This window comes from Nonomuraea zeae, assembly GCF_005889725.1.
GTDB classification, from domain to species: Bacteria; Actinomycetota; Actinomycetes; order Streptosporangiales; family Streptosporangiaceae; genus Nonomuraea; species Nonomuraea zeae.
This window is the reverse complement of the sequence record NZ_VCKX01000005.1, coordinates 55,896-111,128: the sequence shown is the minus strand read 5'-3', so window position 1 is coordinate 111,128 and position 55,233 is coordinate 55,896. Positions and strand designations below refer to the sequence as shown.

56 protein-coding genes and 1 pseudogene (2 of these 57 running past the window's edge) are annotated in these 55,233 nt (G+C 70.0%); 33 read left to right on the top strand and 24 right to left on the bottom strand.

Translation table 11 applies throughout. The features are described 5' to 3' along the window. The 4 genes from ETD85_RS03160 to ETD85_RS62840 form a co-directional block, all read right to left on the bottom strand. A protein-coding gene (locus ETD85_RS03160) for an HD domain-containing protein (RefSeq protein ID WP_138688051.1) crosses the window boundary here: on the bottom strand, nucleotides 1-296 show its 5' end (the start). Its footprint begins 316 nt before the window's first position; 296 of the gene's 612 nt are visible here — the first part of the coding sequence; its start codon is at nucleotides 294-296; the stop codon falls past the left edge of the window. 1 nt (nucleotide 297) lies between these two features. Then, nucleotides 298-2,478, bottom strand: a complete 2,181-nt coding sequence (locus ETD85_RS03155) for a molybdopterin-dependent oxidoreductase (protein ID WP_138688050.1) — start codon at nucleotides 2,476-2,478, stop codon at nucleotides 298-300. Nucleotides 2,479-2,611: 133 nt separating this feature from the next. Next, nucleotides 2,612-3,259: a hypothetical protein gene (locus ETD85_RS03150; RefSeq protein ID WP_138688049.1), complete on the bottom strand. Its 648-nt coding sequence runs from the start codon at nucleotides 3,257-3,259 to the stop codon at nucleotides 2,612-2,614. A gap of 377 nt (nucleotides 3,260-3,636) precedes the next feature. Continuing rightward, nucleotides 3,637-3,792, bottom strand: coding sequence for a hypothetical protein (locus tag ETD85_RS62840; protein ID WP_170246474.1), 156 nt, complete (start codon nucleotides 3,790-3,792; stop codon nucleotides 3,637-3,639). A 366-nt stretch (nucleotides 3,793-4,158) separates the two neighbouring features. On the opposite strand from ETD85_RS62840, the gene ETD85_RS03145 reads away from it, so the two are divergent. Together ETD85_RS03145 and ETD85_RS03140 are read left to right on the top strand one after the other, a co-directional pair. Beyond that, nucleotides 4,159-5,022: a helix-turn-helix domain-containing protein gene (locus ETD85_RS03145; RefSeq protein ID WP_138688048.1), complete on the top strand. Its 864-nt coding sequence runs from the start codon at nucleotides 4,159-4,161 to the stop codon at nucleotides 5,020-5,022. A 24-nt stretch (nucleotides 5,023-5,046) separates the two neighbouring features. Beyond that, nucleotides 5,047-5,301: a DUF397 domain-containing protein gene (locus tag ETD85_RS03140; protein ID WP_338087122.1), complete on the top strand. Its 255-nt coding sequence runs from the start codon at nucleotides 5,047-5,049 to the stop codon at nucleotides 5,299-5,301. Nucleotides 5,302-5,544: 243 nt separating this feature from the next. Here the strand turns inward: ETD85_RS03140 and ETD85_RS03135 are convergent, their stop codons facing one another. Both ETD85_RS03135 and ETD85_RS03130 read right to left on the bottom strand, forming a co-directional pair. Then, on the bottom strand, nucleotides 5,545-6,990 hold the full coding sequence (locus tag ETD85_RS03135; RefSeq protein WP_138688046.1) for a catalase: 1,446 nt from the start codon (nucleotides 6,988-6,990) through the stop codon (nucleotides 5,545-5,547). A 109-nt stretch (nucleotides 6,991-7,099) separates the two neighbouring features. Then, nucleotides 7,100-8,524 carry an MFS transporter gene (locus tag ETD85_RS03130; RefSeq protein WP_138688045.1) on the bottom strand — a complete coding sequence of 475 codons (1,425 nt, stop codon included), beginning with the start codon at nucleotides 8,522-8,524 and terminating at the stop codon, nucleotides 7,100-7,102. A 102-nt stretch (nucleotides 8,525-8,626) separates the two neighbouring features. Between ETD85_RS03130 and ETD85_RS03125 the strand changes: the two genes are divergently transcribed. The 4 genes from ETD85_RS03125 to ETD85_RS03110 all read left to right on the top strand — a co-directional run bounded on the left by ETD85_RS03125 (nucleotide 8,627) and on the right by ETD85_RS03110 (nucleotide 13,056). Continuing rightward, nucleotides 8,627-9,463 (top strand): helix-turn-helix transcriptional regulator, encoded by an 837-nt coding sequence (locus tag ETD85_RS03125; RefSeq protein ID WP_138688044.1) that lies wholly within the window; start codon nucleotides 8,627-8,629, stop codon nucleotides 9,461-9,463. Between the two features lie 60 nt (nucleotides 9,464-9,523). After that, complete coding sequence (locus tag ETD85_RS03120) at nucleotides 9,524-10,597, top strand: CapA family protein (protein WP_138688043.1); 1,074 nt, start codon at nucleotides 9,524-9,526, stop codon at nucleotides 10,595-10,597. Nucleotides 10,598-10,642: 45 nt separating this feature from the next. After that, nucleotides 10,643-12,367, top strand: coding sequence for an SDR family oxidoreductase (locus tag ETD85_RS03115; protein WP_138688042.1), 1,725 nt, complete (start codon nucleotides 10,643-10,645; stop codon nucleotides 12,365-12,367). Between the two features lie 122 nt (nucleotides 12,368-12,489). Then, nucleotides 12,490-13,056 carry a TetR/AcrR family transcriptional regulator gene (locus ETD85_RS03110; protein WP_138688041.1) on the top strand — a complete coding sequence of 189 codons (567 nt, stop codon included), beginning with the start codon at nucleotides 12,490-12,492 and terminating at the stop codon, nucleotides 13,054-13,056. Here ETD85_RS03110 and ETD85_RS03105 read toward each other — a convergent pair. Continuing rightward, a complete protein-coding gene (locus ETD85_RS03105; protein WP_138688040.1) occupies nucleotides 13,042-13,395 on the bottom strand; it encodes a hypothetical protein in 354 nt (117 codons plus the stop codon). The genes ETD85_RS03110 and ETD85_RS03105 overlap by 15 nt on opposite strands. A 172-nt stretch (nucleotides 13,396-13,567) precedes the next feature. On the opposite strand from ETD85_RS03105, the gene ETD85_RS03100 reads away from it, so the two are divergent. After that, entirely contained in the window at nucleotides 13,568-14,098 is a 531-nt protein-coding gene (locus ETD85_RS03100; RefSeq protein WP_240778848.1) for a tetratricopeptide repeat protein, read from the top strand. A 132-nt stretch (nucleotides 14,099-14,230) separates the two neighbouring features. Here ETD85_RS03100 and ETD85_RS03095 read toward each other — a convergent pair whose 3' ends face one another. The 7 genes and pseudogenes from ETD85_RS03095 to ETD85_RS03065 form a co-directional block, all read right to left on the bottom strand. Next, nucleotides 14,231-14,893: a hypothetical protein gene (locus tag ETD85_RS03095; protein ID WP_138688039.1), complete on the bottom strand. Its 663-nt coding sequence runs from the start codon at nucleotides 14,891-14,893 to the stop codon at nucleotides 14,231-14,233. 215 nt (nucleotides 14,894-15,108) lie between these two features. Next, entirely contained in the window at nucleotides 15,109-17,679 is a 2,571-nt protein-coding gene (gene clpB / locus ETD85_RS03090; RefSeq protein WP_138688038.1) for an ATP-dependent chaperone ClpB, read from the bottom strand. A 33-nt stretch (nucleotides 17,680-17,712) separates the two neighbouring features. Then, nucleotides 17,713-18,036: pseudogene (locus ETD85_RS03085) on the bottom strand (heat shock protein transcriptional repressor HspR); the annotation flags it as partial. A gap of 3 nt (nucleotides 18,037-18,039) precedes the next feature. Further along, nucleotides 18,040-19,221, bottom strand: coding sequence for a molecular chaperone DnaJ (gene dnaJ, locus ETD85_RS03080; RefSeq protein ID WP_138688037.1), 1,182 nt, complete (start codon nucleotides 19,219-19,221; stop codon nucleotides 18,040-18,042). Between the two features lie 21 nt (nucleotides 19,222-19,242). Beyond that, nucleotides 19,243-19,836, bottom strand: a complete 594-nt coding sequence (grpE, locus tag ETD85_RS03075; RefSeq protein ID WP_138688036.1) for a nucleotide exchange factor GrpE — start codon at nucleotides 19,834-19,836, stop codon at nucleotides 19,243-19,245. Next, a complete protein-coding gene (dnaK, locus tag ETD85_RS03070; RefSeq protein ID WP_138688035.1) occupies nucleotides 19,836-21,707 on the bottom strand; it encodes a molecular chaperone DnaK in 1,872 nt (623 codons plus the stop codon). The genes grpE and dnaK overlap by 1 nt, the downstream gene beginning before the upstream one ends. Nucleotides 21,708-22,089: 382 nt before the next feature. Beyond that, the gene (locus ETD85_RS03065; protein WP_240778845.1) at nucleotides 22,090-22,536 is read right to left on the bottom strand and encodes a hypothetical protein; all 447 of its coding nucleotides are present in this window, start codon (nucleotides 22,534-22,536) and stop codon (nucleotides 22,090-22,092) included. 81 nt (nucleotides 22,537-22,617) lie between these two features. Here ETD85_RS03065 and ETD85_RS03060 point away from each other — a divergent pair, with 81 nt between their 5' ends. The 5 genes from ETD85_RS03060 (at nucleotide 22,618) to ETD85_RS03040 (ending at nucleotide 27,896) form a co-directional block, all read left to right on the top strand. Next, nucleotides 22,618-23,499: a proline dehydrogenase family protein gene (locus ETD85_RS03060; protein ID WP_138688034.1), complete on the top strand. Its 882-nt coding sequence runs from the start codon at nucleotides 22,618-22,620 to the stop codon at nucleotides 23,497-23,499. Nucleotides 23,500-23,533: 34 nt separating this feature from the next. Beyond that, nucleotides 23,534-24,328 carry a pyrroline-5-carboxylate reductase gene (gene proC, locus ETD85_RS03055; protein WP_138688033.1) on the top strand — a complete coding sequence of 265 codons (795 nt, stop codon included), beginning with the start codon at nucleotides 23,534-23,536 and terminating at the stop codon, nucleotides 24,326-24,328. A gap of 56 nt (nucleotides 24,329-24,384) precedes the next feature. Continuing rightward, nucleotides 24,385-25,731: an efflux RND transporter periplasmic adaptor subunit gene (locus ETD85_RS03050; RefSeq protein ID WP_170246472.1), complete on the top strand. Its 1,347-nt coding sequence runs from the start codon at nucleotides 24,385-24,387 to the stop codon at nucleotides 25,729-25,731. After that, a complete protein-coding gene (locus ETD85_RS03045; protein ID WP_138688031.1) occupies nucleotides 25,728-26,471 on the top strand; it encodes an ABC transporter ATP-binding protein in 744 nt (247 codons plus the stop codon). The genes ETD85_RS03050 and ETD85_RS03045 overlap by 4 nt, the downstream gene beginning before the upstream one ends. Nucleotides 26,472-26,711: 240 nt before the next feature. Then, entirely contained in the window at nucleotides 26,712-27,896 is a 1,185-nt protein-coding gene (locus ETD85_RS03040) for an ABC transporter permease (protein ID WP_138688030.1), read from the top strand. Nucleotides 27,897-27,951: 55 nt separating this feature from the next. Here the strand turns inward: ETD85_RS03040 and ETD85_RS03035 are convergent, their stop codons facing one another. The 4 genes from ETD85_RS03035 to ETD85_RS03020 all read right to left on the bottom strand — a co-directional run bounded on the left by ETD85_RS03035 (nucleotide 27,952) and on the right by ETD85_RS03020 (nucleotide 31,453). Beyond that, on the bottom strand, nucleotides 27,952-28,692 hold the full coding sequence (locus ETD85_RS03035) for an ABC transporter permease (protein WP_138688029.1): 741 nt from the start codon (nucleotides 28,690-28,692) through the stop codon (nucleotides 27,952-27,954). After that, nucleotides 28,689-29,579 (bottom strand): ABC transporter ATP-binding protein, encoded by an 891-nt coding sequence (locus ETD85_RS03030; RefSeq protein WP_138688028.1) that lies wholly within the window; start codon nucleotides 29,577-29,579, stop codon nucleotides 28,689-28,691. The genes ETD85_RS03035 and ETD85_RS03030 overlap by 4 nt, the downstream gene beginning before the upstream one ends. Nucleotides 29,580-29,660: 81 nt before the next feature. Next, the gene (locus ETD85_RS03025; protein WP_138688027.1) at nucleotides 29,661-30,329 is read right to left on the bottom strand and encodes a response regulator; all 669 of its coding nucleotides are present in this window, start codon (nucleotides 30,327-30,329) and stop codon (nucleotides 29,661-29,663) included. Then, nucleotides 30,326-31,453 (bottom strand): sensor histidine kinase, encoded by a 1,128-nt coding sequence (locus ETD85_RS03020; protein ID WP_138688026.1) that lies wholly within the window; start codon nucleotides 31,451-31,453, stop codon nucleotides 30,326-30,328. The genes ETD85_RS03025 and ETD85_RS03020 overlap by 4 nt, the downstream gene beginning before the upstream one ends. A 128-nt stretch (nucleotides 31,454-31,581) precedes the next feature. Here ETD85_RS03020 and ETD85_RS03015 point away from each other — a divergent pair, with 128 nt between their 5' ends. The 9 genes from ETD85_RS03015 (at nucleotide 31,582) to ETD85_RS02975 (ending at nucleotide 38,779) form a co-directional block, all read left to right on the top strand. Beyond that, nucleotides 31,582-32,745, top strand: coding sequence for an acetoin utilization protein AcuC (locus tag ETD85_RS03015; protein WP_138688025.1), 1,164 nt, complete (start codon nucleotides 31,582-31,584; stop codon nucleotides 32,743-32,745). Between the two features lie 14 nt (nucleotides 32,746-32,759). Further along, on the top strand, nucleotides 32,760-33,542 hold the full coding sequence (locus ETD85_RS03010; protein WP_138688024.1) for a phosphatase: 783 nt from the start codon (nucleotides 32,760-32,762) through the stop codon (nucleotides 33,540-33,542). A gap of 312 nt (nucleotides 33,543-33,854) precedes the next feature. Continuing rightward, a complete protein-coding gene (locus ETD85_RS03005; RefSeq protein WP_026214222.1) occupies nucleotides 33,855-34,058 on the top strand; it encodes a helix-turn-helix domain-containing protein in 204 nt (67 codons plus the stop codon). Nucleotides 34,059-34,231: 173 nt separating this feature from the next. After that, a complete protein-coding gene (locus ETD85_RS03000; protein WP_018654693.1) occupies nucleotides 34,232-34,330 on the top strand; it encodes a 30S ribosomal protein bS22 in 99 nt (32 codons plus the stop codon). Nucleotides 34,331-34,352: 22 nt separating this feature from the next. Then, entirely contained in the window at nucleotides 34,353-35,348 is a 996-nt protein-coding gene (locus tag ETD85_RS02995; RefSeq protein ID WP_138688023.1) for an NAD-dependent epimerase/dehydratase family protein, read from the top strand. Further along, nucleotides 35,345-36,244, top strand: coding sequence for a lysophospholipid acyltransferase family protein (locus ETD85_RS02990; RefSeq protein WP_379507139.1), 900 nt, complete (start codon nucleotides 35,345-35,347; stop codon nucleotides 36,242-36,244). Before ETD85_RS02995 ends, ETD85_RS02990 begins: the two co-directional genes overlap by 4 nt. 69 nt (nucleotides 36,245-36,313) lie before the next feature. Beyond that, the gene (locus tag ETD85_RS02985) at nucleotides 36,314-37,108 is read left to right on the top strand and encodes an SDR family NAD(P)-dependent oxidoreductase (RefSeq protein ID WP_138688022.1); all 795 of its coding nucleotides are present in this window, start codon (nucleotides 36,314-36,316) and stop codon (nucleotides 37,106-37,108) included. A gap of 70 nt (nucleotides 37,109-37,178) precedes the next feature. Further along, on the top strand, nucleotides 37,179-37,757 hold the full coding sequence (locus ETD85_RS02980) for an RNA polymerase sigma factor (protein WP_138688021.1): 579 nt from the start codon (nucleotides 37,179-37,181) through the stop codon (nucleotides 37,755-37,757). A gap of 2 nt (nucleotides 37,758-37,759) precedes the next feature. Beyond that, entirely contained in the window at nucleotides 37,760-38,779 is a 1,020-nt protein-coding gene (locus ETD85_RS02975) for an LCP family protein (protein ID WP_138688020.1), read from the top strand. 115 nt (nucleotides 38,780-38,894) lie between these two features. Here the strand turns inward: ETD85_RS02975 and ETD85_RS02970 are convergent, their stop codons facing one another. Genes ETD85_RS02970 through ETD85_RS02960 form a run of 3 tightly spaced genes read right to left on the bottom strand, consistent with a single transcriptional unit; the run spans nucleotide 38,895 to nucleotide 41,155 of the window. Next, complete coding sequence (locus tag ETD85_RS02970; RefSeq protein WP_206058051.1) at nucleotides 38,895-39,767, bottom strand: HAD family hydrolase; 873 nt, start codon at nucleotides 39,765-39,767, stop codon at nucleotides 38,895-38,897. Between the two features lie 30 nt (nucleotides 39,768-39,797). Continuing rightward, nucleotides 39,798-40,445, bottom strand: coding sequence for a DUF5667 domain-containing protein (locus tag ETD85_RS02965; protein WP_138688018.1), 648 nt, complete (start codon nucleotides 40,443-40,445; stop codon nucleotides 39,798-39,800). A gap of 59 nt (nucleotides 40,446-40,504) precedes the next feature. Then, a complete protein-coding gene (locus ETD85_RS02960) occupies nucleotides 40,505-41,155 on the bottom strand; it encodes a sigma-70 family RNA polymerase sigma factor (RefSeq protein ID WP_138688017.1) in 651 nt (216 codons plus the stop codon). Between the two features lie 226 nt (nucleotides 41,156-41,381). Between ETD85_RS02960 and ETD85_RS02955 the strand changes: the two genes are divergently transcribed. Beyond that, nucleotides 41,382-42,866, top strand: coding sequence for an antibiotic biosynthesis monooxygenase (locus ETD85_RS02955; protein WP_138688016.1), 1,485 nt, complete (start codon nucleotides 41,382-41,384; stop codon nucleotides 42,864-42,866). A 13-nt stretch (nucleotides 42,867-42,879) separates the two neighbouring features. Here the strand turns inward: ETD85_RS02955 and ETD85_RS02950 are convergent, their stop codons facing one another. After that, complete coding sequence (locus ETD85_RS02950; protein WP_138688015.1) at nucleotides 42,880-43,116, bottom strand: glutaredoxin family protein; 237 nt, start codon at nucleotides 43,114-43,116, stop codon at nucleotides 42,880-42,882. Between the two features lie 115 nt (nucleotides 43,117-43,231). Here ETD85_RS02950 and ETD85_RS02945 point away from each other — a divergent pair, with 115 nt between their 5' ends. From ETD85_RS02945 to hemL, 7 genes are all read left to right on the top strand, one after another. After that, nucleotides 43,232-43,909, top strand: a complete 678-nt coding sequence (locus tag ETD85_RS02945) for a redox-sensing transcriptional repressor Rex (protein ID WP_138688014.1) — start codon at nucleotides 43,232-43,234, stop codon at nucleotides 43,907-43,909. Further along, nucleotides 43,906-45,162 carry a glutamyl-tRNA reductase gene (locus ETD85_RS02940; protein ID WP_138688013.1) on the top strand — a complete coding sequence of 419 codons (1,257 nt, stop codon included), beginning with the start codon at nucleotides 43,906-43,908 and terminating at the stop codon, nucleotides 45,160-45,162. The genes ETD85_RS02945 and ETD85_RS02940 overlap by 4 nt, the downstream gene beginning before the upstream one ends. Continuing rightward, a complete protein-coding gene (gene hemC / locus ETD85_RS02935; RefSeq protein WP_138688012.1) occupies nucleotides 45,159-46,073 on the top strand; it encodes a hydroxymethylbilane synthase in 915 nt (304 codons plus the stop codon). Before ETD85_RS02940 ends, hemC begins: the two co-directional genes overlap by 4 nt. Further along, a complete protein-coding gene (locus tag ETD85_RS02930; protein WP_138688011.1) occupies nucleotides 46,070-47,623 on the top strand; it encodes a bifunctional uroporphyrinogen-III C-methyltransferase/uroporphyrinogen-III synthase in 1,554 nt (517 codons plus the stop codon). Before hemC ends, ETD85_RS02930 begins: the two co-directional genes overlap by 4 nt. Beyond that, entirely contained in the window at nucleotides 47,620-48,603 is a 984-nt protein-coding gene (gene hemB / locus ETD85_RS02925) for a porphobilinogen synthase (protein ID WP_138688010.1), read from the top strand. The genes ETD85_RS02930 and hemB overlap by 4 nt, the downstream gene beginning before the upstream one ends. 170 nt (nucleotides 48,604-48,773) lie before the next feature. After that, on the top strand, nucleotides 48,774-49,403 hold the full coding sequence (locus tag ETD85_RS02920; protein ID WP_138688009.1) for a bifunctional DNA primase/polymerase: 630 nt from the start codon (nucleotides 48,774-48,776) through the stop codon (nucleotides 49,401-49,403). A gap of 58 nt (nucleotides 49,404-49,461) precedes the next feature. Beyond that, nucleotides 49,462-50,754, top strand: a complete 1,293-nt coding sequence (gene hemL / locus ETD85_RS02915; RefSeq protein ID WP_138688008.1) for a glutamate-1-semialdehyde 2,1-aminomutase — start codon at nucleotides 49,462-49,464, stop codon at nucleotides 50,752-50,754. Here hemL and ETD85_RS02910 read toward each other — a convergent pair. Continuing rightward, nucleotides 50,693-51,601 carry an EamA family transporter gene (locus tag ETD85_RS02910; RefSeq protein WP_138688007.1) on the bottom strand — a complete coding sequence of 303 codons (909 nt, stop codon included), beginning with the start codon at nucleotides 51,599-51,601 and terminating at the stop codon, nucleotides 50,693-50,695. The two genes, hemL and ETD85_RS02910, sit on opposite strands and share 62 nt — an antisense overlap. Before the next feature lie 184 nt (nucleotides 51,602-51,785). Between ETD85_RS02910 and ETD85_RS02905 the strand changes: the two genes are divergently transcribed. Further along, a complete protein-coding gene (locus ETD85_RS02905; RefSeq protein ID WP_138688006.1) occupies nucleotides 51,786-52,706 on the top strand; it encodes a LysR family transcriptional regulator in 921 nt (306 codons plus the stop codon). Between the two features lie 9 nt (nucleotides 52,707-52,715). On the opposite strand, the gene ETD85_RS02900 is transcribed toward ETD85_RS02905, so the two are convergent. Beyond that, nucleotides 52,716-53,573 (bottom strand): DMT family transporter, encoded by an 858-nt coding sequence (locus tag ETD85_RS02900; RefSeq protein ID WP_170246471.1) that lies wholly within the window; start codon nucleotides 53,571-53,573, stop codon nucleotides 52,716-52,718. 100 nt (nucleotides 53,574-53,673) lie between these two features. Between ETD85_RS02900 and ETD85_RS02895 the strand changes: the two genes are divergently transcribed. The 3 genes from ETD85_RS02895 to ETD85_RS02885 form a co-directional block, all read left to right on the top strand. After that, a complete protein-coding gene (locus ETD85_RS02895) occupies nucleotides 53,674-54,312 on the top strand; it encodes a histidine phosphatase family protein (protein ID WP_138688004.1) in 639 nt (212 codons plus the stop codon). Nucleotides 54,313-54,394: 82 nt separating this feature from the next. Next, nucleotides 54,395-54,961, top strand: a complete 567-nt coding sequence (locus ETD85_RS02890) for a TlpA family protein disulfide reductase (protein WP_138688003.1) — start codon at nucleotides 54,395-54,397, stop codon at nucleotides 54,959-54,961. Beyond that, nucleotides 54,954-55,233, top strand: partial view of a cytochrome c biogenesis CcdA family protein gene (locus ETD85_RS02885; RefSeq protein ID WP_138688002.1) — the 5' end (the start) only. The gene runs 443 nt beyond the window's last position; 280 of the gene's 723 nt are visible here — the first part of the coding sequence; its start codon is at nucleotides 54,954-54,956; its stop codon lies off the right edge, out of view. Before ETD85_RS02890 ends, ETD85_RS02885 begins: the two co-directional genes overlap by 8 nt.

The window sequence follows — 55,233 nt, the reverse complement described above, 5'->3', positions numbered from 1 at the left end:
TGGGCGGAGACGGCCACCGCGTCGTAGATGAAAGTGTCGCCGGCGTCGATCTCGACCAGATCGTGCACCAGCAGCATGGCCACCACTCGCTGGAGGTCGGTCCCCGGCGGGGCGTGCTCGCCGAGGACCATCGCCAGCGTGCCCACGTACCAAGAGTGCTCTGCGGTGTTCTCCCGCCGCGAACCGTCGATGAGATGGTTGCGGCGGATGATCCGCTTCAACTTGTCGATTTCGATGGCGAAGGCGATCTGGGCGTTCAGGCGGTCCTCTTCTGGCGCGATAGTCACGCGCGACACCCTAATGTGCGGTGATCACCCCGGTTGGTGAAATCGTGACCGGAACTCCGTTGAACACTGCGTTACCACTTGGTACGTCGATGGTGGATTCGTCGGTAAGAGTGTTGACGCTGACCCCCGCGTGCTCGGCCGCCACGCTCTGCGCACTGCCCGTGTGCCCCCAGCCGTGCGGCAGGCTGACCACGCCCGGCATGATCGTGTCGGTGGGTTCGAGAGGCACCGTGACCTGGCCCTTCGCTGATCTGACCACGGCCTCGCCGCCGAGCCCGAGCCTGGCCACGTCCGCCGGGTTGATCTGCAGCGTGCAGGTGTTGCTGCCGCCGACCAGCGGGCCCACGTTGTGCAGCCAGCTGTTGTTGGAGCGCAGGTGCCGCCGCCCGATCAGGACGATCTCCGGTGGCATCTCCTCCATCTTGCCCCGCAGCCGCTCCACGTCCTCGATGAGCTGCGGCGGCGCGAGCTCGATGAGCCCCGAAGTGGTCTTGAGCACCTCGGGCAGCCTGGGCTCCAGCGCGCCGAGATCCAGCCCGTGCGGATGGTCGAGCAGCTTGCGCAGCGACAGGTCGCCCTTGCCGGCCCACTCGCCGTACGGGCCGAGCCTGAGCATGAGGTCGAGCCGGCGCTCGCTGCCCGTCTCGCCCTCCAGCAGGTCCCGCAGCTCGGCCACGTCCCGCCCCTCGACGCCGGAGCCGGGCGTCTCCGTGGCCTTGCGCAGCGTCTCGTCGATCACGAACGCGTCCAGGTCGCCCTCCAGGCCCGATGCGATCATGGCGAGCCTGGCGAGGATCTGGGCCTCCGACGGCTGCCCGTCGAGCGGCAGCAGCGGCGGCGAGTAGCGCGTGTAGTTGCGCACGGCGAACCCGAGCAGCGCGAAGTCGTAGTGTCCCGACTGCAGCACGCGCGGCGGGGGCAGGATGACGTTCGCGTGCTTGGTGGTCTCGTTCAGGTACGGGTCCACGCTCACCATGAAGTCGAGCTGCGCGAAGGCCGCGTCCAGCCGGTCACCGTGCGGCGCCGACAGCACGGGGTTGCCCGCGACGGTGACCAGGAATTTGACCTGCCCCTCGCCCGGCGTCTCGATCTCGTCGGCGAGCGTGGCCACCGGCAGCTCGCCGTTCGCCTCCGGCAGCCCTCTGACCCGGCTCCGCCACCGTCCGACCGTGTACGCTCTCCGGCGCGCCGCGAACTCGGTGGCCGGTTTGGGGAACATGGCGCCGCCCGGCCTGTCCAGGTTGCCCGTCAGCACGTTCAGCACGTCGACGAGCCACTGGGCCAGCGTGCCGAACTCGGCGGTGCAGGTGCCGATCCTGGCGTACACGGCCGCCGTACGCGCCGCCGCCAGCTCCCTGGCCAGCCGGACGATCACCGCGGCCGGCACGCCGGTACGCAGGGAGACCGCCTCCGGCGGGAAGTGCTTGGCCGCCTCGCGGACCTCGGCCAGCCCGTTGACCGGGTGCGACGGCCTGACCAGATCCTCGGCGAACAACGTGTGGACGATGCCGAACAGCAGGTACGCGTCCGTCCCGGGGCGCACGAAGACGTGCTCGTCGGCCAGCGCGGCCGTCCGCGTACGCCGGGGGTCGACCACGACGAGCCGGCCACCGCGCGCGCGGAGGGCCTTCAGCCGGCCGGGGAAGTCGGGCGCGGTGCACAGCGAGCCGTTGGACTCCAGCGGGTTCGCGCCGAGCATCAGCAGATAGTCGGTCCTGTCCAGGTCGGGGACCGGGATGGCCAGGGGGTGGCCGAACATCAGGCCGCTGGCGACGTGCTTGGGCATCTGGTCCGCGGTGCTGGCGGAGAAGACGTTGCGGGTGCCGAGCGACTTGATCAGCGGTGCGCCGTACAGGGCGCCGGCCATGGTGTGCGCGCTCGGGTTGCCGAGATAGATCGCGACGGACCGGCGATCGGCGACCTGGGCGAGCCCGTCCTTGACGGCGGCGAAAGCCTCGTCCCAGCCGACCTCGCGCCACAGGTCGCCCTCCCTGATCAGGGGCTTGCGCAGGCGGTCGGGGTCCTCGTCGAGCCGGCCGAGGCTGGCTCCCTTCGGGCAGATGAACCCCTTGCTGAACGGATCGTCCTTGTCTCCGCGGACGCTGGTGACGTGCCCGCCCCCGTCGAGGGTGAGCGTCAGGCCGCAGACGGCCTCGCAGAGGGGACAGGTCCGGTGGACGGTCGACGTCATCACGACTCCTGAGTTCGCCAGATGAACTCATCTTGGCTCGTGCCGCGCGCATGGGGAAGCCCCGGAGCCCCCGCGGTCTCCGGGGCTTGCGCCCCTGGGAAATTTCCCGGATTTCCCAGGCTTGGAAAGTTCGTCAGCTCACCTGGGGCAGCGTCACTTCTGTGCGCAGATCAGGCGGCTCCTCAAGGTCGGGTCTCATCGAGATCCACGCCCGCCGGCCGTAGAGGCGGTCCAGGCCCGGAGAGGACACTCCCGGGACCTCGTCGCGCCGGACGATCTCGACGATCACGAACTGGGCCCTCCTGCGGTGCCGGAAGACGTTCGCGCTCCTGGCCCAGCAGGCCGCCGCGATCTCCTCGCTGTACGCCTCGAACTCCTCGGCGCAGATTCCGGCCCTGGTCAGGATCAGCGCCTTCTCGCCCGTCGCCGTCGGCGTGATCCACAGCACCAGCGGGATCCGGCCGGACCTGGTGTGCATCGTGGTCTCCAGGCAGACCCGCTGCAGCCGGTGCCTGGCGACCACGCACCAGAAGTGGGCGGCCATCCAGTTGCGCCCGATCCTGGTGGCCGCCGGCACCGAGACGGCGCTGGTCAGGAGGATGAAGGGCGCCCAGCGCCCCTCCTGGGTGGCGCCCAGCAACGTCAGGATGAACAGCGCCAGACCGGCGAGCAGCAGCAACTCCGTACGGATCCGCCAGAGCCGGACCAGCAGCCCGCCGCGACCGGCGGCGGGGAGGTCCTCGTAGGCCGGATAAATCTGGTTCCGAGGGTTCCTCGGCATGTCAGGACACCTCCTCTGTCACCCGGTGTGGCAGGCGGAGCTGGTCGAAACGCGGGTCGCGGTAGCAACGGGCCCCGAACCCCGTCCGCGCCACCGTCCATCCGATGTGATGTGCGAATTCGTCGGGCTCCATGCAGATTTCGCGATCGGCCAGTGCGATGAGTTCCCGGATCCGGGACTTGATTCGGCTGAGTCCCTTGGTACCTTGTGAGTACATAGAAGACCCCTTTCGCGGCATTTTCAGAGGTGGCTTCTTGACCGGTCCGACGGCTGGTGACCGGTCTCGCCGCAGGGTGGCAGCCCATTTGCGGCGAACTGGTGATCAGCCTCGGCCCGGCTTTTTTCGTGCTCGAATGAGCGGATGATCGCTGGGTTCTTCAGACGATTGAGTAATCCTTCCGGCAAGCGGCCTCCCTGGGGTGGATGTGCGTTTCCGGGACGGCGACGTTGCCGGCGATGCGGCCCTCGTGCGGATCGGCATGATGGCGCGCGAACGTGAGCGGAAGGCCCGGTGTGTACGGCCGTGTCGTCATGCGCGGCCTCCTCATCACTCGAGATCCCTCCTGGGACGATCGTCTCTCCAGGCCTGCGTCGCTGCAATACTTTGAGCAAGGGAAGATTTAACTTTCTTCGCAGCTTGCTTGTTTCCTTGCCGTGCAACTTGCACGAGATGTGTCATGGCCTGCGGGTCTGCGCCATAGCCCGGAAAACCCGGCTTGGCCTCGGCAACCTCGTGGAGCTTGTCTTGCTCCTACGCTCTCTCCGTGAAAGCCTTCTGGCAAGGCCGAGCGGCACTACACATGCAACTTGCAGTGTAAGATTAGGAGAACGGCCCACGAAGCCGGGCCTCAAACGATTCCTTCCGGCTACACCTTCATTCCCGACAAGGAGAGTGGACGGTGCCAACGCAGCAGGGCAGTCCGACAGTTCGCAGGCTCCGGCTCGGCCAGGAGCTGCGCCTTCTCCGGGAGCGCGGCAAGCTCACCGGGGCAAAGGCGGCCAGGGAGCTCGGCTGGTCCGCGAGCAAGGTCAGCCGCATCGAGGCGGCCAAGACCATGCCCAGCGCCGACGACATCAAAGCCATGGGGAAGCTCTACCGCGTCGACGGAGAGAAACTTGACGAACTCTTCGGCCTGCTCCGGGATGCGGAACAGCGGGGGTGGTGGGAGGATTACGAGGACGCACTGCCGGAGGAGTACACAAGATTCCTCGGGCTCGAGGCGGAGGCGACCTCACAGCGATCGTGGGAACCACAGATCGTGCCCGGTCTCCTGCAAACCGAGGACTACGCGCGGGAAGTGATCCTGGCTTCTCGCGGCATCGCGCGCATTACGCACAGCGGTGTCCGGAGCCGCGTCGAGGCCCGCCTCGACAGGCAGCGACGCGTCCTGCACCGGCCCCATCCCTGCGCGCTCACGGTCGTGCTGGATGAGTCGGCGCTGACCCGCCGTTTCGGGGAGCCTTCGGTGATGCGCGAGCAGATGGAGCATCTCCTTGAGATATCCCTGATGCCGCACGTCAATATTCACGTCCTCACGCTGGACGCACTCCATCCGGTGAACACGAGTGCCTTCATTCATCTGAAGTTCAGGGACTTCGACGACGTCGTTTACCTGGAGCAGCTCTACACCGCTAATTTTGTCGAGGATCTCGAGCGAGTGGCGGGATACGAGGCAGCATTCGGCCACATCAGGTCGGAGGCGTTGGACGAGGACGAGTCGCGCGTGCTCATCCAGCGCAAAGCCATGCTGTGGCGCCGCTAGGCCAGCACACCTCAACAAGGGGCAATGGAGCCCCTTTCTCTATTTGGGGAGATAATGCACAACCATCTCACGAACACGGCTTGGCGGAAGAGCACCTTCTGCAATGGAGCAGACGCCTGCATCGAGGTCGCTCCTTTGGCCGATGGGAATGTCGCGGTTCGGGACAGCAAGGAGCAGGACGGGCCCGTCCTGGTCTTCACCCCGTCCGAGTGGGCAGCTTTCACCGCCGGTGTCCGTGACGGCGAGTTCGATGTGGCCACGCTAGGGGCCGGCGCATAAAGAACGGCCCTGGCAAGTTGGTGACACAACCTTCAGGGCCGTTCGGGACGAGGCGTTGGCACGCCTCCGCGCACTCCGGCTCACCTGCGAACTTGAGCACAGAAGACCTGCACATCATGGCACATTGACCGCCCAGGTGATCAAGCCTCACACGGCCCACACCGGCCCCGAGATTCCCGCGACACCGGACGGGGCCTGGCGCCCAGTCCCCGGGCGACTATGACAGGCCCAGCCCCCGGGCGACTATGACAGGCCCAGTCCCCGGGCGACGCCCTGGCCGAGGTCCTTGTGGATGTTGGTCCAGTACTCCACGACCCGCTTCTTCATGTCAGCCGTGACCTCGGGGGCCGAGGCGTGGCCCACGACGTTGCTCACCAGGTGGGCGCGGTCCGTCTCGGACAGCACGTTCTCCCACAGGGCGCGCGGCTGCACGTAGTCGTCGTCCTCGGCGTGCTTGGCGTAGGCCGAGCGGAGCAGCTCGCCGGTGACGTGGTAGCCCTCGCCCTCGTACAGCGACGGGTCGGCGGCCGGGCCGTTGACCGAGTTGGGGGCGTAGACCGGGTCCTGCGAGCTCCTGAACGCCATCGGGCCGTCGAAGTTGTAGCTGTTGACGGCGTTGCGCGGCTGGTTGATCGGGAGCTGCAGGTAGTTGGGCCCGATCCGGTACCTGTGCGTGTCCGGGTAGGAGAACAGGCGGCCCTGGAGCATCTTGTCGGGCGAGGCGCCGATGCCGGGCACCATGTTCGACGGCTCGAAGCTCGCCTGCTCCACCTCCGTGAAGTAGTTCTCGGGGTTCCTGTTGAGCACGAACCTGCCGATCGTGATCTCGGGGTAGTCGCTGTGCGGCCACACCTTGGTCAGGTCGAACGGGTTGAACCGGTAGTCGGCCGCCGCCTCGAACGGCATGATCTGCACGTTGACCTTCCATGACGGATGGTCGCCGGCCGCGATGGCCGTGTGCAGGTCGCGGATGTGGTGGTCGGGATCGACCAGCAGGGCGGCGGCTTCGTCGCCCGTGTAGTTCCTGATCCCCTGCTCGGTCCTGAAGTGGTACTTCACCCAGAACTTCGCGCCCGCCGCGTTGTACCAGAGGAACGTGTGCGAGCCGAAGCCGTGCATGTTCCGCCAGGACGCCGGGATGCCACGGTCCGTCATCAGGAACGTGACCTGGTGCGCCGACTCGGGCGACAGCGTCCAGAAGTCCCACTGCATGTTGTTGTCCCGCAGGTGGGTGTCCGCCCGGCGCTTCTGGCTGTGGATGAAGTCGGAGAACTTCGACGGGTCGCGGATGAAGAAGATCGGCGTGTTGTTGCCGACGAGGTCGTAATTGCCTTCTTCGGTGTAGAACTTGATCGCGAATCCGCGCGGGTCGCGGGCGGTGTCGGCGCTGCCGAGCTCGCCCGCGACCGTCGAGAAGCGCAGGAAGAGCGGCGTCTCCTTGCCCTTCTGGAACAGGCCGGCCTTGGTGAACTGGCTGACGTCCTCCGTGATCTGCAGGATGCCGTGGGCGCCGCCGCCCTTGGCATGCACGACGCGCTCGGGGACGCGCTCCCTGTTGAAGTGCGCCATCTTCTGGATCAGGTAGTGATCCTGCAGGAGCAGCGGGCCATTCGGACCGACGGAGAGCGAGTGCTCGTCGCTCGGCGCGGCGAGGCCGGCGTCGTCGGTGGAGATGGGCCTGGTCGTCATATCGAGATCCTCCGGAAATCGTCTTCGGCAGCTCGGGCCTAAGCCCGTTCCCCATGAGTCCCGACGTATGCACCAAACCTGAATGATTCAGGTAAACGAGCCGTGAAACTTAAGCTCGGGCCGGTACGCGGCTCCGTACGAGGAAGATGGAGCTCAGCCCGGCGAGCACCGCCAGACCGGCCATCGCGATGGAGGCCCACAGGGAGGCGGACGGATCGGACGCGGTCGCGCCGTGACCCTGGCTCAGCGTGATGAACAGCGTTCCGACCGTCGAGACGCCGATGACCTGGCCGAGCTGCATCACGGTGAGCAGCGCGCCGCTCGCGTCCGCCGCGAAGGCGCCGTCCACCTGCTCGGTCGCCATGTTCGTCACCGCGACCTGCACCCCGAGCCCGGCGCCGACGAGAGCGCTCATGGCGGCGTAGGGGAGCCCGCCGCCGGCGGCGAGCCCGAGCCCGAGATAGGCGGGCGCGGCCACCACGTAGCCGACGGGCACCAGCGGGCGCTGCAGCCCGATCGGCAGGCGCGGCCAGAACAGCCCGACGAGACCGAAGGCCAGCGCGCACGGCACCAGCATCAGGCCGGAGCCGAGCGGCGTCAGGTGCAGATCGCCCTGGAGGTGCAGGGCCGAGGTGAACAGGAACGCGCCCCAGGTCGCCGGGCCGAACAGCAGGATCGCCAGTCCGGGCCGCATGCCCGGCGCGCGCAGCACGCGTGCGTCGACGAGGGGACGCCCGCCGCGTGCCGTCACCCACCGCTCGATGCGGACGAACGCCACGAACGTCACCACGCTCAGCCCCATCGACACCCAGCCCCACAGCGGCCAGCCGAGATCGCGTCCGAGCACCATCGGCACGACCAGCAAGAGCACGGCCACGGACAGGCTCACCAGGCCCCACGGGTCGAGCCCCGCCTTCCCGCCGCCACCGTCGGCGGGCAGCACGCGGAGCCCGGCCGCCAGCAGCAGCGCGCCGACCGGGACCAGCACCAGGAAGACCAGTCTCCACCCCGCGCCGAACCCCAGCAGGATCCCGCCGAACGCCTGGCCGACCACGATGCCGCCGCTGATCACCAACGACCACAGGCCCATCGCCCTGCCTCGGGCCGCGCCCTGGTAGTTGTGCTGGATCAAGGTGAGCACCTGCGGCATCATCAGCGCCGCCCCGGCGCCCTGGAGCAGGCGGAAGGCCACCAGCCAGCCCGTCGTGGGGGCCAGCCCGGCGCCGAGCGTGGTGACGGTGAACACCGCCAGCCCGCCGAGAAACGCGTTGCGATAGCCGAAGAGATCGCCGATCCTGGCTCCCGTGATCAACAGGACGGCGTAGACGATGGTGTAGCCGGCGACGATCATCTGCAGCCCGGCCCCCGAGGAGTGCAGGTCGGACTCGATGGTCGGGGTGGCCACGTTGACGATGTTGACGTTCAGGATCGCCAGGAACTGCCCCACGAGGATGATCGCCAGGAGCAGCCCGCTGGCCTTGGTCTTCTGCGGCTTCGTGTGCGCAGGAGAGGTGAAGGCGGCAGTTTGCGACATGCTGATCAGTCTGCTGCCGATCCAGTACCAGTAACGAGAGCCCATTTATCCTAGTACTGGCGGTAACTGGATAAATGCCGCGATGTCCACCAAAGTGGAGAAATGACCGTGGCAGAAGCAAGGCGAGCCGACCTGTCGGCCTTCCTGCGCACCCGCCGCGAGCGGATCACCCCGGAGATGGTCGAGCTCGCGCCAGGACTGCGCAGGCGCACCCCCGGCCTGCGGCGCGAGGAGGTCGCCCAGCTCGCGGGCGTGGGCGTGACCTGGTACACGTGGCTGGAGCAGGGCCGCCCGATCAACGCCAGCACGCAGGTGCTCGACGCGATCGCCCGCACGCTCCGGCTGGACAGCGCCGAGCGGCAGCACCTCTACCGGCTGGCCGGGCACGTGCAGGTCCCGCTCGACGCGGACACCGGCCAGGTGACGCCGGAGATGCGGGCGATACTCGACCGGCTCGGCGACATGCCGGCCTGCGTCTCCAACAGCCGCTACGACATCCTGGCCTGGAACCCCGTCTACGCCCTGCTCTTCCCCGAGTTGGTCGGCGCGCCGGAGGGGGAGCGGAACTCCCTCTGGCACGTGTGCACCGACCCGCACCCCACGGCGCGGCTGCTGGATCGCGAGCAGGATCTGGCCAGGGCGGTGGCCATCTTCAGGGGCGCCTACGCCCGGCACGCCGACGACCCCTGCTGGCAGGACTTCGTGCGCAGGCTGAGCAGGGAGAGCGCCGAGTTCGCCCAGCTCTGGGCCAGGCAGGACGTGGCCGATCCGGGGCCGAGGACGAAGTCGTACCAGCACGTGGAGATGGGGGTGCTGCGCTTCAGCAGCACCAGTCTCATGGCCGCGCCGGAGATCCGGCTGATCGTCTACACGCCGGCGGACGATCAGACTTGGGGCGCTATGACCAAATTGCTGCGGAACGGGGAGACTGCGCGGTAATCCGCCCTGCATGGCATGCTCGATCCCTGAAAGTAAGGATTCGAGCGGAAGTGGCGGCAGATGAGACTCCCCCTTGCCCTCCCGTTGCTGGCTGTGGTCGCCGCGCTCGCGGCGTGCTCGCCGGCACCGGAGCGGCAGCCGCAGAGCAAGCAGGTGGACCAGCAGGCGGCCGGCACCCCGACGGGGAAGCCGACGCCCGAGCGGCGGCCGTACACGATCTCCTTCGGCGGGGACGTGCACTTCGAGGGCATGCTGCGGGGCCGGCTCGCGAACCCGCGCACGGCGCTCGGACCCATCGCGAGCGTGCTGCGCGCGTCGGACTTATCGATGATCAACCTGGAGACGGCCATCACGACGGCGGGGACGCCGGCGCCGGGCAAGCAGTTCACGTTCAGGGCGCCGCCGACCGCGTTCACCGCGCTCAAGAGCGCCGGGGTGGACGTGGTGTCGATGGCGAACAACCACGGCATGGACTACATGGACAGCGGGCTGGCCGACTCGCTGGCGGCGATCAAGCGCAGCAAGTTCCCCGTGGTCGGGATCGGGAAGAACGCGGCGGAGGCGTACAAGCCGTTCAGGAAGACGGTGAACGGGAACCGGGTGGCGATCATCGGGGCCACGCAGGTGCTCGACGCGGAGTTCATCCAGTCGTGGACGGCCACGGCGGACAAGGGCGGCCTGGCCTCGGCCAAGGACGAGCCCGCGCTGATCAGGGCCGTACGGCAGGCCCGTAAGACCTCCGACACCGTCATCGTGCACCTGCACTGGGGCACCGAGATGCAGAAGTGCCCGAACGAGGCGCAGCTCTCGCTGGCTCCCAAGCTGGTCAAGGCGGGGGCCGACGTGGTGGTCGGCGGGCACGCGCACATCCTGCTCGGGTCCGGATATCTCGGCAACGCCTACGTCAACTACGGCATGGGCAACTTCGTCTTCTACAACTCCACCCCGGGGACGACGGGCAGGACCGGTGTGCTGACGCTGACGATCAACGGGCGGAAGGTGCTGAAGGACCGCTGGACCCCGGCCACCATCCAGGGCGGCGTGCCGATCGCGATGACGGGCACGGCCAGGACCCAGGCGGTGGCCGACTGGAAGGCGCTGCGCTCCTGCGCGGGGCTGGCCGCGCGACCCTGAGCGATCTATCCTTGTTGGATTACGTGTCCAACAGGGGGTTCCGCGATGCGCTGGGTGGAGTCCGGTGACGTACGGCTGGCGGTCTTCGAGGAGGGCGACCCCGCCCGCCCGACGATCCTGCTGCTGCACGGCTACCCGGACACCCACCGGGTGTGGGACGAGGTGGCCGCGCTGCTGCGCGACCGCTTCCACGTGGTGCGGTACGACGTGCGGGGGGCCGGCCGGTCGAGCGCTCCGCGCGACCGGCGCGCCTACGACTTCGACCGGCTGATCGGCGACCTGTCCGCCGTGCTCGACTCCGTCGGCGAGCCCCGCGTCCACCTCGTCGGGCACGACTGGGGGTCGCTGCAGGGCTGGGAGGCCGTGGCGCGGCCGGAGACGCGTGCCCGCCTGGCCTCGTTCACCAGCCTCGGCGGGCCGGGGCTGCGGCAGCTCGCGCACTTCGCCCGGCACGGCCGGCGCCGCGACGTCGCCGCGCAGCTCGCCAGGGCCTGGTACATCGGCGCCTTCCTGATCCCGGTGGCGCCCGAGCTGGCCTGGGGCACGGTCATGCCCAGGGCCGTCGGCCGCACCCTGCGGCGCGGCGACGGTCTCGGCCCGAGGCCGGGGCATCCGGCCGACACGCTGGTCCAGGACGGGCGCAACGGGCTCTGGCTCTACCGGCGGAACATGCGGGGCGCGCTGCGGGGCGACGGGAGCGATCCGCGCGTGGACGTGCCCGTGCAGGTCATCGAGTCCAGCCGCGACGCGTTCGTGTCGGGCGCGACGCTGGCCTCGGCCGGGCAGTGGGTGCGCAGGCTGTGGCATCGGAAGGTCGCGGCCGGGCACTGGATCCATCGGAGCCGTCCCGAGGTCGTCGCCGGGATGGTGGGCGAGTTCGCCGCGCACGTGGACGGAGCCGCGCCCGCCAGGGCGCTGCGGCGGGCGCGGGCGGGAGGAGGAGGCGGGATGTTCGCTGACCGGCTGGTGGTGGTCACGGGAGCGGGATCGGGGATCGGGCTGGCGACGGCCCGGGCGTTCGCGGCGCATGGGGCCGAGGTGGTGTGCGCGGACATCGACGCCGACGCCGCCGCGCGGGCCGCCCGCGCCATCGCGAAGGATCTCGGAGGTACGGCGCATGCCGTGCAGGTCGATGTCGCGAATATTGATCAGATGGAGGCTTTTTCGCGAAATATCATCTCCGAATATGGCGTGCCGGACATTGTGGTTAATAATGCCGGGATCGCCGTCGCGGGGTCCTTCTTCGATCATACGGTTGACGACTGGCGAAGGATCATCGACGTCAATCTGTGGGGCGTCATCCACGGCTGCCGCCTGTTCGGCGCCGCCATGGTGGAGCGCGGCGAGGGCGGCCACATCGTCAACATCGCCTCGCTGGCGGCGTTCGCGCCGTCGCGGCTGCTGCCCGCTTACTCGACCTCGAAGGCGGCGGTGAAGATGCTCAGCGACTGCCTCAGGGCCGAGCTGGCCGGGCACGGCATCGGGGTCAGCGCCGTCTGCCCGGGCTTCATCTCCACGCCGATCGCGGGCAACACCACGTACGTGGGGGCCGACCTGCGGGACCAGGCCGTGCGGGGGCTGGCGCGGCGCGGCTATCCCCCCGAGCGGGTGGCCGCGCACATTCTCCGCGCGGTGCACCGGAATCAGGCGGTCGTGCCGATCAACCTGGAGGCCAGAATCGGTTATGCCCTGTCCCGGATTTCGCCGCGCGCGATGCGTGGACTGGCCCGCTTGAGCGGATCCCGGAGAAATTCACAAATTGCCAGGTAACGATCGCCCGTACAGGAGAAGATGAATACGTGTCTTCGCCGCAAATGGATGATGATTGCTCACAGCCCAAAGCCCTCAGGCGGCAGCCCGCACAGCGCCGCAGCGCGCGTCGCGTCGAGCGGATGCTCGACGCCTGCGCCGTACTGCTCGACGAGCTCGGATACGAGTCGCTGTCCACCACCCGCATCGCCGAGCGGGCGGGGGTCGCGATCGGATCGGTCTATCAGTTCTTCCCTGACAAACGTGCCATCACCCAGGAGCTCACCCGGCGCAACGTCGAGGAGTTCGTGCGCCGGGTCGATCGCAGGTTCCTGGAGCAGGACTACCGCGGCTGGTGGGAGGCGGTCGACGCGATCATCGACGAGTACGTCGACATGCACAGGACCGTCGCCGGCTTCAAGAGCCTGCACTTCGGCGACGCGGTGGACCTCAACCTGCTCGACTCCGACTCCGACAACAACACGGTGATCGCGGGGCGGCTGCGCGGGCTGCTGCTCAAGGAGTTCGGGCTGGCCGACAGCCCCGAACTGGACGTGGCCGTGCTGGTGGCGGTGGAGGCGGGTGACTCGGTGCTCAAGCTGGCCTTCCGCCGCGACCCGAACGGCTCGCCCGAGATCATCGAGGCGGCCAAGCACCTGATCCGCGGCTTCCTGTCGCGGCAGCTCAAGTCCTGGTCACCGCACGTCTAGCGGGCCGCTCCCGCCGACGTCCGCGACCTCGGCCAGCAGGCCGGACAGCCACGCCGGCACGTCGCGGACCCAGACCTTGTCCTCCTCCTGCTCGCCCAGCGCGGTGGCGGGCACCTGCTGGAACCGCGGCGTGGTGGGAGTGCGCAGGCAGGGCGCGGGGAAGGAGACCGGGCGGGCGTCCCTGGCCTGGCGAACATGCAGCCTGGTCTCCAGTGCTCGGAGGTTGCGTTCCGCGGATTCGATGGCTTCCAATCGGGCGGAGAAAAAGCCGGCCAATCCGGGAACGAGGGCCGAGAGCACGACGGCACAGGCCAGGGTGAAGGTCATCTGCTTGGACATGCCCATGACAGCCCCTTCGCTCGCGTGGACGCAAAGCGAGCTGTATATGCCCGATGAGCTGCGTGGACACGCTCTGCGTAACCATGCTTTGACGACGCGTTGCCGAATTTGTAAGTGACCGGCGATGTGCATTGACCGGGCAAAAGCCCGGGTTGCTCGGTAGTCTCGCGGTGTGGCGTATGTGACCCGTGAGCACCTTGATCGTCTGCTTGAGCAGGCCCTACTGGCCGACGACCACAGTTCCCTGGCCGGTCGGCTATACGACGTCGCGCTCGGCTATTCGTCGGGCGACGTCTCCAGGGCGTCCATCCTGGTTCTCGCCGCTGAGGAGTGGCGAGCGGCGGGTCAACCCGCGCGCGCTATGGAGTGTTTCCAGCGCGCGGTAGAGGACGGTGGCGAGGCGGGTTTCGACCCGCGTGCCGGCATCGCCGACACGCTCTTCGAGCTCGACAGACCCGATGAGGCTAGGGAGGTCATCGAGACGATACGCGCGGAGGGCGGCGTCTCCACGGCGACCGCTCACACGATCGCCGAGACGCTGGTCGCCTATGGCGATCTTCAAGGGGGGCTCGAATGGGCCACCCAGGCGGCGCTGGGCTCCGACGAGAGCGACCCCGAGCACGGCGCGGCGCTACGCACGCGCTACCGCATCAGGGTCGACCTCGGCCTGCCGGAAGACGAGCTCGACGAGCTCGTCTCCTGACGGCACGGTCGTAACGCGAAGGGGCCGCGGTCGGCGGCCGCGGCCCCTTCGGTCATGGGAGCCGGGCGCGGCAGGCACATTCCGCGCCCGGGCGAGGTGGCCTGGGCCGGCCCCTGCCAAGGACCGCGCGGCTCAGCGCAGGCCGAGGCCCTGGGCCAGGCCGGTGAAGCCGTCCACCACGGGCTGCCCGCCGGGCAGCATCGAGGTGCCCTCGACGCTCTCCACGGCCTTCGGCAGCAGCACGCCGATGACGTCTGCCCCGACCTCGTAGACCGGCTCCTGGAGGTCCAGCGGCGACTGGATGCCGGTGCCGGCGATGCGGTTGTCGTGGGGGCCCGGGGGCAGCGACTTCTTGCCGGGCGCCTTGGACTGCAGCGGACGCTGTGGCAGGGCGGGCAGCGCCGGGATGCCGGCCATGGTCGCCAGGTCCTCCATCCCGATCAGGCCGGGCACCGCGGGGAACAGCGCGGGCGCGCCGGAGGACAGTGAGGGCATGCCCCAGGTGGCCGCGATCCCGCCGAGGTCGGCGGTGCCCAACGCGGACTTCCCGGTCGCCAGGCCGGTCAGGCCGAGCTGCCTGGCGAGGCTCCCGGCGGCCATGGCCATCTTGTTGCTCTCCTCGGTGACCATCCTGCTGCTGGCGTTGCCGCCGTCGTTGATGCGGACCCTGGTCTGCTCGTCGCAGTACGCCGCGAACGAGGAGGTCGACAGCAGGGCGGGCTCGGAGTTCGCGCAGGCGTCCGCCATCGAGGGTCCTGCGGTCAGCCAGCTGACGCCGGCGGTCAGAGTGGCCACCGCAAGGATGCTTCGGATCTTCCGAGATGCCACTTCACGTCCCCCTGAACGATTTCGGTGATCTGACGAACGCTGAACGTAGTCATGCCGAAGGCCGGGGGAGCGCGGCTTGTCCGAAGAGAGGACCGAACCTTACCAAGCAGGCGGCCGGATGACCCTGCCATGACACGCCGAAGCCCGGAGATCGGCCGGATCTCCGGGCTTCGGCCGGGGGTCTAACCCCGCTGGACGAGCAGCTCGTCGTCGCCGAGCTCCACGCGGACCTCGTCGCCGTCCACGACGTCTCCCGACAGCACGGCCTTGGCCAGCTTGTCGCCGATGGCGGACTGGACCAGGCGGCGCAGCGGGCGGGCGCCGTACAGCGGGTCGTAGCCCGTCAGGGCCAGCCACTCGCGGGCCGCCGGCGTGACCTCCAGCCGCAGCCTGCGGTCGGCCAGGCGCTGTCCCAGGCGATCGACCTGGAGATCCACGATGCGTGCCAGCTCCTCCGAGCCGAGCGCGTCGAAGAGGATCACGTCGTCGAGGCGGTTGAGGAACTCCGGCTTGAACGAGCTGCGCACCGCCCCCATGACCGCCTCGCGCTTGGCGCCGTTCTCCAGCTTGGGATCGACGAGGAACTGCGAGCCGATGTTGGAGGTCAGGATCAGGATCGTGTTGCGGAAGTCGACCGTGCGGCCCTGGCCGTCGGTCAGCCGCCCGTCGTCGAGCACCTGCAGCAGGATGTCGAACACCTCGGGGTGGGCCTTCTCGACCTCGTCGAGCAGCACCACGGTGTACGGGCGCCGCCTGACGGCCTCGGTGAGCTGGCCGCCCTCCTCGTAGCCGATGTAGCCGGGAGGCGCCCCGACGAGCCTGGCCACGCTGTGCTTCTCGGAGTATTCGCTCATGTCGATGCGGGTCATCGCCCGCTCGTCGTCGAACAGGAACTCCGCCAGCGCCTTGGCCAGCTCGGTCTTGCCCACACCAGTCGGGCCGAGGAACAGGAACGAGCCCGTCGGCCGGTCCGGGTCGGCGATGCCGGCCCGGCTGCGGCGTACGGCGTCGGAAACGGCCTGTACGGCCTGCTGCTGGCCGATGAGGCGCTTGCCCAGCTCCTCCTCCATCCGCAGCAGTTTGGCCGTCTCAGCCTCAAGGAGCCGCCCTGCGGGGATGCCGGTCCACGACGAGATCACCTCGGCGATGTCGTCGGCCCCGACCTCCTCCTTGACCATGGCGTTGTCCGGCGGCGCGGCGTCGGAGGCGGCCTTCAGCGCCTGCTCCAGCCGGGGCACCTCGGCGTACATGAGCCTGGACGCGGCCTCGAAGTCGCCGTCGCGCTGGGCCCGCTCGGCGGCGCTCCTGGCCTCGTCGAGCTGCTTCTTCAGCTCGCCGACCTTGTTGAGCCCGGCCTTCTCGTGCTCCCAGCGGCCGACGAGGGCGTTGAGCTCCTCCTGTCGGTCGGCCAGCTCCTGGCGGAGGCGTTCGAGCCGCTGGACGGAGGCCTCGTCGGTCTCCTTCGACAGGGCCAGCTCCTCCATCTTCATCCGGTCGACGTTGCGCTGGAGCTGGTCGATCTCCACGGGACGGGAGTCGATCTCCATGCGCAGCCGCGAGGCGGCCTCGTCGACCAGGTCGATGGCCTTGTCGGGGAGGAAGCGGTTGGTGATGTAGCGGTCGGACAGCGCCGCGGCGGCCACCAGCGCGCTGTCGGCGATCTGCACCTGGTGGTGGGCCTCGTAGCGGCCCTTCAGCCCGCGCAGGATCGCGATCGTGTCCTCGACCGTGGGCTCGCCCACGTAGACCTGCTGGAAGCGCCGCTCCAGCGCCGGGTCCTTCTCGATGCGCTCGCGGTATTCGTCGAGCGTGGTCGCGCCGATCATGCGCAGCTCGCCGCGGGCCAGCATCGGCTTGAGCATGTTGCCCGCGTCCATCGCGCCCTCGGCGGCCCCCGCGCCGACGACCGTGTGCAGCTCGTCGATGAACGTCACGATCTGCCCGTTGCTCTCCTTGATCTCGGAGAGCACGGCCTTGAGCCGCTCCTCGAACTCGCCGCGGTATTTCGCGCCCGCCACCATCGCGCCCAGGTCGAGCGAGATCAGCCGCTTGTTGCGCAGCGACTCGGGCACGTCGCCGGCCACGATGCGCTGGGCCAGGCCCTCGACGACGGCCGTCTTGCCGACGCCGGGCTCGCCGATCAGCACCGGGTTGTTCTTGGTGCGGCGGCTGAGCACCTGGACCACGCGGCGGATCTCGGAGTCGCGGCCGATGACCGGGTCGAGCTTGCCGCCGCGGGCCCGCTCGGTCAGGTCGACGCCGTACTTCTCCAGCGCCTGGTAGGTGTCCTCAGGGGTCTCGCTGGTGACGCGGGCGTGGCCGCGTACTTTCTCGAACGCGTCGAGCAGCGCCTGCGGCGCCGCGCCCTGGGACCTGAGCAGCTCGGCCACCGGACCGCCGTCGGCGGCCAGGCCGACCAGCAGGTGCTCGGTGGAGACGTAGAGGTCTTCGAGGCGGTTGGCGTGCTGGGCCGCGGTGTTCATCACCGTCAGGAGCTGGCGCGAGCTCGACGGCGCCCCCACCGTCGAGCCCTGGGCCTTCGGCAGCGCCGCGAGCTGCTCCTCCGCCCGCGCCCGCAGCGTGCGCCAGTCGGCGCCGACGGCTTCGAGCAGCGGGACGGCGGTGCCGCCCGTCTGGGAGAGCAACGTGGTCAGCAGGTGGGCCGGGGAGATCTCCGGGTTGCCGTCGGCGGCGGCACGCCGCATGGCCCCGGAGAGCGCTTCCTGGCTCTTCTGGGTGAGCTTGTAGTCCATGGTCTTCTAGGCCCCCGGTGGCAGCTCGTAGCGGATCAGCGCGCGCACCATCCGCATCTCCGCGCGCAGGCGGTGAACCTCCTCGCGCAGCCGCAGAGCTTCGTTCTCGAGCTCGAGAATCCGCTTGATGCCCGCGAGGTTGATGCCCTCCTCCTGGGAGAGCCGCTGCACCTCGCGGAGCTGGATGATGTCGCGTGTCGAGTAGAGGCGGCCGCGGCCGGCCGTGCGCCCAGGACTCACCAGGCCGAGCCGGTCGTACTGCCGTAGCGTCTGCGGGTGGAGCCCTGACAGCTGCGCGGCCACCGAGATCACATAGACAGGCGTGTCGTCTGACAGGTCGAAATAGTTGGCGTCCATCGCCTACTCGCTTCTGGCTCGCTGAATGAGATCAGCGCGCGGGTCCTCACCCGCGATCGCGGTGTTGAACTCCGTGAGAAGCTCGCGTGACTTGTCGTCAAGCGTCTTGGGCACGACCACCTCGACAGTGGCGAGCAGGTCGCCCTTGGTGCCGTCTTTGCGGGTGACGCCCCTGCCGCGCACGCGGAACGTGCGCCCGTTGGGCGTGCCCGCGGGGATGCGCAGCGTGACCGGCAGCCCCTTGAGGATCGGCACCTTGATCTCCGCGCCCAGCGCGGCCTCCGTGAACGTCACGGGCACGGTGATCGTCAGGTTGTCGCCCAACCTGCCGAACACGGCGTGCGACTTGACGTTCGTCTGGATGTAGAGGTCGCCCGCCGGCCCGCCGTTCTCGCCCGGCGCGCCCTTGGCCTTCAGCTTGACCCGCTGGCCGTCGGCCACCCCCGCGGGGATGCGCGCCTGGATGGTGCGGGTGCTCTTGGCCCGGCCGCTGCCGTCGCACACGGGGCAGGGGACGTCCACGATCAGCCCGCGGCCCTTGCAGTCGCGGCAGGGCTCGGAGAAGGCGAAGTTGCCCAGGTTGCGGCTGGCCGCGCCGGTGCCCTCGCAGGTGGGACAGACCCTCGGGGTCGTGCCCGCCTTGGCGCCGGTGCCCGTGCACGCCGCGCAGGCGGCCGAGCTGGTCAGCCTGAGCGACACCGTCGTGCCCTCGACCGCTTCCGTGAACGACAGCGAGACCTCGGACTCGATGTCCTGGCCACGCCTCGGCCTGGTCGCGCTGGTCGTACGGGCAGAGCCGCCGCCGCCCCGGTTGAACAGCCCCCCAAACAGGTCGCCGAGCCGCTCGCCCGCACCGCTGGTCTGGCTCTGCTGACCGGTGCCGCCGAACAGGTCGCCGAAGTCGAACGGGAAACCGCCACCGCCGGGCCGCTGGCCGCCCACCCCGGACCCGAACAGCGTGCGCGCCTCGTCATATTCCTTGCGGCGCTTGCTGTCGGACAGGACGTCGTAGGCCTCGGAGACTTCCTTGAACTTGGTCTCCTTGGCCGAGTCGCCCTGGTTGGTGTCCGGGTGGTACTGCCTGGCCAGCTTCCGGTAGGCCTTCTTGATCTCGTCGGCGGTGGCGGTCTTGGGCACACCAAGGACGGCGTAGTAGTCCTTTTCCAGGTAGTCCTTGGTGCTCATCTGCGGCCCTTCGTCCTCGTGTTAGTTGTCGTCGTCGTCATTGGACGCGGGAGGAGCGTCCTCGGGCTCGGCAACGGCCACCCGCGCGGGGCGCAGCACCCGGTCACCCAGCCGGTATCCAGGCTGCAGCACCTCGATCGCGGTCGGCTCGGTCACCTCGGGCGAGTAGCTGTGCATCAGGGCCTCGTGGACCGTCGGGTCGAACGGGTCGCCCTTCTGGCCGAAGGCGCTGAGGCCCAGCTTCGTGAGCGCCGCCTCCAGTGACTCTGCCACCTTCGCGAAGCCGCCGGTCAGCTCGCCGTGGTCGCGGGCCCTGCCGATGTCGTCGAGCACGGGCAGTAGCTCGACCAGCGCACCCGCGACGGACTGCTCGCGAACCGCGGCCCGGTCGCGCTCGACCCTGCGGCGGTAGTTGGTGTACTCCGCCTGGAGACGCTGCAGGTCGGCCGTCCGCTCGGCGAGCTGGGCCGCCAGCTCGCCGTCCTGGGCCTGGGGCGCCTCGGCGGGCGCCTCCTGCTGGACGCCCGAGGCGCCGCGTACCTGCCCCGTCTCCGGGTCGATCTTGCGGTTGTCGCGGATCACCGGCTCGTCGTGCCCGTTTTCACTCGGCGGCATCACTTGTCCTTCTTCGGCTGGTCTTCGTCGACGATCTCGGCCTCGACCACGTCGTCGTCGGCCTTCTGGTCCTGGCCGTCGGCGGCGTCCTGCGGAGCGGCGCCCTCGCCGCCCTGCTGGGCCTGGCTCTGCGCGTAGATCGCCGAGCCCATCTTCTGGCTGACCGTGGCGAGCTTCTCGGCCGAGGTGCGGATGACGTCGGTGTCGGTGCCCTCCAGAGCCTTCTTCAGCTCGGCCAGGGCGTCGTTGACCTCGGACTTGATGTCGCCGGGGACCTTGTCGTCGTTCTCGCGGAGGAACTTCTCCGTCTGGTAGGCGAGCCCGTCCGCGTTGTTGCGGACCTCGGCCTCCTCGCGGCGCTTCTTGTCGTCCTCGGCGTACGACTCGGCCTCGCGCATCATCCGCTCGATGTCGTCCTTCGGCAGCGCGGAGCCGCCGGTGATCGTCATCGTCTGCTCCTTGCCCGTGCCCAGGTCCTTGGCGGAGACGTTGACGATGCCGTTGGCGTCGATGTCGAAGGTGACCTCGATCTGCGGGATGCCGCGCGGCGCCGGCGCGATGCCGGTCAGCTCGAAGGTCGCCAGCTTCTTGTTGTAGGAGGCGATCTCGCGCTCACCCTGGTAGACCTGGATCTGCACCGACGGCTGGTTGTCCTCGGCCGTGGTGAAGACCTCGGAGCGCTTGGTCGGGATCGTCGTGTTGCGCTCGATGATCTTGGTAAAGATGCCGCCCTTGGTCTCGATGCCCAGCGACAGCGGGGTCACGTCGAGCAGCAGGACGTCCTTGACCTCACCCTTGAGCACGCCCGCCTGCAGGGCCGCGCCGATGGCGACGACCTCGTCGGGGTTGACGCCCTTGTTGGGCTCCTTGCCGCCGGTCAGCTCCTTGACGAGCTCGGAGACGGCGGGCATCCGGGTCGAGCCGCCGACCAGCACCACGTGGGCGATGTCGGCGACCTTGATGCCGGCGTCCTTGATGACCTGGTGGAACGGGCCCTTGGTCCGCTCGAGCAGGTCGGCCGTCAGCCGCTGGAACTCGGAGCGCGTCAGCTTCTCGTCGAGGTGCAGCGGGCCCTCGGACGACGCCGTGATGTAGGGCAGGTTGATGTTGGTCTCGGACTGGCTGGACAGCTCGATCTTGGCCTTCTCCGCCGCCTCGCGAAGGCGCTGGAGTGCCATCTTGTCCTTGGCCAGGTCGACGCCGTGCGCGTTCTGGAAGCGCTTGACGAGCTCGTCCACGACGCGCTGGTCCCAGTCGTCGCCGCCGAGGTGGTTGTCACCGGAGGTGGCCTTGACCTCGACGAAGCCGTGGCCGTCCTCCTGGCCGACGTCGAGCAGCGACACGTCGAAGGTGCCGCCACCGAGGTCGAAGACCAGGATGGTCTGGTCCTGCTCCTTGTCGAGCCCGTAGGCGAGGGCCGCCGCGGTCGGCTCGTTGATGATGCGCAGCACGTTGAGGCCCGCGACCGTGCCGGCCTCCTTGGTGGCCTGGCGCTGAGCGTCGTTGAAGTAGGCCGGGACGGTGACCACCGCGTCGGTGATCTTCTCGCCCAGGTACGCCTCGGCGTCCTGCTTCAGCTTCTGCAGCACGAAGGCGCTGATCTGCTGCGGCGAGAACTTCTTGCCGTCGATCTCCTGGGACCAGTTGGTGCCCATCTCCCGCTTGACCGAGCGGATCGTCCGGTCCACGTTGGTGACGGCCTGCCGCTTGGCGACCTCACCCACCAGGACCTCGCCATTCTTCGCGAAGGCGACCACGGACGGCGTGGTCCGCGAGCCCTGCGCGTTGGCGATGACGGTGGGCTCACCGCCCTCGAGGATCGAGACGACGGAGTTGGTCGTCCCAAGGTCGATACCTACCGCACGTGCCATGAGTACGTCCTTGTAGTCAAAGTTGAGTCTGGTGGACTCAAGCTACGGATGTGTGTCGTCTTTGTCAAACGACTTGAGCCTACCCGACTCAACCTCGATGAGCGCGAAAGCATTCCCGCCGAGCGGGCTGGAACAGGGCATGAGACCGCACACTCTGCGCAACGGGACAAAAGCCCAGAGGGTTCCTCGGACATGCGCGGACCCCGGCACGGTGGGCGCGTACCGGGGTCCGCCAGGGAGATGGCTCAGCTCACGGGGTGATGGCAGGCGGGATCAAGCGGTCTCATGGGCCCCCTGGAGACGCCGCGTCACCCTCGACGCCTGATCGATGTATCGCAACAAAACGATCGGTTGTCATCAGGGGTGTCCGATGTTGGACAGGTCACGGTTTGGCGCCGTCCACGATCTTCCGCGTGCCGAGTGCCTTCTTGAGCTTGACCGTCGTGGTCTTCTCGACCGCGATCATGATGCAGGCGACGTTCGCGGCCTTGGGCCCGGTGCCCTCGTACAGGGTGATGGTGACCCGCTTGGCGGTCTCCTTCACCTTGACCCTGTCCAGGACCGTGCAGGGCGCGACGCCCGACCACCAGGTGAGCTTGACCTTCTTGTTCTTCGAGACGGGCGTGGCCTTGGTCCACCGGACCTTGTGCACGTTGATGGCGTCGCCCGTCGGCTTGACCGGCTCGGGGCTCTTGGTGGGAGCGGTGGTGACCGGGTTCGCCACGACCGGCGGCTTGTCGGGCGTCGAGGCGGCGACCCGCTCGGCGGGCGGGGCGGCGCCGCAACTCGTCGCGAGCACCAGACATCCGGCCATGAGAGTCGCTGTCATTGTCCGCATACCAATAGGACGAATCACGCGGGTCCCTGGTTCAGCGCTATGCCGATGAGGTGGGCGGTTAGTGTGGTCCACGTGCTCCGTCAGGCCCTGCTCGCCATCTCCAAGAGCCGACGCGCCGAGCGGCTCGTCACCAGCTCGCCACTGACCGCGGACGTGGTCAGACGCTACGTCGCCGACGACATCGGCGCCGTCGTCGACCGGCTGACCCGAAACGGCCTGCTCGTCTCCGTCGACCACCTCGGTGAGGAGGTGGCCGACAGGGCGCAGGCCCAGCGCGCCGTCGGCGAATACCTGTCGCTGCTCGACCGGCTGCCAGCGGGCGCCGACGTGTCGGTCAAGCTCACCGCGCTCGGGCTGAGGCTGTCGGAGCAGCTCGCGCTCGACCACGCCGCCGTCATCTGCCAGGCCGCCGAGTCCAAGGCCATCACGGTGACGCTCGACGCGGAGGAGCACGACACGATCCCCGGGCTGCACGCCGTGCACGCCACCCTGCGCAAGGAGCATGCCGACGTGGGGGTGGTGGTCCAGGCGTACCTGCCGGAGGCGCTGGAGCGCTGCCAGAAGCTCGGCGGCGCCCGCGTACGCCTCTGCAAGGGGGCCTACACCGCCCCCGGCGCCTACACCTCGACCGCCGACATCGACCTGTCCTTCGTACGGTGCCTCAAAGCCCTCATGGAGGGCACCGGCTACCCCATGGTGGCCACGCACGACCCCCGGCTGGTGCGCATCGCCTCGACGCTCGCCGTGCTCGCCGGGCGCGACGTGGCCGGCTTCGAATACCAGATGCTCTACGGCGTGCGCCCCGGCGAGCAGACCCGCCTGGCCGGGCTGGGCGCCAAGGTGCGCGTCTACGTCCCCTACGGCGCCGACTGGTACGCCTACCTCATGCGCCGCCTGGCCGAACGCCCCCGCAACCTGGCCTTCTTCCTCAGGTCACTGGTGTCGCGAGGCTAGCCGATAGGCTTCCAGGAACTACCGAGGAGCCGAAATGATCGCGATTCTGGGCACCGGCAAGATGGGCGAGGCCCTGCTGTCGGGGCTGCTGCGGGCCGGGTTCAAGCCGGGCGACATCATGGCGACCACGCGCAGGGCCGAGCGGGCGCAGGCGTTGCGCGAGACCTACGGCGTGCGCACGGTCTCCAACTCGGAGGCGGCCAAGACCGCCGACACGCTGGTCCTGGCCGTCAAGCCGCAGGACATGGCCACGCTGCTGGCCGAGATCGCCCCCTATGTGCCCGCCGACCGCCTGGTGATCACCGCCGCGGCCGGCATCACGACGTCGTTCGTGGAGCAGCGGCTGGGGGTGGACGTGCCGGTGGTCAGGGTGATGTCCAACACGCCGATCAGGTTCGACGAGGCCATGAGCGTGATCTCGGCGGGCGCCCACGCGGGCGAGGACCACCTCAAGCTCACCGAGGGCCTGCTCAAGCCGGTCGGCAAGGTGCTGCGCATCCCCGAGTCCCAGCAGGACGCCGCCACCGCGCTGTCCGGCAGCGGCCCCGCCTACTTCTTCTACCTGGTCGAGGCCATGGTCGACGCGGGCATCCTGCTCGGCATGCCGCGGGCCGCCGCGCTCGACATGGTCACCCAGTCGATCGTGGGGGCGGCGGTGATGCTGCGCGACTCCGGCGAGCACCCGGTGATCCTGCGCGAGGCCGTCACCTCGCCCGGCGGCACCACGATCGCGGCCATCGCGGAGCTGGAGCGGCACAGCGTGCGCGCCGCGTTCCTGGCCGCCATCGAGGCCGCCCGCGACCGGGGGCGCGAGCTCGCCTCCGGCTGAGCGGACTTGACCGGTCGCTTGGGTGGGCGGGTTGCCCTGCTCCTACGATGGGTCGGGTGACGATCCGTCGCGGGGCCGCCCCGCTGCTCGTCCTTTTAGCACTGACCGGCTGCACGTCCGATGAGCAGCCCGGCGTCCAGGTGGGCGACGTCACCCGTGCGCCGGTCACCGAGGTCGTCGAGGCTCCCGCCACGATCGGCGCGCGTGCCTCCGCGACCCTGCGCTCGCCCGCCCAGGGCACGATCGCCAAGCTGTACGTCCGCGAGGGCGACCACGTACGCAAGGGCCGGCCACTCGCCAAGATCCGCTCACCTCAGGCCCAGGACCAGCTCAAACAGGCCCGTCAGGCGTCCAAGACGGCTGAGCCCGCGAGCTTCACCCCCAGCGTGTCGCTGCCGTCCCTCGACACTGGGGCGTTCGACCGCAAGGTAGCCGTCCACTTCGCCAAGGCGCGCAAGGAGGCGAAGAAGGTCAAGGACGCCCAGGCGCGCAGGCAGCTCCTGAGCGCCATCGATCTCGCCCAGGCCCAGCACCGCGCGCAGACCCGGGCGCTGGCCTCGATCACCACCCAGCTCAACCGCTCGATCAGCGGCATCCTGTCCGGCGTGACCAGCGGCCTGTCCAGCTCAATGGCCTCGCTGCAGGCCGCCTCGAAGTCCCAGGCCAAGGCCGCGGTCAAGGCGGCGAAGAGCACGGTCGACTCCCTGACGATCAAGGCGCCGTTCAGCGGCGTCGTCACGTTCGGGCGGGCCTCGGGCGGCGGCGGCGCGGGCGGCGGCGTCGAGAGCCTGCTCAGCCAGCTTCCCGGCGGCGGGCAGCTCCCGTCCGTGCCCTCCGCGGGCTCGTCCGCCGGGAGTCCGGTCGCGACCGGAGTGCCCGTCTCGGCTGGCGACCCCATCGTCACCGTCACCGACGTCTCCGAGCTCACCCTCGACGCCGACGTGGACGAGACGGACGTGCTGCTGGTCGAGAAGGGCGCCAAGGCGGAGGTCGAGCTGGACGCGGTGCCCGGCGCGACGTACACCGCCGCCGTCACCGGCATCGGCGTCACCCCGATGGAGGGCACCACGGGCGGCGTCAGCTACCCGGTGCGGCTCAGGCTGGGGCCGGGCACGTTCGACGACGGCTCCAGGGCGCCCACGCCCAAGCCGGGCATGAGCGCGGTCACGCGGCTGACCGTGCGCGAGTCGCCGTCCGCCGTCGCCGCCCCCGCCTCGGCGATCGTCTCCAGCGGGCGCGAGAGCGTGGTCTGGGCGATCAGGAACGGGGTGGCCGAGCGGCGCGTGGTCAAGCTCGGGGCCCAGGGGGACGCCGTGGTCGAGGTCTTGAGCGGGCTGTCCGTGGGGGAGCGCATCGTGGTCAAGGGCGCGGACTCCGTACGGCAGGGGCAGCGTCTCCCATGACCGCGCCCGGGAACCCGCAGGAGAGCGAGCCCCCGGCGCGGCGGGCGGAGGGGGCGGCGCCGCCCGCCATCGAGGCGGTGGACGTCGTCAGGCGCTACGAGCTCGACGGCGTGGCCGTGGAGGCGCTGCGCGGGGTGTCGCTGCGGATCGCCAGGGGCGAGTTCGTCGCCGTCATCGGCCCGTCGGGGTCCGGCAAGTCCACGCTGATGCACCTGCTCGGCTGCCTCGACCGGCCCACCTCCGGCGTGCTCAGGATCAACGGGGTCGAGCTGTCCGGGCTGTCCGACACCGAGCTGGCCGAGCTGCGGAACCGGACCATCGGCTTCGTCTTCCAGTCCTTCCACCTGCTGGGCCGGACGTCGGCGCTGGACAACGTGGCGCTGCCGCTGGTCTACCGGGGTGTCGGCAGGGCCGAGCGGCGCGACAGGGCCCGCGAGGCGCTGGAGTCCGTGGGGCTCGGCCACCGGCTGGACCACCGGCCCTCGCAGATGTCCGGCGGGGAGCAGCAGCGCGTGGCCATCGCCAGGGCGCTGGTCGGGGAGCCCAAGGTGCTGCTGGCCGACGAGCCCACGGGCAACCTCGACACGGGCAACGGGACGGAGGTCATGGCCATACTCGACCGGCTGAACGCCGACGGCGGGGTGGCCGTGGTGCTGGTCACGCACGAGCCGGAGATCGCGGCCCACGCCAGAAGGCAGATCCACGTACGCGACGGCCTGATCGAACGGGACACCACATGAGCTCGCCGACCGGAGGGAGGCCATGAACGCGCGAGGGAGTGGCGTCGTCTGGAGGAGTGGCGGGAGCGGAGCGACCAGAGCGGGGGAAGGCGGCGGCGTGAGGCGACCGAGCCCGCCTCTGCGCAGCAGAGGCCATGGGCACAGCAGTGGCGTCGTCTGGAGGAGTGGCGGGAGCGGAGCGACCAGAGCGGGGGAAGGCGGCGGCGTGAGGCGACCGAGCCCGCCGACCGGAGGGAGGCCATGAACACAGCCGAAGCGCTGGTGATGGCTCTGGAGGCGTTGCGGGTCAATCGGCTGCGCAGCGCGCTGACCATGCTCGGCGTCATCATCGGCGTGCTGGCCGTGGTGATCCTGGTGGCCATCGGCACCGGGGCGAAGGACGAGATCGAGCGGCAGATCTCCGGCCTCGGCACGAACATCATCCTGGTCGTCCCCGGCCGCATCAGCCTGGGTGCGGCCCCCACGCAGAGCAAGCTGGGCATGGCCGACGTGGCGTACGTCCGGCGCGTGGTGGGCGATCCGTCGAAGGTGACGGTCTCGCTGCAGTCGGGCGAGACCGTACGCGTCGGCCGGGTCGAGGCGTTCGTCACGGTGATCGGCACCGACCAGAACCTGGTCAACATCTTCGAGCGGCCCGTGGAGAAGGGCCGCCCGCTGAGCGAGACCGACGTGGACACCCGGCGCAGGGTCGCCGTCCTGGGCTCCGAGGTGGCCGACCGGCTCTTCGGCGATCTCGACCCGATCGGGCGTCAGGTGACGGTGTCCGGGGCGAGGTTCCGGGTCGTGGGCGTGTACGCGACGGTCGGCCAGGCGTTCGGGCTGTCCCGCGACCAGGAGATCCACATCCCGGTGACGACGGCGCAGCGGCTGTTCGGGATCGAGCGGATCAACGGGCTCGCGGTCGGCGCGTCCGGACCCGACGAGATCGACCCGCTGTCGGACAAGGTCACGGCGGCGCTGCGGGCCCGCTATCCGGGCGAGCAGTTCTCGGCGGTGACGCAGACCGCGCTGCTCGGCACGATCGGCAGCGTGCTGGGCATGCTCACCGGCGTGCTCGCCGCCATCGCGGGGATCTCGCTGCTGGTCGGCGGCGTGGGCGTGTCGAACATCATGCTGGTCAGCGTGCGCGAGCGCACCCGCGAGATCGGGCTGCGCAAGGCGCTCGGGGCCAGGCAGCGGGACATCCTGGCGCAGTTCCTGATCGAGGCGGTGCTGCTGACGACGATCGGCGGGCTCGTCGGGATCGTGCTGGGGGTCGGGGGCGCGCTGGCCATCGCGGCGCTCACCGAGGTGCCCGCGTCGATCACCTGGTGGTCGATCGCGCTGGCCTTCGGGGTGTCGGCGGCGGTCGGGATGTTCTTCGGCGTGGCGCCGGCGCGGCGGGCGGGCCGGCTGGACCCGGTCATCGCCCTCCGCGCCGAGTGAGCCGGGAGCCGTGCCCTTCGCCACAGAGCGGGCTCCCAGGCGCTCACCGTGAGGCTCAGGCGTCCCGGCGCTTCATCAGCACCGCTCCCGCGAGCATGGCGACGGCCACCCAGGCGAGGTAGACGCCGAACCCGCTCCACGGCCCGAGCGCGCTGTCACTTTGGGGGTTCACCACCAGCATGCCGGCGTTGGTGGTGAAGTAGTCGTTGACGGTCTTGCCCCACTGCCCCGGGAGCACGGACGCGAGCTGGGGCAGGACCAGCATCAGCGCGATGGCCGCCACGATCGCGCCGGGCGTGTGCCGGACGGCCGTGCCGAGCGCCAGCCCGAACAGGCCGCACGCGGTGAGGTAGAGGCCGGTTCCGAACACCGTCCGCACCACGTCGGCCAGGTCGAGGGCGGCCGGCTGGATGACGAGCAGCGCGGCGGCGATCGAGGCCGCCGCGGCGAGCGTGGAGACGGCGAACGACGTCACGGTGAACACCACGACCTTGCCGGTCAGCAGGCGCATCCGCTTGGGCACGGCCATCAGCGAGGTGCGGATCCCGCCCGTGCGGTACTCGCTGGAGATCACCAGCACGCCCAGCGTGGCGATGGACAGCTGCGCGAACATGGTCCCTGCCGTGCCGAGCGCGACGGCCTGGGCGGCGGGGATAGGCCCGTCGGCCGAGCTCTTGGCCGCGACGGAGATCAGGATGGCCAGGCCCAGCATCAGCAGCGCCGTGACGGCCAGCGTCCACACCGTGGAGCGGACCGAGCGGATCTTGGTCCATTCGGACCTGAGGATGTGTGTCATGACGAGAACTCCAGGCTGTCCTTGGTCAGCTCCATGTAGGCCGCTTCGAGCGAGGGCTGCACGAACGTCAGCTCCTCCAGCGGGATCCCGGCCCGCGCGGTGAGCGTGCCGATCTCCAGCGTGTCCATGGCGGTCACCCGCAGGTGATCGGGGTGCAGCTCGCCCACCTTGACCAGCTCGGCCACCTCGGCCAGCCTGGGCGAGCGCACTCGTACGTACCCCTGCGAGCTGCGCCCGATGAACTCGCTCACGCTCGTGTCGGCGATGAGCCGCCCCTTGCCGATCACGATCAGATGGTCGGCGGTCTGGGCCATCTCGCTCATCAGGTGGCTGGAGACGAACACCGTGCGCCCCTCCGCGGCGAGCTTGCGCATGAGCGTGCGGATCCACAGGATGCCGTCCGGGTCGAGCCCGTTGACGGGCTCGTCGAACATCAGGATCTCCGGATCGCCGAGCAGCGCGGCGGCGATGCCCAGCCGCTGCGCCATGCCCAGCGAGAACCCGCCGACCCGTCGCCTGGCCACCGCGCTCAGGCCCACCGTCTCCAGCACCTCACCCACCCGGGCGTCCGGGATGCCGTTGCTCTGGGCGATGGCCAGCAGGTGGTTGCGGGCGCTGCGCCCGCCGTGCACGGCCTTGGCGTCCAGCAGCGCGCCCACCTTGCGCAGCGGGTGCCGCAGCTCCTCGTACGCCTGCCCGTCCACCAGCACCGACCCGCCGGAGGGCCGGTCGAGCCCGAGGACCATTCGCATGGTGGTGGATTTGCCCGCACCGTTCGGCCCGAGGAATCCGGTCACCTGACCGGGCTCGACGTCGAACGACAGATCCGACACCGCGACGGTGCCGCCGTATCGCTTGCTCAGGTTCGTTGCTCGAATCGCGGTCATGCGGTCAAGCGTGCCGTCGCGCGGGCGCGGTTTCTTCCTGCGCGAGGACCGTCTCGTACGAGCCGATCTAGGACCGTGCTCCTACTCTCCAGGTCGGATCAGACCGGGCTCGATCAGCGCCGCCTCGTAGGCGACGATCACGGCCTGGGCCCGGTCCCTGACGCCGATCTTGGCGAACAGGCTCGTGACGTGGTTCTTGACGGTCGAAGGGGAGACGGCCAGCTCGGCGGAGATCTCGGCGTTCGAGCGGCCACGGGCGATCAGCACGAGGATCTGCCGCTCCCGCTCGGTCAGCTCGGCCAGTTCGGCGGGCACCGCCTTGGGGCCAGGCGTGCGGACGAACGTGCCGATCAGCCGGGTCAGCAGGCGCGGCGCGACGGCCGACTCGCCCCGGTGCACCACGCGTACGCCCTCGATCAGCTCCTCGGGGGAGACGTCCTTGGGCAGGAAGCCGTCGGCGCCGGCCCGCAGCGCCGCGACCACGTTCTCGTCCAGGTCGAACGTGCTCAGCGCGAGCACCCGCACCTCCGGCAGCTCGGCGGTGATCAGCTCGGTCGCGCGCACCCCGTCCAGCCCCGGCATGTGCAGGTCCATCAGCACCACGTCGGGCCGCAGCCGCCGGCTCAGGTCCACCGCCTGCGCGCCGTCGCCCGCCTCGCCGACCACGTCCAGGTCGGGTTGCGCGTCGAGCATCAGCCGGAAGCCCTTGCGCACCAGCTGGTGGTCGTCGGCCAGCAGGATCCGGATCATGGCTGCTCCAGGGGAAGACGGGCGTGCACGCGGAAGCCTCCTTCTGGGCGGGGACCGGTGGACAGGTGGCCGCCGCACAGCGCGACCCGCTCGGCCATGCCGCCGAGCCCGAACCCCGGCGGGCCGCCGTCCTTGGCCAGGCCGTCGTCGACCACCTCGACCTCCACGGCCGCGGGCTCGTAGGCCAGGCGGACGCTGGCCCTGGCGCTGACCGCGTGCTTGCGGGTGTTGGTCAGCGCCTCCTGCACGATCCGGTAGACCGCGTGATCCACGGCGGCGGGTAGCTCGACGGGCTCGCCGGTCACGGTCAGGCTGGCGGGCAGCCCCGCGTTCCCGGCCTCGCGCACGAGCGCGGGCAGCCGGTCGGCGCCCACCCCCGTCGCCGCGTCCGGCCCCTCGTCGCTGTCGGCCCTGAGCACGTCCAGCAGGCGGCGCATCTCCGACATGGCCTGGCGGGCGGTCTGCTCGGCGCTCTCCAGCGCCTCGCGGCCGGCCGTCAGCTCCGGCGGGAGCGTCGCCCGCGCGCCGCCGACCAGGGCGTTGATCACGGTGATGTGATGGGCGACCACGTCGTGCAGCTCCCTGGCGATCCGCCGCCGCTCGGCGCGGACCGCGGCCTCGGCGATCTCGCGCCGGCCGCGCTCGTTCAGCTCGGCCCTGAGGCGTACGAGCTGCCCGAGGCCCACGGGCACGCCCACGGAGAACAGCGCCACCACCCAGCCGCCCGTGGCCGGCCTGGCCAGTTCGAGCACCGTCGCGTAGGCGGTGAAGGCGGCGAGGGTGGCGGCCACGGTACGGCGGCCGTTGGTGAAGCGGCCGATGCTGTACAGCGCGACGGCCGCGGGCACGTTGATGCTCTGCGAGACCCCGGTGGCCAGCGCCGTGGCGTCGATCGCCGCCACCAGTGCCATGACGAGGACCGGCCGGGTGCGCCGGACGAGCAGGCACGCCATGCCCGCCAGGTACGACGCCGCGCCCCAGGCGGTGACCGCCTGGCCCATGAGGAGCACGGCGGCCAGGCCGATGACGGCGGGGACGCTGAGCACGATCACCAGCGTCGTGTCGAAGACCCTGGGCCGCTGGAAGAATCGGATGATCCGGATGGGGGCTCGTGCCGGGCGCACGCTAAAACACTAAGCCACGAAATATCAGAATATTCGCCAGGTTTTCGCTCGTTGATCCCGGGCTACAACGGGTTGTCTGCGCTGCGGTAACGTCGGCGCAAGGCGAGGCAGCACGTGGAGGGGTTGGCATGAGCCGGTCGGCACGGGTGATCTGGGACGACGCTCTCACCTCCTATGATTTCGGCCCAAGCCATCCCCTGGCTCCCGTCCGGGTCGAGCTGACCATGGCGCTCGCCCGCGACCTCGGCGTCCTCGACAAGGTCGAGCTGGCCGGCTGCGCGCCCGCCACCGACGACGAGCTGCGCCTGGTGCACGAGCGCGGCTACATCGAGGCCGTGAAGCGGGTCTCCGCCGACGGCCGCCCCGACCTCATGGCGGGGCTCGGCACCACCGACAACCCCGCGTTCAAGGGCGTGCACGACGCCTCCGCGCTCATCGCCGGCGCGTCACTGGCCGCCGCAAGGGCCGTCTGGGAGGGCGCCGCCGAGCACGCGATCAACGTCGCGGGCGGGCTGCACCACGCGATGCCGGCCGCGGCCAGCGGATTCTGCGTCTACAACGACCCCGCGCTGGCCATCGCCTGGCTGCTGGAGCAGGGGGTGGGCCGGATCGCGTACGTGGACGTCGACGTGCACCACGGTGACGGCGTACAGACCGTGTTCTACGACGACCCGCGCGTCCTGACGATCAGCCTGCACGAGAGCCCGCGCACGCTGTTCCCCGGCACCGGCTTCCCCGAGGAGACCGGCGCGGAGGGATCGGCCGTCAACGTGGCGCTCCCGGCCGGTTGCGGCGACTCCGGCTGGCTGCGGGCCTTCCACGCGGTCGTGCCGCCGCTGCTGCGCGAGTTCCGGCCCGAGATCCTGGTGACCCAGCACGGCTGCGACAGCCACGCGCTCGACCCGCTCGCCAACCTGATGCTCAGCGTCGACGGCCAGCGCGCCGCCTACGCGGCCCTGCACCGGCTGGCCCACGAGACGGCCGGCGGGCGCTGGATCGCGACCGGGGGCGGCGGCTACGAGCTCGTGCAGGTGGTGCCCAGAGCGTGGACGCACCTCATCGCCGAGCTGGCGGGCCACCCGATCGATCCGGCCACGCCGACGGGCGAGGGGTGGCGCAGGTTCGTCAGGGAGCGTACGGGCGAGACGCCCCCGCTCACGATGACCGACGGCCGCATTCCGGAATTTCGTGACCTGTCCGGTGGTTATGACCCAGCGGACCCCATTGACCGTGCGGTCATGGCGACCCGGCACGCGGTGTTCCCCCTGCACGGCCTCGATCCCATGCCCTAGCAAGGAAGAAGCTTGTGCTGAGCCGCGATCAACTCCGCGAGCACCTTGTCCACAGCCGCATCGCCGGCGACGTCGCGACCTCGCGCGAGAACAACCTCGACCACTACAGCTCGCTGGCCAACGGCGACGCCTACTACCGGCTGGGGCTGAGCTTCGACCAGCCCTGGTCCTACCGCGACATCCTGGCGCTGATGGTCAAGTCCGCCGGGGTGGTCGCCGACCCGGGCCACCGGTGGGGCCAGGACACCATCGACCCCGACCTGACGATCGACGCGCTCGACGCCATGGCGGAGCGCATCGCGGCCGTGCTGGCGCGGCAGAGCCCGCGCATCCTGTTCGCGACCGGGCACCCGACCGGGCTGCTGGCCGTCCACCTGCCGCTGGCCAGGCTCTGCGCCGAGCGTGGCGCCCGGCTGCTGACGCCGGGGGAGGGCTGGACGTACGCGGGGTCGGGTTTCGGTCGCCCGCGCCGGATCCGCTATCTCCAGGACGTCGCGATGCTCGACGACAAGGGCGGCTTCGTGCACACCCACGACTCCGACCCGATGCGCCACATGCTCGACGAGCTCGACGGGGACCTCCCGGACCTCGTGATCGCCGACCACGGCTGGGCGGGAGCGGCGGGAGAGGCCGGTGTGCAGACGGTGGCGTTCGCCGACTGCAACGACCCCGGGCTCTTCGTCGGAGAGGCGGAAGGCAAAATTGAGGTGGTCGTGCCTCTCGACGACAACGTGCTACCGCGTTATTACGCTCCGTTGACCGAGAGACTGGTCACACTCGTCACACGAGCCCTTTGAGTTCGATTCGGTCATCCGCATACCGTCTTTTCGCGCCTGCATTCCAAGAGGCTCGCTGTCCCTTTGCCAACTTTTGACGGCCCTCCGGCGACTCTTATGTGTGGCAACTTGGACAGTTCCAACGTCCAAGTGCGGTGCTCGGCCCGGCTGCTGGCCAGCGATTTCGCTGGTTCGGCTGACAGGTGGCTCCGTCAACTGAGAAAATAGGGGGTTTGCGCACTCGGAGTCCCGACTTACGCTGACGGCAGTACACGTGCGTGAGCAATGGCACCAGTGGGGATAACCCGGAAACACGTGCGGAAGAGGCGTCCGATGGGTGCAGGCGAAAGACCTCTCAGCGAGGTGAAGTTCCTGACCGTAGCGGAAGTGGCGACGGTCATGAGGGTGTCCAAGATGACGGTGTACCGGCTCGTCCACTCTGGCGAGCTGCCGGCCATCCGAGTCGGCCGGTCGTTCAGGGTGCCTGAGCAGGCGGTACACGACTATCTGCGGGAGGCCTACATCGAGGCAGGTTGAAGTAGCGACATAAGAGCCATGTCGTGAATGCTGTCGCGGGAGAGGCCCGGTCGCCACAGACGCGACCGGGCACTCACCCCCCGGTGGGGCGATCTACCGTGGATCGCCGGTAGTCTGTGACCCGGTGTGCGCTCGCACTCCGATCAGACGTGCTATCAGTACCTGGGGGTCCCGTGGGCTCTGTCATCAAGAAGCGCCGCAAGCGGATGGCTAAGAAGAAGCACCGCAAGCTGCTCAAGAAGACGCGCATCCAGCGGCGTAACAAGAAGTAACCAACGCAGCTGTGAGGCGCTGATGACCCACACCGTGCTTGTCACCGGGGTCTCGCGCCACATAGGCGCCCGGGTGGCGAGCGTTCTGGCGGCGGACCCGGACATCAGCCGCGTTATTGGAGTGGACACCGTGCCGCCCCCCTCGTTGACGCGAGATGGCGGCATCTCTCTCGGCCGGACGGAGTTCGTCCGGGTGGATCTGCGCAGCCCCGACATCGCTCAGGTGATCGCGGCCGCGGACATCGACACCGTTGTGCACATGAGCCTGGTCAGCGCTCCGACGAGGAGCGGTGGCAGGGCGGCCATGAAGGAGCACAACGTCATCGGCACCATGCAGCTGCTCGGTGCCTGCCAGCGGTCGGCGACCGTGCGGCGCGTGGTGGTGCGCTCCACCACCGCCGTCTACGGCTCGTCGCCGAGGGATCCAGCGGTGTTCACTGAAGAGCTGGAGCCGCACGACAGCCCAAGCCACGGCTATGCCAAGGACTCGGTCGAGGTCGAGGGCTACGTGCGGGGCTTCGCGCGCCGTCGTCCTGACGTGACGGTGTCGTTGCTGCGGTTCGCCAACTTCATGGGTCCCGGCGTCGATTCGCCGCTGACGCGTTACTTCACCCAGCCGGTGCTGCCGACCGTGCTCGGCTTCGACCCGAGGCTGCAGTTCGTCCACGAGGACGACGCGGTCGAGGTGCTGCGCCGGATGGCCACCGAAGATCACCCCGGCACGTTCAACGTGGCCGGGGCGGGCGTGTTGCTGCTGTCCCAGTGCGTCAGACGGGCCGGGCGGTTCTCGCTGCCGCTGTTCTCGCCCGCCTTCAAGGTGCTCGGCAACGCCGTGCGCCGGGTCGGGCTGGTCGAATACTCACCCGAGCAGGTCAGGCTGATGTGTTACGGCCGCGCGGTCGACACCGCGAGGCTGGAGGCGTCGCTCGGCTGGAAGCCCAAGTTCACGACCGCGGCCGCCTTCGACGATTTCCTGCGTTCGCGCAGGCTGCAACCGCTCGGAGGTGTGCTGAGTTGAGCGTTCCCGGCGAGGAGCACGCCCGCGTGATTCCCATCAGCGCGGCGCCGTCGTTCCCCGAGCCCGATCCGATGGCCAAGCTGCTGGCGTTCGTCCGCAGGCGGATCACCGGCGACTACGAGGTCGACGAGTTCGGCTACGACGCCGAGCTGACCGACAAGGTGCTCCTGGAGCTGATCAGGCCGATCTACCACCGGTGGTTCAGGGTCGAGACCCTGGAGCTGAAGAACATCCCGGAGGAGGGCGGCGCGCTGGTCGTCGCCAACCACTCGGGCACGCTGCCGGTCGACGCCCTGATGATGCAGGTGGCGCTGCACGACGAGGCCGGACGCCCGCTGCGGCTGCTCGGCGCCGACCTGGTCTACCAGCTTCCGCTGCTCAGCCACCTGTCGCGCAAGACGGGCCACACGCTGGCCTGCCGCGAGGACGCCGACCGGCTGCTGCGCAAGGGCGAGCTCGTCGGGGTGTTCCCCGAGGGGTTCAAGGGCGTCGGCAAGCCCTTCTCCGAGCGCTACAAGCTGCAGCGCTTCGGCCGCGGTGGCTTCGTGGCCTCGGCCATCCGCGCCGGGGTGCCGATCGTGCCGACCGCGATCGTGGGCGCGGAGGAGATCTATCCCAAGATCGGGGATCTGAAGTTCCTGGCCAGGCTGCTGGGGCTGCCCTATCTGCCGATCACCCCGTTCTTCCCGCTGCTCGGCCCGCTCGGGCTGGTGCCGCTGCCGTCCAAGTGGATGATCGAGTTCGGCGAGCCCATCAGGACCGACGAATACGACCCGTCGGCCGCCGACGACCCGATGCTGGTCTTCAACCTCACCGACCACGTACGCGAGGTCATCCAGCAGCTGCTCAACGAGCTGCGGCTGCGCAGAGGGCACGCCTTCCCGCCCTTCCTCTGACTCGTGCAACCGGCGCGGCCGGCTCGGTGTTCTCCAGGCGACCCACCTGTGAACACCGAAGGGAACCCCATGGATCTGCAGCTTTCCGGCCGTGTGGCCATCGTCACCGGCGCGTCCAAGGGCATCGGGCTGGCCGTCGCCCAGACCTTGGCCGAGGAGGGCGCCCACGTCGTGGCGGTCTCCCGTACGCCTACGGGCGAGCTGCCGGGCAAGGCCGTGCACGTACCCGCCGACCTGATGGACCCGCAGGCGCCCGCGCGCGTCGTGGCGCGGGCCGTGGAGGAGTTCGGCGGGGTGGACGTGCTGGTGAACAACGCCGGCGGCCCGCCGCCCGGGGTGACGCTGCCGCGGTTCGGCTTCATGACGCCGGACGACGGGGACTGGCAGGCGATGTTCGAGTTCAACCTGTTCGCGGTCGTCCGCATGATCCGCGCGGCCGTGCCCGTCATGGTCGAGCGGGGCGGCGGCTCGATCGTCAACGTCTCCTCCACCTCCGCCAGGCAGCCGGCCGCGATGAACGTCGACTACGGCGCCGCCAAGTCGGCCCTGAACCACGTCGGCAAGGCCGTCTCCGAGGAGTTCGGCGCGCAGGGCGTACGCGTGAACACGATCTCGCCCGGCCCCGTGCTCACCGACTGGTGGACCAAGGACGGCGGCGCGGCCGACGTCATCGGCGGGATGGCGGGAGCGGCGAAGCAGGACGTCATCGACCAGGTCGCCCCTGGCATGATGAATCTGGTGACCGGCCGCCTCGTACGCCCCCAGGAGATCGCCGACGCGGTGGCGCTGCTGGCCTCCCCGCGCTCGGGCAGCACGACCGGCGCGGACTTCGTCATCGACGGCGGTTTCCTCAAGGAGCTGTAGCCCCTGCCGTGAACCCCTTCGGCGGGTTGTGGAGAGACATCCGTGACCGATCTCCCACAGAAGGGCGGAGATGATCACTCAACCCGCCACCAGGGGTGCGGACTCGGAGCTGGTGAGCGCCTCGTGGACAGAGCCCGAGGCGTTCGCCGAGCTGTTCGACCGCTACTCCGCCATGCTCTACAGGTACGTCTCCAAACGGCTGGGCCCCGAGCCCGCCGAAGACCTCGTCGGCGAGACGTTCCTGGTCGCCTTCTCCCGCAGGAGGAGCTACGACCTGTCCTACCCGGACGCCAGGCCGTGGCTCTTCGGCATCCTCACCAAGCTCGTCTCCAGGCACCACCGCAGGGAGGCGGCCCGCTACCGGGCCCTGCTGCGCGCCCCTGTGGACTCCGACGTGGAGTCCCCGGCCGACCGGGTGGCGGCGGGGGTGAGCGCCCAGGCCGTCCGCGCCGAGCTGGCCGGCGCGCTCGCGGCGCTGCCCGCCAAGGACCGTGACGTGCTGCTGCTGATCGCCTGGGGCGATCTGACGTACGAGGAGGTCGGGCGCGCGCTCGGCATTCCGATCGGAACCGTGCGCTCCCGCCTCAACAGGGGCAGGCGGAAGATCCGGGCCGCGTTCGGCGGCACCAATCCCATGGAGGAGGAGTGACGATGGACGATCTGAAGCTGCTCCGAGACCTCGGAGCGGAGCTGGAGCACGAGCCGCCCGCGACGCTCGTCCGGCAGCGGGACCGCATGCTGCACGGGCGCCCGCCCCACCGGCTGCGGAGCCGGTGGACGGGCTGGTGGACGGCGGGGCTCGTCGCCGCCGCCACGGCCGCCGCCGTCGCCGTGCCCACCGTGCTGATCAGCAACGGCCACCAGGCGGCCCCGTCCGCCGGGAGCCAGGCCGTGGACATGAGCGGCACCAGGAACGTGCTGGTGATCGGCTCGGACACCCGCCAGGGCGAGGGGAACGCCAAGTACGGGGCCTACGAGGCGCGGACCGGCGTGGGCGGGCGGTCAGACACGATCATGATCGTGCACGTGCCCGCCGACCGGAGGAAGGCCACCGCGGTCAGCGTTCCGCGCGACTCGATGGTGAAGATGCCGGCCTGCTCCGCCACCCCGGGCCAGACGAACATGATCAACTCGACCTACCACGACGGTGGCGCCGCCTGCCTGCAGACCGCGCTGGAGACGCTGACGGGGCTGCGCATCCATCACACGGTCGAAGTGGACTTCAGCGGGTTCAAGGGCATGGTCGACGCGCTCGGGGGCGTGGAGGTCACGCTGCCGGCGGCCGTGGACGACAAGGCGGCGAAGCTGAAGCTGCCCGCGGGCAAGAGCACGCTCAACGGTGAGGCCGCGCTCGGGTACGCCCGCCTGCGCCACGTCGGCGACGGCAGCGACCTCGAGCGGATCAAACGGCAGCAGAAGCTCGTGCTGGCGATGCTGAAGAAGGCGCGGAAGACGATCGCCGACCCGGGCAGGCTGGAGTCCTTCCTCGGCGAGATGCGCAAGTCGGTGAAGACGGATCTGACCCTGGAGTCGATGTACGAGCTGGCCACGGGGCTGTCGGAGACCAAGATCAGCTTCGTGTCGGTGCCGAACGGGCCGTCGCCATCGGACCCCAACAGGCTCGTGTGGAAGGAGCCGGCGGCGAGCCGGTTGTTCGACTCGCTGAAATAGGCGCGGGCCCTTCACCGGCCGCGCCCGCAAGCTTCACCGCCCGCAAGCTTCACCGCCCGCAAGCTTCACCGCCCGCGCCCGGGGCTTACTCGGGCGCGGGGCCGCGCCCGCGGGGTCAGGAGTGGCGGCGGTAGTGCTTGCGCAGCGCGATGCCCGCCGCCACGCCGCCAGCCACGGCCCCCACGCCCGCCGCGATCGGCAGGGCGGTCAGCGTGGCCTTGCGCCCGGTGCGGAAGTCCTTGACCGGCCAGTCGTGCTTCCTGGCGTGCTCGCGCAGCTCGCTGTCGGGGTTGATGGCCACCGCGTGCCCGACCAGCGACAGCATCGGCAGGTCGTTGGCCGAGTCGCTGTAGGCCGTGCACCTGGTCAGGTCGAGCCCCTCCCTGCGGGCCAGCGCCCGCACCGCCTCCGCCTTGGCGGGGCCGTGGAGCAGGTCACCGACCAGCCGGCCGGTGTAGACGCCGTTGCTGGTCTCGGCGACCGTGCCGAGCGCGCCGGTCAGGCCGAGCCGCTGCGCGATGACCTTGGCCAGCTCGACGGGCGTGGCGGTGATCAGCCAGACCCGCTGGCCGGAGTCGAGGTGACTCTGCGCCAGGGCCCTGGTGCCGCTCCAGATGCGGTCGGCCATGACCTCGTCGTAGATCTCCTCGCCGAGGCGCACGACGTCGTCGACCTTGGCTCCCGCGACGAACGCCAGCGCGGTCTCCCTGGCCACCGCGATGTGCTCGGGGTTCTCGTTGCCGCGCAGCCGGAACACCGCCTGCCCGACGGCGAACTTGAACAGGTCGGACGTCGTGAACATCCCGCGGGTGGCCAGCCCTCTGGCGAAGTGGTAGATCGAGGCGCCGCGCATCATCGTGTTGTCGACGTCGAAGAACGCCGCGGCCTGCGGGTCCGGCTCGGCCGGCGTGACAGGAGCGATGGTGACCGCCGCCTGCGCCGCGGCCTCGCCGGCGATCTCGGGCTCCGTTTCCTGTCGTCGTCGCATTAGCCGCCACATGGGGTTCAGCTTACTTACCTACTTCGGTGCGACCAGACCTTCGATGTAGTCGAGGTAGCCCTCGGCCTGAGCCAGTTGATCGTCGTTGAGCTCCTGGAGCATGGGCTCCACGGCCTCCTTCTGGTCCCGCGCGAATTTCTTGATCTTCGGCGAGCGCGGCTCGGCCCGCTCCAGCCGGCTGATGCCGGCGCGGGTGGACTCCTCCATGTCCTTCAGCGTCTTGCTGACCAGCGGGCCGTCCTCGGAGGAGCCCAGCAGGCTGGCGACCTCCTTCGCGCGGGTCTTGGCCGAGCCCAGCTCGCGCTCACCGCGTTCGGCGTCGCCGGGGCTGAGCCGGACCAGCGTGCTCTCCGCGGCGCGCTTGAGCGGGTAGAGCGAGTCGCCGGGCACCGACTGGTAGGTGGCGAAGGCCGAGACCATCATTCCCGCCGCCAGCCCGAACGTGGCCAGCTGCGACAGCAGCGGCCGCCTGCGCGGACTGCGGCGGTGCCGGCTGGGCGCGGGCGCAGGGGCCGGCTCCACCGCCTCCTCGGTGAGGGTGGCGGTGAGGAGCTCGGCGCGCAGCCGCTCGCGGAAGGCGGGCTCGGGGCCGCCGCCGAGCGGCAGGCGGCGCAGCTCGGCGAGATGTTCGAGCACGAGCTCCCGCTCCTTGCGCGCGCTACCCATGCCTGCTCCCGGACTGTTCCTTCCGTGACACCTGCCTAACGAGGGGCGGATGGGGGAGGTTACGCCAGGTCGTGCTTGAGCGCCCTGGCCAGCGCGCGAACGGCCCGGAACTGCAGCGCTTTGATCGCTCCACTCTTCTTCCCCATGATCAGCGCGGTTTCCGCGAGCGAGAGGCCGTGCAGGAAACGCAGGACGACACATTCCTGTTGTTCGGGATTGAGATCTCGTACGGCACGTAGGACACGGTCGTTGATGATGGCCGTGACCACGGCGTTCTCCGGAATGTGGGAGCCGTCGAGCGGGACGTCGATCACCTCGCCGGTCGGGATCTCCAGCCGGTAGCGCCCCGACTTGAAGTGGTCGGTCACCAGATTTCGCGCGATCGTCACGAGCCAAGCGCCGAAATCCCGGCCCTGCCAGGTGAAGTCGGCGATCCTGCGCAGCGCCCGCAGGAAGGTCTCGCTGGTGAGGTCCTCGGCGAGCTGATGGGAGCCCACCCGGAAATAGATATAGCGGTAGACCAGGTCCACGTATCGGTCATAGAGCGTGCCAAAGGATTCCGAGCACCCGTTCTTGGCATGCAGCACCAGCGTGCGGACGTCGTCACGGACGTCGTCGGGCACGTCTTCGAGCACGGCAAGCTCGCCCTTCCGGGCAGGTCCAGCGACCGCTGGAGCAAGCAGCCCGGCGAACGGTGACGAGTCAGGCATCCGGTATCCCTAGGGGTAAGGGGTGCGGCGTGCTCGAACACTCTAGAAATCAACCGGAAATTCCACAATCCACAGCTTGAAGGCATGACTAGGCGTAATCGGCGGATACCGTATAGGCGCACACCCCGCCACCTGCGGTGCACCGCTGGACGCGCCACCGAGGATCGACTCGTTCTCCTCTTCGGCTACCGGCCGAGAGGCATCGTCCGGCAGCATTGGAGTCACCATGGAGATCCTCGTTGCTGTCATAGCCCTTGCCGGTGCGCTCCTGGCCGCTCTCGCGGCAGGTGCCCTGATCAGACGACTTCGCGAGGAGCCTGAGGGCTGGTTGGTCGCCTGGATCGTTGCAGCCGTGGCGCTCTGCCTGTCGCTGGGCGTGATCGGCATCGGCTACCTCATGGGGTTCGGGGTCGTCACGTTCAAGGCCTATCAGGTGACGGGGGCGATGCTGGCGCCGCTGTGGCTGGCCGTCGGCCTGGTCCAGCTGCTGGCCGAGAAGGCGCCGCCGAGGTTCCTGGCGTGGCTGTTCGGCATCGCGCTGACCATCGTGGCCGGCACCATCATGATCTTCGACCCGCCCAAGTCGAACGAGATGGGCAAGGCGCTGCCCGCGGGATCGGCCTACTGGCAGATCTTCCCGTCGTACCTGCTGATCGGCGTGCACGCCGCGGCTGCCCTGATCATGCTCGCCATGCTGGTGGTGGCCGCGCTCAAGTGGCGTAACGGCGACGAATACGACACCGACAACCTGCACGCCGCCGTGGTGGTCGTCCCGTCGGGGCTCGCGCTCGTGGGCGCGATGCGGTTCGCGGTGCCGCCGCTGTTCACCACCGCGCTGCTCGCCGTGGCGGGAGCGGCGATCTGGTATACCGTCCTGCGGCCGCTGGCGCCGTACGAGGACGATGACGAGGACGACTTCGACTCCGACCATGGGGAGCGGCCGTCCCGCCGGGACGAGCGCTCTCAGCGCCGCGACGAGCGGGCGCAGCATCGCGAGGAGCGCCCCATGTACCGCGACGAGAAGCCCCAGTCCGCCCCGCCGTCCGGTCCCCAGCCCATTCCCGCCCACCGGGGCATGCCCGAGCCTCTCCCGGCAGCCGACCTCACGCCGGGCGCGCCGCGCAGGACGCCGGGGCTGGGCGATCTGGTGGCCGAATACCGCGCGGGCGACCAGGAGATCGACTACGCCGCCCGGATGGCGCCGCCGCCTGACACCGGCCCGGCGACCGGCTACATCATGAACGGCGCCCCGCCCCAGCGACCCGACTTCCAGCGGCCCGAGCCGCCGCGGGCCGACTACGCCATGCCGGCGACCGGGGCCGTCTATCCGGGCGCCGAGCTGTTCACCCCCGCGCAGCAGCAGCCCGGCTCCAGCAAGATCTCCCCGACCGTCTACGGCATGCTGACCGTCTTCACGATCATGGACGGCGCGGGCGACGCGTTCGACCGGCTGGCCGAGGCGACCGTCGAGGCCGTGCGCAGGGGCGAGCCCGACACGCTCGTGTACGCCTGCCACGCCGTCAAGTCGGCGCCCCTGCAGCGCATCGTCTACGAGCTCTACCGCGACGAGGTGGCCTACCGCGACCACCAGCGCCAGCCGCACGTCGAGCGGTTCGTCAACGAGCGGCAGACGATGGTGCTCGCGACCAACGTGATCGAGCTCACCGTCAACGCCGCGAAGGTGGTGCCGCTCCCCACCGCGATGTTCTGATCCCCCGGGCGCTCTAGTCGCTCAGCGCGGCCCGCAGGCGGCTCTCGTCGACCCGCCAGAAATCATGCTGGACACCGTCGATCAGCGTGACCGGGATCATCTCCCAGTATTTCTCCTTGAGCTCCGCCGAGGAGTCGATGCTGACCTCCTCCCACGGCACGCCCAGCTCGCCCGCGACCTTGGCGATGACCTCGCGCGCGTCCTCACACAAGTGACAGCCGGGCTTGCCGAGCAGGGTGATGCGATGCATAGGGCCACCGTACCCCCGCGACTTTGTGCATCGGTTCACAAAGGGATTAACCTGAAAGACGGTTCGATTCCCGTCACGCGGTCCCCAAGCCGCCCGTTCCCTGGAGCACCGGCACGTGAAGAGCCCGTCCCAGCCCCGTGACCGCGGTATACCCGAGGCGACGGTCGCCAGGCTTCCGCTGTACCTCCGGGCGCTGCACGGGATGGCCGAGCGGGGCATCGCGACCGTCAGTTCGGAAGATCTGGCGGTGGCGGCCGGGGTCAACTCCGCCAAGCTGCGCAAGGATCTGTCGCACCTCGGCTCGTACGGCACTCGCGGCGTAGGCTATGACGTCGAGTACCTCGTCTACCAGATCTCCCGCGAGCTGGGTCTGACGCAAGACTGGGCGGTGGCGATCGTCGGAGTCGGTAACCTCGGGCGCGCGCTGGCCAACTACGGCGGTTTCGTCTCCAGAGGATTCCGGGTCGCGGCGCTCCTCGACGCCGACCCCGAAGTCGTGGGCGACACCATAGCGGGGTTGAATGTTGAGCACATCGACGAACTGGAAGCCGTGATCAAACGGCGTGGAGTCTCGATCGTGGTTCTGGCGACACCGGCGGCAGCGGCGCAGGAAGTGTGCGATCGCGTGATTGCCGTGGGCGTGACCAGCATCCTGAACTTCGCCCCTGTCGTGCTTTCCGTGCCCGACAGCGTTGATGTCCGTAAAGTCGACCTATCAATCGAACTGCAGATTCTCGCGTTCCACGAGCAACGCAAAGCTGGGGGGCCACTCATGGCGGTGGACAGTCAATGAGTGTTCTGGCTATCGGACTCAGCCACCGGACCGCTCCGGTGGCTCTTCTGGAGCGGGTCTCCGTCTCGGGCGACGAGCTCGTCAAGCTGCTGCACGACGTGCAGATGGACGATTCGGTCGCGGAGGCCATAGTGGTCTCGACCTGCAACAGGGTCGAGGTCTACGTCACGGTCGACCGCTTCCACGCCGCCGTCACCGCCATCAGCGGCCTGCTGGGCGTCCACTCCGGCGTCCCCGCCGAGGAGCTCACGCCGCACCTCTACGTGCACTACGAGGAGCGGGCCGTCGAGCACCTCTTCTCGCTGGTGTGCGGCCTCGACTCCATGGTGGTCGGCGAGGGCCAGATCCTCGGGCAGGTCCGCCAGGCGCTCAAGCTGGCGCAGCGCCAGGGCACCGTCGGCGCCACGCTCAACGACCTGGTCCAGCAGGCGCTGCGGGTCGGCAAGCGGGCCCACCACGACACCGGCATCGACAAGGCGGGCGCCTCCCTCGTGAGCGCCGGCCTCGCCCTGGCGGGCGACCTGGCCGGGCGGCGGGCCCTGGTGGTGGGCGCGGGCTCCATGAGCTCGCTGGCCGCCGTCACGCTGGCCCGCGCGGGCGTCACCGACATCGTCGTGGCCAACCGCACCTACGAGCGCGGCGCCCGGCTGGCCGAGTCCGTCGGCGGCCGGGCGGTGGAGTTCGCCGCGGTGGCCGAAGAGCTGAGCGCCGCCGACATCGTCATCACCTGCACAGGCGCGGGCAACCACGTCGTCACTCCGGGTATGCTGACGCGCGGCGCGTTCCTTCTCGACCTGGCGTTGCCGCACGACATCGACCCCGCCGTCCGATCGGTGCCCGGGGTGACGCTGGTCGACCTGGAGACGATCCAGGAGTCCGGCATCGGCTCGCACGAGGGCGACGCGGTCCCGTCCGTGCGCGCGCTGGTCGCCGAGGAGCTGCGCGCCTATCTCGACGCCGAACGGGCCGCCAAGGTCACACCGACCGTGGTGGCGCTGCGCAGCAAGGCGGCGAGCGTGGTCGAGTCGGAGCTGGGCCGCCTGCTGATGCGGATGCCCGACCTCGACGAGCGGGCGAGGGACGAGGTGGCCATGACCGTGCAACGGGTCGTTGACAAACTGCTTCACGAGCCAACTGTGCGTGTCAAGCAGCTCGCCACCTGCCCAGGAGGCGATCATTATGCGGAAGCGCTGCGTGAGCTGTTCAATCTGGATCCGAAGATGCCCGAGGCCGTGAGGGAGGTGGAGCTGTGACGTCCGGGACTCTGCGGCTGGGGACCCGCCGCAGCCTGATGGCGACCACGCAGTCGGGAATGGTGGCCGATTCCTACACCCAGCGCACCGGGCGGGCGATCGAGCTGGTCGGCGTCACGACGTTCGGTGACGTGACCAAGGCGCAGCTCGCACAGCTCGGCGGCACGGGCGTGTTCGTCAGCGCGCTGCGCGACAAGCTCATGGACGACGAGGTCGACTTCGCCGTCCACTCGCTGAAGGACCTGCCGACCAAGCAGGACCCGCGCTTCACCCTGGCCGCCATCCCCGCCCGGCACGACCACCGCGACGCGCTGGTCGGCTCGCACAAGTTCGCCGACCTGGCGCCGGGCGCCAGGGTCGGCACCGGGTCGCCGCGCAGGGTCGCCATGCTCAGCGCGCTGCGGCCCGACCTCGAATACGTCCCGATCCGCGGCAACGCCGACACGCGCATAGGCAAGGTCACCTCGGGTGAGCTCGACGCGGTCGTGCTCGCCTCGGCCGGCCTGACCAGGATCGGCCGCAGCGCCGAGATCGCGCAGATCTTCGAGGTCGAGGAGCTGCTGCCCGCCCCGGGCCAGGGCGCGCTCGCCGTGGAGTGCCGCGCCGACCGCGCTGACCTGGTCGAGTTCCTGGGCGTGCTCGACGATCCTCGCACGCGCTCCGCGGTGACCGCCGAGCGCGCCGTACTGTCCGCTCTGGAAGCGGGGTGCTCCGCTCCGGTGGGTGCTTTCGCGGCCGATGACGGGCACACTCTGAACCTGACCGCTGTGGTCGTCGCGCTCGACGGCCGCGAGGCGGTCCGCAAGTCCGCCGCCGGCTCTCCTTCGGAGGCACTTAACCTGGGCCGTCTCCTAGCGGCCGAGATGATCGCCGAAGGGGCCGACAGATTGATGGGGGAGCATTCCCATTGAGCTCCGATAGCCCGACCTCCGGTTTCGTCGCGTTCGTAGGCGCGGGTCCCGGCGATCCCAACCTGCTCACACTCCGCGCCGCCGAGCTGCTCGGCAAGGCCGACGCGGTGGTGCTCGACGAAGAAACCCACGGCCCGCTGCTGCACCACTGCCGCGAAGGCGTCGAGATCGTCGACGACGGCTTCGCCGGCGCGGTCAAGCGCGCCAAGCGGGGGCAGCTCGTGGTGCGCCTGTGCGAGGGCGACCCCATGCTGTTCTCCTCGATCACCGAGGAGGTCGCGGCCTGCGCCGCGGCGGAGGTGGACTTCGAGATCACGCCCGGCGTGCCGCCCGCGACCGCCGTGCTCGCCTACGCGGGCATCCCGCCGGCGACGGCGGTGCCCGAGTTCAGGATCGTCGACGCCGCGCAGGAGCAGGACTGGGCCTCCCACGCGGCCTGTCCTGGCACGCTGGTCGTCTACAACGGCATCGGCGACGCCGTGTCGATCGGCAAGGCGCTCATCGCCGGCGGCAAGCCCGACACCACGCCCGTCGCGGTCAGCAGCGGCGGCACCACCACCGAGCAGTACACCGTCGTGTCCACGCTCGGCCGGCTCCAGGCCGACCTCAAGCACGCCGGGTTCACCGAGCCCGCGCTGATCGTCGTCGGCGAGGCCGTGGGGCTGCGCGACAAGCTGTCGTGGTTCGAGACCAAGCCGCTGTTCGGCTGGCGGGTGCTGGTGCCGCGTACCAAGGAGCAGTCCCGCAGCCTGTCCGACCAGCTCGTCGCGTACGGCGCGGTGCCCGAGGAGGTGCCGACCATCTCGGTCGAGCCGCCGCGCACGCCGCAGCAGATGGACCGGGCGATCAAGGGCCTGGTCACCGGCCGCTACGAGTGGGTGGCCTTCACCAGCGCGAACGCGGTCAAGGCCGTCCGCGAGAAGTTCGAGGAATACGGCCTGGACGCCCGCGCCTTCGCCGGGCTCAAGGTGGCCGCCGTGGGCGACGCGACCGCGCGGGCCCTGGTCGAGTTCGGCGTCAAGCCGGACCTGCTGCCTTCCGGCGAGCAGTCATCCGAGGGGCTCGTGGCCGAGTGGCCGCCCTACGACTCGATGCTCGACCCGATCAACCGGGTCCTGCTGCCGCGGGCCGACATCTCCACCGACACGCTGGTGGCCGGGCTCACCGAGCTGGGCTGGGAGTGCGACGACGTCACCGCGTACCGCACCGTGCGGGCCGCGCCGCCACCCGCGCCGATCCGCGAGGCGATCAAGGGCGGCGGCTTCGACGCCGTGCTCTTCACCTCCTCCTCCACCGTGCGCAACCTGGTGGGCATCGCGGGCAAGCCACACAACGTCACCGTGATCGCGGTCATCGGGCCGCAGACGGCCAAGACGGCCGAGGAGTTCGGGCTCCGGGTCGACGTCATGGCCGACAAGCCATCCGCATCCGCCCTGGCCGCGGCGGTGGCCGAGTTCGGAGCCAAGCAGCGCCAGGCGGCCCTGGCCGCGGGCGACTCCCCGCGCCGGCCCTCACAGAACCGCCGGGGCGCCAGAAGGAGAGGCAAATGAGCGCGCAATATCCGGTCGCCCGCCCCCGGCGGCTGCGCCGAGGTCCCGCCCTGCGGCGGATGATGGCGGGCACCAGGCTGCACCCCGCGGACCTGATCCTGCCCATGTTCGTCAAGGAAGGCATCACCGAGCCGCAGCCGGTGGCCTCCATGCCTGGGGTGGTCCAGCACACCCGCGACTCGCTGCGCAAGGCCGCCCACGAGGCGGCGGAGGCCGGCGTGGGCGGGCTGATCCTGTTCGGCATCCCCGAGGTCAAGGACGCCCGCGGCTCGGCGGCCGACGATCCCCACGGGATACTCCAGGTGGCGCTGCGCGACGTGAACGCCGAGGTCGGCGACTCCATCGTGGTGATGGCCGACACCTGCCTCGACGAGTTCACCGACAACGGGCACTGCGGGATCCTGACGCCGTCCGGTGACGTGGACAACGACGCCACGCTGGAGCGCTACGCGTCGATCGCGCTGGCCCAGGTCGAGGCCGGGTCGCAGATGGTGGCGCCGAGCGGGATGATGGACGGCCAGGTGGGCGCGATCCGCGCGGCCCTCGACGGTGCCGGTCACGGCAACGTGCCGATCCTGGCCTACACCGCCAAATACGCCTCCGCCTTCTACGGGCCCTTCCGCGAGGCCGCCGAGTGCGCGCCGCAGTTCGGCGACCGCAGCACCCATCAGCAGGACCCCGCGGGGCCGCTGGAGGAGGCGCTGCGCGAGGTCCGGCTGGACCTGGCGGAAGGCGCCGACGCGGTCATGGTCAAGCCCGCGCTGGCCTACCTCGACATCATCGCGAGCTTCCGCGCCGAGGTGGACGTGCCGGTGGCCGCCTACCAGGTGAGCGGCGAGTACGCGATGATCGAGGCCGCCGCCGCCAACGGCTGGGTGGACAGGGAGCGGATGATCACCGAGTCGCTGGTCGCGATCAAGCGGGCCGGGGCGGACCTGATCCTGACGTACTGGGCCACGGAAGTGGCGCGACGGCTCTAACCAAGGGGTTTCCCGTCAACTCCTGTGGCCTGTGCGTTAGAGTGCGATAACAAGTGCTGGTGTGTCCCGCGGGTGCGTAGCGCAGACTCCGCGGTGAGCCGCTGAACGCGGCCCGCCCCACGGCCCGAGGCCGGGATCTCCTCAGGCACTTGGACTCGACGGGAGACACCATGGTGGGGGTACCACTGGTTCGGCGTACCAGAAAGCGGTCGCGGCCGACACGAATCGGCTCCGTGCTCGAATACGCCGGCCTGGGGTGGCCCGTCGTGCCTGGGGCCTACCCGCTGCTCCAGGGGCCGCGCGCGTGCTCCTGCGACCGGGTCGGCTGTCCCGACCCCGGCGCCCATCCGCTGTCCCCCGCCTGGCACATGCAGGCCACGACGGACGCCGCCCTGCTCACGCGCTGGTGGCAGGCCGAGCCCGAGGCCAACGTGATCCTGCCCACCGGACGCGTGTTCGACGTCTTCGACGTACCGCTCGCCGCCGGGCTGTCCGCACTCACCCGGATCGACGCCGCGCAAGCGCACCCAGGCCCGGTCGCCGCCAACGGCGACCGGGTCCTGTTCTATGTGGCCACGCGCGGCAACCCGGAGGACGAGGACGAGTGGTGGACGTGCCAGCTCGACTGCGATCCCGCGACCATCGACGACACGCCGGGGCTGCGGTGGCACTGCCGCGACAGCTATGTCCTCGCGCCGCCCTCGTCCCTTCCGACGGGCCAGCCCGTCTCCTGGCTCCGGCCGCCGGACGGCCGCCCGCTGCCCGACCCGCTGCGCATCCTGGAATGGCTCGCCGACTGACTCACCCTCCTCGTGCCCGATCCGGGGAGCGGTCCCCGGCCCGGCTAACCTGGATCGGGTGAGCCGTACACAGAACTCCGAGGACCTGTTCGCCCGCGCCCGTCAGGTCGTGCCCGGAGGCGTCAACTCTCCGGTGCGCGCGTTCGGCGCGGTGGGCGGCACGCCGCGCTTCATGGTCTCCGGTCAGGGGCCCTACATCACCGACGCCGACGGCAACCGCTACGTCGATCTCGTGTGCTCCTGGGGGCCGATGATCCTCGGGCACCGCCACCCCGCGGTCGTCGAGGCCGTCTCCGGCGCGGTGGCCCACGGGTTCTCCTTCGGCACGGCCACCCCCGGCGAGGTCGAGCTGGCCGAGGAGATCGTGGCCAGGGTGGCGCCCGTCGAGAAGGTGCGCCTGGTCAGCTCCGGCACCGAGGCCACGATGAGCGCGGTGCGCCTGGCGCGCGGCTTCACCGGGCGGTCGAAGGTGATCAAGTTCGCCGGGTGCTACCACGGCCACGTCGACGCGCTGCTGGCCTCGGCCGGGTCCGGGGTCGTGACGTTCGGGCTGCCCGACACGCCGGGCGTGACGGGGGCGTCGGCCGCGGACACGATCGTGCTGCCCTACAACTCCGTCGAAGCCGTCGAAGAGGCCTTCGCCGCCGCCGACGTGGCGTGCGTGATCACCGAGGCGTGCCCGTCGAACATGGGCGTCGTCCCGCCCCGCGACGGCTTCAACGCGCGCCTGCGCGAGCTGTGCACGGCCAACGGCGCGCTGCTCATCGTCGACGAGGTGCTGACCGGCTTCCGCGTCTCCCCGTCCGGCTGGTACGGCCTGGACCCGGTCGAGGCCGATCTGATGACCTTCGGCAAGGTCATGGGCGGCGGCCTGCCCACGGCGGCCTTCGGCGGCCGGGCCGACGTCATGGCCTTTCTCGCCCCCGAGGGCCCGGTCTACCAGGCGGGCACCCTGTCGGGTAACCCGCTGGCGTGCGCGGCCGGGCTGGCCACGCTGCGCGCCCTGGACGACGACGCCTACGCCCGGGTGGACGCGGCCTCGCTGGCGGTGGGCCGGGGCGCGTCCGAGGCGCTCAGCGCCGCCGGGGTGCCGCACCGGCTGCAGCGGGCGGGCAGCCTGTTCTCGATCTTCTTCACCGACGCGGAGGTGACGAACTTCGCCGAGGCCAAGACCCAGAACACCGCCGTGTTCACCGCGTTCTTCCACGCGATGCTCGACCAGGGCGTCTATCTGCCGCCGTCGGCGTACGAAGCGTGGTTCCTGTCGGCCGCGCACGACGACGAGGCGCTCAGCCGCGTCGCTGAAGCGCTCCCGGCAGCCGCGAAGGCGGCCGCGGCCGCCCTGGGGTGAGCGGGCCGCGGCGGGGCCTGGAGCCGGCGTACAGGACGCCGCAGACGATGAGCGCCGCCGCGAGCACCTCCAGCCAGGAGAGCGCTTCGCCGGTCACCAGCGCCGCCGACGACATGCCGAAGACCGGCACGAGCAGCGTGTACGGCGCCACGGTCGAGGCGTCGTAGCGGCGCAGCAGCCAGCCCCAGACGCCGAACCCGCCCAGCGTGGAGATGAAGGCCACGTAGAGCAGCGACAGCCAGCCCTCCAGCGGCGAGCTCAGCACCGGCGTGCCCTCCAGCAGGAAGGACATCAGCAGGAGAGGGGGCGCGGAGAAGGCGCTCACCCACACCATGAAGCGCAGCGAGTCGGGCGGCGCGGCCCGGCGCTGGACCACGTTGCCCAGCCCCCAGGCGGCCGCCGCGGCCACGCAGAGTGCGAAGGCGCCGAGCGGTCCCGACACCCCGAAGTCGAGCGCGACCAGAGTGAGGCCGCAGAAGGCGACGGCCAGACCGAGGACGCGACGGGCGGTGAGCCGCTCCTTGAGCAGCGTCACCGCGAACAACACCGTGAACAGCGCCTGCGTCTGCAGGACGAGAGAGGTCAGCCCGGCCGGCATGCCGGCTCGCATGCCCACGAGCAGCAGGCCGAACTGGCCGACGCCGATGGTGGCCGCCACCCCGGCGACCCAGCGCCACCGGACTCCGGGCCGCCCGACGAACAGCAGGGCGGGGAACGCCGCCATGCTGAACCTGACTCCCGCGTACAGCAGTGGCGGGAAGTGCCGCAGGCCGACCTGCATGACCACGAAGTTGAAGCCCCAGACGGCCGCGAGGCCGACGGCGAGGGCGAGATGGCGGGGGCTCACTCAGCGAGCGGGCTTCTGGTAGCGGATCCGCTGCTCGCGAGCCTGCTCGGCCAGGGTCCTCAGGTAGGAGGGCGAGCTCTGCTGCTGCTTCTTTTCCTTGATGATTCTCATGCATCTATTTTCGTCTGCTACACAGTGAACGACAAGCGAGACTTTCTACGCTAAACCATTTAGACTGGCTTACATGTTGGACTTGAACCGGCTCAAGGCACTTCACGCAGTTCACGTCTATGGGTCGGTCGGAGCGGCGGCCGACGCGCTCATGGTCACCCCGTCCGCCGTGTCCCAGCAGATCGCCAAGCTGGAGCGGGAGACCGGGGCCCGGCTCATGGAGCGCAACGGCCGCGGCGTGCGCCTGACGGACGCGGCGGGGCTGCTCGCCGAGCACGCCGAGCGGATCCTCGCCCTGGTCGAGACCGCGGAGGCGGACTTCGAGGCGCTGCGCGGCGAGGTCGTCGGCCGCCTGAACGTCGCCGCGTTCCCCACCGCCGTGCGCGGCCTCATGCCCGGCGCGCTCGCCACGCTCAGGACCCGCCATCCCGACCTCTGGGTGCAGCTCAACGAGCGCGAGCCCGAGCGGGTCATGCGCGAGGTCGCCAGGGGCGAGCTGGACGTGGGCGTGATCCAGGACTGGCTGAACCGGCCCATGGCGCTGCCCGACGGCCTGTCCAAGGCCACGCTGCTCGACGACGTCGCCGACGTCGCGGTGCCCGCCGGGCACGCGCTGGCCGGCCGGAAGGAGCTGGAGCTGGCCGAGCTGAACGGCGAGCTGTGGATCAGCTCCACGCCGGGCACGGTCTGCCACGACTGGCTGGTCTTCACGCTGCGCAACGCCTCGCTGGAGCCGGTGATCGCCTGCATGGCCGACGAGTACCCGACCCAGCTCGCCCTGGTGGCGGCCGGCCTCGGCTGCGCCATCGTGCCGCGGCTCGGCCGGGACTGCGTGCCGGAGGGCGTGCGGCTCGTCCCGCTCAGGCCGCGGCAGTCGCGCCGCATCTACGCGGTGTGGCGTACGGACGCCGCACGCCGTCCCGCGATCAGGGCCCTGGTCGAGGCGCTGGCCGAGGCGAGCAGGTCCCAGGAGAACGCCTGGGCGGTGTCCTGAGCCCCCGCGTCAGCCCAGCGCGATGGCGACGACGCCGCCGAGGATCACCGCGGCCGCCAGCAGCCGGCGCGGCAGATCGCCCTCGGCCAGCAGCCGCCCGCCGAGCACGACCGCGATCAGCACGCTGATCTCGCGGGCCGGCGCCACCACGGTCACCGGGGCCATCGTGAACGCGATCAGCACCAGCAGGTACGACAGGAAGATCAGCACAGCCGCGCCCAGCACCCGGAACCGGTGCTCCCGCCACACCGGGACGATCAGCCTGCGCCGCGCCCCCAGCACGAAGGGCGTGAGCGCGAGGGAGCGCCCGACCTCCCCGAGGTAGTTGAGCAGCAACGGCGCCACGGCGAACGCGCTCACCACCTGCGAGTCCCAGACCGTGTAGCCGGCGATGAACAACCCCACGACCAGCCCGGGCACCACCCCTTCGAGCGCGCCGCGCGACAGGCCGCCGCTGAGCAGGAACACGCCCAGGCCCACCAGTACGATCCCCGCCACGCCCGCGGGCGACGGCCGCTCGCCGAGGAAGAGCACCGCGACCAGGCTGGCCAGCATCGGGCCCGTGCCACGCGCGACGGGATAGACGACCGACAGGTCGCCGGTGCCGTACCCGCGCTGGAGCAGCACGAAATAGCCCAGGTGCAGCAGCGTGCTGCCGCCGGCGACCAAAAGGTCCAGCCGGCTCGGCACGGTACCCGTGACCAGCAGGAACCCGGCGAACAGCGGGCTCCAGACGATCGCCGCTGCGACGGCGACCAGCCAGAGGAAGACGACGTGGTCGGCCTGGGCGGCCTTCTTGCTCAGCACGTTCCAGGAGGCGTGGGCCACGGCGGCGACGAGGATGAGAACGAGTGCCCAGAGACTCACGAAGGCTCCTTCCGGGGCCAGACTTTACCCACGCCCGAATTGCCCACAGGGGCGGGCTCCGGCCGCATGACGCATCCGAGCGGATAGGCTGTGCCACACCATGGCTGAAACCACCGTCGTCCACCTTTTGCGCCACGGTGAGGTGCACAACCCCGAGGGCGTCCTGTACGGCAGGCTGCCCGGCTACCACCTGTCCGAGACAGGTCAGCTCATGGCCGAGACGGTCGCCAAGGCCGTCAGCGGCCGTGACATCGTCGCCCTGTACAGCTCGCCGCTCGAACGAGCCCTGGAGACCTCCGCCCCGCTGGCCGAGAAGCTCGGGCTCGACATCGTCCAGGACAACCGCCTGATCGAGGCGGGGAACCTGCTGCAGGGTCGCATGATCGGCCAGGGGCTCGCCGTGCTCCGCAACCCGCGCAACTACCGCTATTTCTGGAACCCGCTGCGCCCGTCCTGGGGCGAGCCGTACCCGGTCATCGTCAAGCGCATGCGCTCGGTGATCGACGACGCCAGGGCGGCGGCGCGCGGGCACGAGGCCGTCCTGGTCAGCCACCAGCTCCCGATCTGGGCGATCAGGAGCGCCGCGGAGGGCCGCAGGCTCTGGCACGACCCCAGGCGCAGGCAGTGCGCGCTGGCCAGTCTCACCACGCTCACGTTCGACGGGGACCGCCTGATCAGCATCGGCTACAGCGAGCCCGCGGGGTCGCTGCAGACGGGTCCCTCCATCCCCGGGGCCTGATCGCTCCCCAGTGTCCGGGGCGTACGGTCCCGAAGGTAGAGTTGCAAGCTCTACCGGTTGTAGTACAAGGAGATCTTCCTCCGTGCGCGCGAAGTCCATCTCCCTCGTTCTCCTGGCTGTGCTGGTCGCGGGCTGCGCGGGTAATCAGAGTGGTCAACCCCAGGCGGGTGACACCCGGTTCGTCGCGGGCGACGGGAAGATGCAGGTGTTCGGCGCGGGCGAGCGCAAGGCCGCCCCCGCCGTCGAGGGCCCGACCCTCGACGGGGCCACCGCCTCGCTCGCCGCGCACAAGGGCAAGGTCGTCGTGCTCAACTTCTGGGCGTCGTGGTGCGGCCCGTGCCGGGCGGAGGCGCCGGTGCTCAAGGAGGTCGCGGCCAAGACCAAGGGCAGCGGCGTGGAGTTCCTCGGCGTCGACTTCAAGGACCGGCAGGCCGACGCGCTGGCGTTCGAGCGCACCGAGCAGACCGGCTATCCCCACCTGTTCGACCAGCCGGGCAAGGTGGCGCTGGCCTTCCAGGGCACCGTGCCGCCCGCGGCCATCCCGTCCACGCTGATCATCGACAAGCAGGGCAGGATCGCGGCCAGGGCGCTGGGCGCGGTCAAGTACACCGACCTGATGGACACCGTGACCAAGGTCCGCGATGAGTGACGTCGTCGCCTCGGGCTCGCTGCTCCTGGCCGTGCCGATCGCGGTGCTCGCCGGGGTCGTGTCGTTCCTGTCGCCGTGCGTGCTGCCGCTGGTGCCCGGCTACCTGTCGTACGTGACGGGCATGAGCGCCGACCCCAAGCGGGGCCGGCTGGTGCTCGGCACGGTGCTGTTCGTGGCCGGCTTCGGGCTGGTGTTCGTGCTCAGCGGGGCGTTGTTCGGCGGGCTCGGCTCGATGATGCTGCTCAACGCCGACCTCATCACGCGCGTGCTCG

Excerpts from the sequence above, each read along its gene's own strand:
- ETD85_RS03155 (WP_138688050.1), bottom strand. The coding sequence starts at position 2,478 with ATGACGTCGACCGTCCACCGGACCTGTCCCCTCTGCGAGGCCGTCTGC.
- ETD85_RS03150 (WP_138688049.1), bottom strand. The coding sequence starts at position 3,259 with ATGCCGAGGAACCCTCGGAACCAGATTTATCCGGCCTACGAGGACCTC.
- ETD85_RS62840 (WP_170246474.1), bottom strand. The coding sequence starts at position 3,792 with ATGACGACACGGCCGTACACACCGGGCCTTCCGCTCACGTTCGCGCGC.
- ETD85_RS03140 (WP_338087122.1), top strand. The coding sequence starts at position 5,047 with ATGGAGCCCCTTTCTCTATTTGGGGAGATAATGCACAACCATCTCACG.
- ETD85_RS03135 (WP_138688046.1), bottom strand. The coding sequence starts at position 6,990 with ATGACGACCAGGCCCATCTCCACCGACGACGCCGGCCTCGCCGCGCCG.
- ETD85_RS03130 (WP_138688045.1), bottom strand. The coding sequence starts at position 8,524 with ATGTCGCAAACTGCCGCCTTCACCTCTCCTGCGCACACGAAGCCGCAG.
- ETD85_RS03125 (WP_138688044.1), top strand. The coding sequence starts at position 8,627 with ATGACCGTGGCAGAAGCAAGGCGAGCCGACCTGTCGGCCTTCCTGCGC.
- ETD85_RS03120 (WP_138688043.1), top strand. The coding sequence starts at position 9,524 with ATGAGACTCCCCCTTGCCCTCCCGTTGCTGGCTGTGGTCGCCGCGCTC.
- ETD85_RS03115 (WP_138688042.1), top strand. The coding sequence starts at position 10,643 with ATGCGCTGGGTGGAGTCCGGTGACGTACGGCTGGCGGTCTTCGAGGAG.
- ETD85_RS03110 (WP_138688041.1), top strand. The coding sequence starts at position 12,490 with ATGCTCGACGCCTGCGCCGTACTGCTCGACGAGCTCGGATACGAGTCG.
- ETD85_RS03105 (WP_138688040.1), bottom strand. The coding sequence starts at position 13,395 with ATGTCCAAGCAGATGACCTTCACCCTGGCCTGTGCCGTCGTGCTCTCG.
- clpB (WP_138688038.1), bottom strand. The coding sequence starts at position 17,679 with ATGGACTACAAGCTCACCCAGAAGAGCCAGGAAGCGCTCTCCGGGGCC.
- dnaJ (WP_138688037.1), bottom strand. The coding sequence starts at position 19,221 with ATGAGCACCAAGGACTACCTGGAAAAGGACTACTACGCCGTCCTTGGT.
- grpE (WP_138688036.1), bottom strand. The coding sequence starts at position 19,836 with ATGCCGCCGAGTGAAAACGGGCACGACGAGCCGGTGATCCGCGACAAC.
- dnaK (WP_138688035.1), bottom strand. The coding sequence starts at position 21,707 with ATGGCACGTGCGGTAGGTATCGACCTTGGGACGACCAACTCCGTCGTC.
- ETD85_RS03065 (WP_240778845.1), bottom strand. The coding sequence starts at position 22,536 with ATGACAGCGACTCTCATGGCCGGATGTCTGGTGCTCGCGACGAGTTGC.
- proC (WP_138688033.1), top strand. The coding sequence starts at position 23,534 with ATGATCGCGATTCTGGGCACCGGCAAGATGGGCGAGGCCCTGCTGTCG.
- ETD85_RS03045 (WP_138688031.1), top strand. The coding sequence starts at position 25,728 with ATGACCGCGCCCGGGAACCCGCAGGAGAGCGAGCCCCCGGCGCGGCGG.
- ETD85_RS03040 (WP_138688030.1), top strand. The coding sequence starts at position 26,712 with ATGAACACAGCCGAAGCGCTGGTGATGGCTCTGGAGGCGTTGCGGGTC.
- ETD85_RS03035 (WP_138688029.1), bottom strand. The coding sequence starts at position 28,692 with ATGACACACATCCTCAGGTCCGAATGGACCAAGATCCGCTCGGTCCGC.
- ETD85_RS03030 (WP_138688028.1), bottom strand. The coding sequence starts at position 29,579 with ATGACCGCGATTCGAGCAACGAACCTGAGCAAGCGATACGGCGGCACC.
- ETD85_RS03025 (WP_138688027.1), bottom strand. The coding sequence starts at position 30,329 with ATGATCCGGATCCTGCTGGCCGACGACCACCAGCTGGTGCGCAAGGGC.
- ETD85_RS03015 (WP_138688025.1), top strand. The coding sequence starts at position 31,582 with ATGAGCCGGTCGGCACGGGTGATCTGGGACGACGCTCTCACCTCCTAT.
- ETD85_RS03005 (WP_026214222.1), top strand. The coding sequence starts at position 33,855 with ATGGGTGCAGGCGAAAGACCTCTCAGCGAGGTGAAGTTCCTGACCGTA.
- ETD85_RS02995 (WP_138688023.1), top strand. The coding sequence starts at position 34,353 with ATGACCCACACCGTGCTTGTCACCGGGGTCTCGCGCCACATAGGCGCC.
- ETD85_RS02985 (WP_138688022.1), top strand. The coding sequence starts at position 36,314 with ATGGATCTGCAGCTTTCCGGCCGTGTGGCCATCGTCACCGGCGCGTCC.
- ETD85_RS02980 (WP_138688021.1), top strand. The coding sequence starts at position 37,179 with ATGATCACTCAACCCGCCACCAGGGGTGCGGACTCGGAGCTGGTGAGC.
- ETD85_RS02975 (WP_138688020.1), top strand. The coding sequence starts at position 37,760 with ATGGACGATCTGAAGCTGCTCCGAGACCTCGGAGCGGAGCTGGAGCAC.
- ETD85_RS02970 (WP_206058051.1), bottom strand. The coding sequence starts at position 39,767 with ATGCGACGACGACAGGAAACGGAGCCCGAGATCGCCGGCGAGGCCGCG.
- ETD85_RS02965 (WP_138688018.1), bottom strand. The coding sequence starts at position 40,445 with ATGGGTAGCGCGCGCAAGGAGCGGGAGCTCGTGCTCGAACATCTCGCC.
- ETD85_RS02960 (WP_138688017.1), bottom strand. The coding sequence starts at position 41,155 with ATGCCTGACTCGTCACCGTTCGCCGGGCTGCTTGCTCCAGCGGTCGCT.
- ETD85_RS02955 (WP_138688016.1), top strand. The coding sequence starts at position 41,382 with ATGGAGATCCTCGTTGCTGTCATAGCCCTTGCCGGTGCGCTCCTGGCC.
- ETD85_RS02950 (WP_138688015.1), bottom strand. The coding sequence starts at position 43,116 with ATGCATCGCATCACCCTGCTCGGCAAGCCCGGCTGTCACTTGTGTGAG.
- ETD85_RS02940 (WP_138688013.1), top strand. The coding sequence starts at position 43,906 with ATGAGTGTTCTGGCTATCGGACTCAGCCACCGGACCGCTCCGGTGGCT.
- hemB (WP_138688010.1), top strand. The coding sequence starts at position 47,620 with ATGAGCGCGCAATATCCGGTCGCCCGCCCCCGGCGGCTGCGCCGAGGT.
- ETD85_RS02920 (WP_138688009.1), top strand. The coding sequence starts at position 48,774 with ATGGTGGGGGTACCACTGGTTCGGCGTACCAGAAAGCGGTCGCGGCCG.
- ETD85_RS02905 (WP_138688006.1), top strand. The coding sequence starts at position 51,786 with ATGTTGGACTTGAACCGGCTCAAGGCACTTCACGCAGTTCACGTCTAT.
- ETD85_RS02895 (WP_138688004.1), top strand. The coding sequence starts at position 53,674 with ATGGCTGAAACCACCGTCGTCCACCTTTTGCGCCACGGTGAGGTGCAC.